Consider the following 42,831-nt stretch of genomic DNA (forward strand, 5'->3'; position numbering starts at 1 on the left):
TTTCTTGGCAAGCAGCAAAATCCATTTGCAGTAATGCCTTATTCCATCGTTAGCGTGGTGACGACATTGGCTGCATTCGTGATTTCTACACAGGCTTATTATTTGTTTTCTGGTCGCTTTCCTAATCATGGCATGCAGGAGACGATTCAATATGGCTGGAACTATCTGCCGACCTACCTTGGATACACAATGATGTATTTTGCGATCATCTGGGCTACTGCACAGCTCATCAGACGAGTGCGTATAGACCGTACTGTTCAGGCTTGAGCACTATAAAACGAAGAGGTCGTCAAACTTGTATGTTTGGCGGCCTTTTTTATTTCTGAGATGATAAAACACGCGTTTAGCGACAACGAGATTCAAGGGGTATATCGCGCGATTGCAGAGCGGCGCGACATGCGCCATTTTACGCCAGACCCAGTCGATCAGGCTATATTATCAAAACTGCTTTCAGCTGCGCATCAGGCGCCCAGTGTGGGGTTGATGCAGCCATGGCGATTCATCCGCATTACGCAATCTGACATACGCAAAGCTATTCACGATCTCGTTAACGAAGAGCGCTTGATGACGGCGAAAGCATTGGGTGAGCGTGAAGACGAATTCATGCGACTCAAGGTCGAAGGTATCATGCAGTGCGGCGAGTTGCTGGTGGCGACATTGTGTGACCAACGGGAACAATATATTTTTGGTCGGCGCACGATGCCGGAAATGGATCTGGCCTCAGTCTCATGTGCGATCCAGAACATATGGCTAGCGGCACGAGCGGAAGGACTAGGCATGGGGTGGGTCTCTTTATTTGACCCTGATCGCCTCAAAAAGCTTTTGTCTATCCCGCAAGACGCAAAACCCATTGCCATACTATGCTTGGGGCATGTGGAAAAATTCTATTCGCAACCGATGCTGATCGAGCAGGGTTGGGGGGAAGAAAAACCACTCTCTAGTATGATCATGGAGAACGCATGGCAAACCTCATGACCCATGGTCACAAAAGAATCATCTGCCTAACCACTGAAACCGTCGAGGTCATTTACCTGTTAGGCGAACAGGCAAGGATTGTGGGCATCTCCGGCTACACCACGCGCCCCGCCATTGCTAGGCGCGAGAAACCAAAAATCTCTGCGTTCACTAGCGCAAAGATAGATAAGATCATTGCGCTAGAACCCGACCTAATCTTGACATGCACTGATCTAAAGGCCGATATCGCGGCATCTCTCATTAAGGCAGGCATCGAGGTCCATGCGTTTAACCAGCGTTCGATCCAAGGTATCTTGCAAATGATCCTGACTGTAGGCTTGCTTGTAGATGCGCATGACAAAGCGTTAGCGCTGGTGCGTGATCTGGAAAATACGATTGCAAGTGTGCGCGAAACGGCAGAATATCTTACTCAAAAACCCAAAGTCTATTTTGAAGAATGGAATGACCCAATAATCAGCGGCATCGGCTGGGTTGCGGAATTGATTGAGATCGCTGGGGGGGAGGACTGTTTTGCCAACCTTTCTAGTCAGGCTGCGGCGGAGGGTCGCATCATCGCAGACCATCATCAGGTGGTAGAACGTGCGCCTGACATTATTATCGGCTCATGGTGTGGCAAGAAATTTCATGCGGAAGAAGTCATGAGCCGTCCAGGCTGGCATACTATCCCAGCAGTACAACAAGGTTTTGTACGGGAAATAAAATCGGCAGATATCCTGCAACCCGGGCCGTCTGTAATCACCGAGGGTCTCAAACAATTGCAAACGATCATCCAACAGTGGGGAGCGCGTCAATCATGCAGCAAACATTGGAGTTAAGTTTGATTCTTGGCGGTGCGCGTTCAGGTAAAAGCATTTACGCTGAAAAGCTGGCGAAAGATAGTGGGCTGCCTGTTACCTATATTGCGACGGCGCAAGTATATGACGATGAGTTCGGCAAACGCATTCAACACCACAAAATCAGCCGCCCCCCTGAATGGCGCACGGTTGAGGTACCGCATAAACTTGCCGATACACTGACGCAAGAGGCCAAGCCCGGCCATTGCCTGATCGTCGATTGTCTGACGCTTTGGCTAGCACAATGCATATGTCCTGACTGCGCGCCACCTGAAGGTGTATCTTGGCAAGATGAACGCGAAGCGCTCATCAAGCAACTGCCCAAGTTGGCAGGAAAAATCATTCTGGTAAGCAATGAAGTCGGCATGGGTATCGTACCTTTGGGCGAGATCAATCGCCAGTTTCAGGATGAACAAGGCCGATTGAATCAAACGGTTGCTGCATTAAGTGATGAGGTCGTGTTTGTTGCGGCAGGGCTGCCGCTTAAATTGAAATAGCAGGTAAATAAGGCTTTAGTTTTTCCCAATCCAAATGTTGTTCAACACAGTCGGCAAGTCTTTCCAAACCGGCCTCACGCAATTCCATATAGTCATATTGCGCGATCTCATCAAAGGCTGCCGTATATTGGTTCAGACCTCCCCAATCCAGCAGTGCTTTAGTGGCTTCGGCTTCATCGAACAATCCATGCAAGTAAGTGCCCGCTATCAGCCCATCGGCTGACAATGCACCTTCTGGCTGAGCATCAAGATAAATCAGCGGATTATCTAGTGCAGGCCCATGGCTGACGCCCATGTGAATCTCATACCCCGTGACTTTAGCAGCGTCAATGGTCAATCGGCCTTCAACTTGTGCGAGATATTTTTCTTCTTCAAGTGTGGTTTCCATATCCAGCCAGCCAAACCCTTGACTAGAACCAGCCTCGCCTTCGAATCCATGCGGGTCATGAATCATGTTGCCAAGCATCTGGAATCCTCCGCATATGCCAATGACCTTACCCCCGTAACGCAAATGTCGGGCGAGCTCACTTCGCCAGCCATGCGCTTCTAATACGGCGAGATCACCACGCACGTTCTTGCTGCCCGGCAGGATAATCAGGTCCGCGGGTGGCACAGGCTCCCCCATGCTGATAAATTGAAAATCGATATGTGGGTGTAATCGCAAGGGATCCATATCAGTATGATTACTGACATGCGGCAATATCGGTACGATGACGCGCAGAACCGCATCGGCTTTCTTATTCAAGTTGAATGGCACCGCATCTTCTGCTTCGATATGCAGATTATGTAGATAAGGCAATACAGCAATGACAGGTTTTCCCGTCTCTTTTTCGAGCCAATCCAAACCCGGTTGCAACAACGCCATATCACCGCGAAAACGGTTGATGACGAACCCGATAATCCGCTTGCGCTCAGATTCAGATAACAGCGCTAGCGTACCGACAATATGCGCAAATACGCCTCCGCGATCAATATCTGCAATGAGGATCACAGGGCAATCCGCCGATTCTGCAAATCCCATGTTGGCGATATCGTTATCCCGCAGATTAATCTCTGCCGGGCTGCCCGCCCCTTCAACGACAATACACTCATACTGCGCCTGCAAGCGCCGCCATGAATCCATCACTGCCTGCATCGCAATTGGTTTATAGGCATGATAGGCAGCGGCTTCAAGGTTTGTGACCACTTTGCCATGCACGATGACTTGGCAACCCGTATCAGAATTGGGTTTGAGTAACACAGGGTTCATGTCCGTATGTGGCGGGAGACCACTAGCCTGAGCTTGTACTGCCTGCGCTCGACCAATCTCGCCGCCATCGACCGTCACAGCCGAATTAAGCGCCATGTTCTGCGGCTTGAAAGGTACGACACGCACCCCCTTGCGATACAATACCCTACAAATGGCAGCCACCAGCGTGCTCTTGCCCGCATCGGAAGTCGTACCTTGAACCATGAGTGTTTTTGCAAATGCCATTTGATCATTATCCCATCACTTCTATAGCCTCTACAGCATTTATCGTCGTCGGCGCTTTAATACTGGATCGTATATTCGGCGAGCCAGTGCGCTGGCATCCGCTTGTGGGATTTGGGAGATTGGCAGCATCTCTGGAAAAACGACTTAACGGCACATCCAACCCGCTCATTACTGGGTCGCTCGAGTTAAACTCAGTAGGCTTGCGCGCATCAGGATTAGTGGCCTGGTTGATTTTATTGATTCCATTTGTCACTGTCGCCTACCTACTTAGTCATACCACTTATGGCCGGGTAGTTGACTGCCTGCTATTGTATCTGGCGATTGGCGCGAAGAGCCTCAACGAGCATGCGATGGCTATATACAAGGCCTTGAGCAAGCATGACCTTCCACAAGCACGGCATGCCTTAAGCATGATCGTCAGCCGCGACACTGATCATCTGGATGAATCAGAGATTGCGAAAGCAACCGTGGAATCTGTGCTGGAAAATGGCAACGACGCGATATTCGGTGCGATTTTCTGGTTTCTGCTATTGGGCGGGAGCGGAGCAGTACTGTTCCGGCTGGCAAACACATTAGATGCCATGTGGGGTTACCGCACGCAACGGTTCGTTTACTTCGGCTGGGCCGCTGCGAGAATCGATGATCTTCTCAATCTGATTCCGGCTAGGCTGACGGCGTTGAGTTATGCCTTAAGCGGCCAAACAAAAAATGCGCTGTTCTGCTGGAGAACGCAAGCGCCCACTTGGTACAGCCCTAATGCAGGGCCAGTGATGGCAGCGGGTGCTGGCGCATTGGGGATAATGCTTGGCTGCGCGGCACAATATCATGGAAATACTAAGCCAAGACCACAGCTTGGAATCGGCCCTACACCGCTACCCCACGACATCGCATTGGCATTAATGCTGATCAACCGCAGCCTAGGAATATGGTGCATCGCCATATTCATCTTAGCCATCACCCTCAGGATATATCAACATGCTTGAGCACGGCGGCGACCTGAATGTGGCAGTTGCTCAATATGGCATTCCGCTTGCAGATTGGCTGGACTTATCCACCGGCATCAACCCTGTGGGTTATCCGGTACCACCCATACCGGACGCTCTATGGCAGAGACTACCACTTGAAGTTGATGGGTTAATAGAAGCAGCAAGACAATATTACGGAACACCCGATGTACTGCCAACAGCAGGATCTCAGGCAGCTATCCAGATATTGCCTTCATTAATATCTGGCGCGAATGTTTTATTGCTAACGCCTATGTATGCCGAACATGCCTGCGCATGGCGGCGTCACGGGCACCATGTTTCTGAAATAACCCACTTGCCGAATGCCACTGATCTTGCTGAAGTAGATGTGATGGTGGTATGCAACCCCAACAACCCAACGGGCAGGATGATTCCAGACCAGACCTTGCTATCGTGGCATACCCAACTGGCAAAAAAGGGAGGATGGCTCATTGTGGATGAGGCTTTTATGGATGCCACGCCAGAAAACAGTCTTGCAAAGCATACACACCTGCCCGGGCTTATCCTTCTACGTTCACTAGGTAAGTTCTTCGGGCTTGCAGGTACCCGGGTCGGTTTTGTCCTCGCAGAGCAAACATTACTTAACACGCTTAAAGAACGATTAGGTCCTTGGCCAATTAGTGGCCCAGCCAGATATGTAGCGGTTAAAGCCCTAAAAGATGCGGCCTGGCAGGCATCCGCTCGCAAAGGCCTCATCGCGGACAGCTTACGCCTCCATGATCTTCTTGCTTCATATGGACTAGTTCCAGCGGGGAATACAGCATTATTCCAGTGGGTACCTTCTCCTCGCGCCCAAGAGATACATACCTTGTTTGCAAAAAATGGTGTCTGGCTCAGGTATTTTGCAACGCAATCGGCATTACGATTCGGGTTGCCATCAGCACAAGGCTGGGAGAAACTTGAGCGCGTATTGGCTGGTTTGACCCAGCCAAAAACATAACGCTCTAAAGATTCACAAACCCAACACGGGTGACTTTTTCATCGACGATAATCTGCGTCACGCTGCCGTAATTGATCTGCAAGCGGAATGCATTCATCAAGGGCAGGTTGAGTGCTTCAGCGACTAATGCCCGTATCACGCCAGCATGGGTAAACACTACGACAGGCGATGCATCTTGAATGTTAGCGCTCACTTCGTCCAGAAAGCTCTTGGCGCGAAGATGCAAGCTATGAAAAGACTCACCTTGTGGCGGTGTCTGCATCACATGCTCTTGCGCCCAAACATCGATCAAGCCTCTGGGAATATCATCCCACTTTTTTAGCTCCCAGTCTCCAAAATGCAGTTCCATCAATCTGGCATCTTGTCGGATGTCGCCCAGACTCCATCTATCTGCAATCGCATTGGCAAGTTTGAAGCACCGCGTTAATGGGCTACTGTAAAGCACAGGATTCACAAGATGGCGCAATTTTTCCGAGAGCACTTCAAACTCTTGGTGAAAAGTTTCGGTAACCCCTACATCACTTTGCCCATAACATATACCTGCTTCAACATCAGGTGTGGTATGTCTGACTAGATAGATATTCATGCCACCCCTTTCCATATAAGAAAACCCGCATAAAAGGCAATCTCAGTGAGTTGCTGCATCGCACCTAGACAATCGCCCGTGTATCCACCCAAGCGTTTTTTTAATTTAAAGCTAAACCAACACCAAACGCCGATCACAGCTAAAATACCTAAAAGCATAGGTTGCCACGGCAATAAGCTCATGGGTAACAAACCAAAAATGCCCGCCATGACCAATTCACTTCTACTTAGTTTTGTGGCCAACGGTTTAGCTTTACCGCTACTGCGTACATAGTCTTGCGTGTAAATCACTGCCACGGCGGCAAAACGGCTTACTGCATGTGCCGCGATCAAAACAAAAGGCAAGATCACGATTTGGATGTTGATCAGAAGCTCGAATTTGGCAAGTAAAGCCATTACCAACGCAATGGCGCCATAACTGCCGATGCGTGAATCCTGCATGATAGTGAGCACTTGCTCTTTATCCCATCCGCCGCCAAGGCCATCTGCCGCGTCTGCCAAGCCATCTTCATGGAATGCACCTGTGAGATAGATGCTAGCGATCATGCTAGTGATGACGGCAATATCGACAGGCAGGATTTTGGCCACGATCCAGTAGATTAGCGCTGCAATCAGCCCGATCAGGATGCCGATGAGCGGGAAATACCGCGCTGCATGATTCAACTCCGATTCATGAAAATCAGCGAGATAAGGCACCGGTAATCGGGTAAAGAAACCTATCGCGAGTATCAGTCGCCGCAATTCCTGCAAAAATAGAGAATGCATCGTCATCATGCCGTGCTGACATTGGCAGATTCAAACGATGCCATGTCATTCAGGAAATTCACCGCCGCCTGCACCAAGGGATAAACTAGCGCAGCCCCTGTACCCTCGCCCAAACGTAAACCTATATCCAATAAAGGTTGCGCGTTCAATCGCTCAAGTAAAAGGCGATGCCCAGACTCATTAGAGCAATGGGCAAAAACACAATAGTCTTGAATCTCAGGTTTCATACGGCTTGCCACCAACAAAGCAGCGGTCGCAATAAACCCATCAATCAACAGGATCGCTTTCTTTTCTGCGGCACCCAGCATGGCACCGACCATCATCGCTATCTCAAAACCACCGAATGTCGCTAATACAGAAAGAACATCCTGTTTGTCCAATGCATGGAACTCGATCGCCTTGATAATAATGTCAATTTTCTTTTGTAGCCCAGCATCATCCAGCCCCGTCCCTCTGCCCACGCATTCATTTGCAGGCAGATCACATAAAACTGCCATCAGCGCAGATGCTGCGGAAGTATTGCCTATACCCATCTCACCAAACCCGATGACATTCGTGCCAGCAGATATCTCGGTTTGTGCCAGCAACTTTCCTTTAGCAAGCGCTTGTTCACACTCGTCTTCGGTCATGGCTTTTGAGGTCAAAAAGTTATTGGTTCCCATACCGATTTTGGCATCAACCAGCCCGATATGCGCTGGGAACACATGATTCACGCCTGCATCGATAGTGCGCACATCCAGACCATTCATTTTGGCAAAGACATTAATGCCAGCACCACCAGCAAGAAAATTCAGCACCATCTGCTGAGTGACCGCTTGCGGATAGGGGCTAACACCCGATGCGACAACGCCATGATCACCAGCAAACACCATCATCACCGGCCGCGATAGCGCGGGTACCAATGTGTTCTGGATCAAGCCTATCTGTAAAGCCAACGCCTCCAATCGCCCAAGTGACCCCAGCGGTTTTGTCTTGTGATTGATCTTATCTAGCAAATCAGCAGCTAATGCCTGATCGGGCGTTTCTATGTGGAAATTCATCATTAAATAGCAGTTCTTAATAGGGTTTATAGATACTGATTCAAGCAATCACTTAGCCATTGATGATAGGCTATAGCGCGAATCACCGCATGCATCCACAGTAAAGTGATTTAAGCCATGACAATAATTCGGGAAGTTTGCTATAATAGCGCCCTTGCCTCGGTTTCCAAACCTTTGCATGTTGGCCGGGTAGCTCAGTCGGTAGAGCAGCGGATTGAAAATCCGCGTGTCGGCAGTTCGATTCTGCCCCCGGCCACCACCCCTTGGTTTTGATGTATTTTCGCCCAGAAACCATACCGCAGTTGCCTTTAAGTCCAGATTCATTCAAAGTAATATCTCTCACGTTAATTATTGATCAGGCGAATGTTTGATGACTGGTTATAAAGAAATAGACGCAAAAGAATTGTTTGACATGATGTCGAGCCAAAAACTGGTATTGATTGATGTCCGCAATGATGATGAAGTCGCGCGTGGCACCATTCCCGGTGCCTTGCATATCCCCCTTGCCATGATTCCCGTGAAATACGATTCGCTGAACGATCAGAAAGCATTGGTTTTTTATTGCCACAGCGGTATTCGCTCTGCACAAGCCTCTGCTTACCTAGCAAGTAAAGGCCGCAATAACATATTTAACTTGCAAGGCGGTGTACTTGCATGGGGACGAGCAGGTTATCCATTCGCGCCTAAAGACGCATAAGACATTCTTACATCAAGATATTCTAAAAGTAACGCAGGAAAACTCCATTGGATTTCGATAAAGAGCTAGACGCTCGTGGCTTGAATTGCCCTTTACCCATATTGCGCTGTAAAAAAGGACTGGCTGAGTTGACTGGCGGCCAAGTATTAAAGGTATTGGCAACAGACCCGGGCTCGGTTAAAGACTTTCAGGCATTCTGCAAGCAGACAGGCCATGAGATGTTGGCTATGGAAGAGAACACAGAAGCCCCCAAGAAAGAATTCATCTTTCATATCAAAAAGCGTACTACCTGACTTTTAAGTAAATAAGCCTGAGATTTAATCTCAGGCTTATTATTTTGCTGACCCAGAATCTGAAACCTATCAGCAAGCTATTTTAGTCTAGTCAATTGCGCCTGTAGCTTCTCAACACTTGCTGCAAAACCAGCTAAACGCTCTTTTTCCTGAGCAACTACAGCTGCTGGTGCGCGCTCAACAAAGCTGGCATTACCCAACTTGCTTTCGGCTTTTGTTATTTCACCTTGAATGCGTGCAATCTCTTTACTTAAGCGTTCTTTTTCCGCAGCAACATCAATTTCGATCTTAAGCATGAGCCTGAAATCACCTGCCAAAGCTACAGGTGCATCTGCCTCAGGCAGTTCGCTCACGATCTCGACATCTGCTAATTTAGCCAGCGCTTTAAGGTGAGGTGCGTAAGCTTTTAGTTTTTCAGCATCACCAGCTGCAATCAACGGCACGCGCAATGCAGGTGAGATATTCATCTCTCCACGCAAGCTACGGCAAGCATCTACCGCTTCTTTAAGCAAAGCGACCCATGCCTCGTCTGCCTCATCTATCTTCGATGACTGGCTCTTAGGATAGGCTTCCATCATGATCGTCGGGCCAATACGGCCTGAAAGCGGGCCAACAGTCTGCCAAATCTCTTCAGTGATAAATGGCATGATCGGATGGGCAAGACGCAATATCGTCTCAAGCACTCGCAACAAAGTACGGCGTGTTGCGCGCTGTTCGGCATCAGTACCGTTCTGGAGCTGAACCTTCGCTAACTCCAGATACCAGTCACAATACTCATCCCACACGAACTTATAGATACTTTGTGCCACATTATCGAAGCGATATTCGGCAAAACCCTTTTCGATATCTGCTTCAACACGCTGCAATATACTGACGATCCAACGGTCAGCCTGCGAGAAATGCAGATAACCTTCAGGTTGGGTCTTGCAGTCTTCAAGGCCGTTATCCTTGCCTTCGCAATTCATCAATACAAAGCGGGTCGCATTCCATAGCTTATTGCAAAAATTGCGATAGCCTTCACAACGTTGCAGATCAAACTTAATATCGCGACCGGGTGAGGCAAGTGATGCGAAAGTGAAACGCAAGGCATCGGTACCGAACGCCGGTATGCCTTCAGGGAATTCTTTACGCGTGCGCTTCTCTATCTGTTCTGCTTGTTTTGGATTCATCAAGCCAGTTGTACGCTTAGCGATCAATGCATCAAGATCGATACCGTCAATTAGATCTATAGGGTCAAGCACGTTGCCCTTGGACTTACTCATCTTCTGGCCTTCGGCATCGCGAATCAGGCCGTGCACATACACATCCTTAAACGGAATCTTGCCGGTGATGTGTTTGGTCATCATGACCATACGCGCCACCCAGAAAAAGATGATGTCGAAACCTGTGACTAGCACAGACGATGGCAGATATTGCTGTAACGCCTGATTAGCGGCATCTTTTTCTTCGTCGCCAGTCCAATCCAAGGTCGAGAACGGCCATAACGCTGAGGAGTACCATGTATCCAATACATCTTCATCACGCTTCAGATTACCGTGATACCCATCGTTGGCAGCAAGCTGGATAGCCTCTGATTCACTATGCGCAACATAGATCTGCCCACTATCGCCATACCAAGCGGGGATTTGATGCCCCCACCATAGCTGGCGAGAGATACACCAATCCTGAATATTATTCAGCCATTGGTTATAAGTGTTAACCCAGTTCTCAGGAACAAAGCGGACCTCACCACTTGCGACAACATCCAGCGCTTTTTGCGTGATGCTCTTGCCATCTGCGGCAGGTTTGCTCATGGCGACGAACCACTGGTCAGTTAGCATAGGTTCGATAACCACACCAGTGCGGTCACCGCGCGGTACTTTAAGTTTGTGTTTGTCTACCTTGACCAGATATCCCTGCGCATCCAGATCAGCAACGATCTGCTTACGTGCAGCAAAACGCTCTAGGCCTTGATATTGAGTAGGTGCGGCATCATTGATATGACCATCTAATGTCAAAATACCAATCATCGGCAATGAATGGCGCTGCCCTACTGCATAGTCATTAAAGTCATGCGCAGGCGTAACTTTCACCACGCCCGTACCGAACTCACGATCAACGTAATCATCAGCAATGATAGGGATCTCACGATCGCATAATGGCAATTTTACTGTTTTGCCAATCAGGTTCGCATAGCGTTCATCTTCAGGATGCACCATCACCGCCACGTCACCCAGCATGGTCTCAGGGCGTGTCGTCGCCACAGTCAGCTGTCCAGAACCATCAGCTAGTGGATAGCTGATATGCCAAAGATGGCCGTCTTCCTCCTCAGAAACCACTTCAAGGTCTGAAACAGCGGTATGCAGTTTAGGATCCCAGTTCACCAAACGCTTGCCGCGATAGATCAGGCCTTCGTTATATAGGCGAACGAATGTCTCGGTAACGGTTTTTGACAAACCTTCATCCATGGTGAAACGTTCACGTGACCAATCAGGTGATGTGCCAAGGCGGCGCATTTGGCGAGTAATCGTACCGCCAGAGTACTCTTTCCATTCCCAGACTTTTTCCAGAAACTTCTCACGCCCCAAATCATGGCGTGATACGCCTTGCGCATCCAATTGACGCTCTACGACAATCTGTGTGGCGATACCAGCGTGGTCTGTGCCCGGCTGCCATAAGGTGTTATCTCCGCGCATACGATGGTAGCGCGTCAAGGCATCCATAATGGTTTGGTTAAATCCGTGGCCCATGTGCAGGGTACCAGTGACATTTGGCGGTGGCAGCAGGATGCAGAAGTTATCTTGCTTAGCTGCATCAAGGCCTGCGGAATAGTAACCATGATTTTCCCAGAACTCGTACCAGCGGCTTTCGATTTCTTTGGGATCAAAGGATTTAGCGAGCGTATTTTCGCTTGTTTGTGCGTCTGTATTCATAGCGCGCAATTCTAACATAAGGCTAAGGACTAGCGATTGAGCCTATGCCAACTCATCTGAGTTTTGAGTTACAGATTTTATGCAATGACTCTCCCAGCAAAATATCAGAAACGCCATCTTAGTTTAATAATTAGTTCATATTCGCTCGCTACTATTTCGCGAGTCTTGGTTTTAGGTCTTGGGTTTAGATAGTGGAGAGTTATAAAAACCTGTCTCCAAGACATCTTAATCAAAAGCGTTTTAACTATTCATATTTATCATGGAGAAGATTTTGAAAAAATCCTTGGCAGTTCTCATCGGTTTACTTTTATCGACTGCAGTCGCTCAGGCGCAAGCAGCTATCATCATTTCTGAAGTTGCTCCATGGAGCAGCGGCAATTCTATCGTCGGTGCCGATTGGTTTGAGCTGACTAATACGGGCAATTCATCCCTCAGCATTTCTGGCTGGAAAGTAGATGATAGTTCCAACTCATTCTCTGCAGCCTTGGCGCTGAATGGCATCACCAACATCAACGCTGGTCAGTCAGTTATCTTTATTGAAGGCACTGCCGCCACTGCTACTACTTTTGTTACTACCTGGTTCGGATCTAACGTGCCAGCAGGTTTTGCCATTGGTTATTACAGCGGCTCTGGTATCGGTTTGAGCGCAAGCGGTGACGCACTGAACATCTATAACGCATCTGGTGTTCTACAAGCAAATGTTACCTTCGGTAATTCTGATTCAACCTCACCGTTCCAGACTTTTGACAATGCTGCCGGGTTAAACAATACGGCTGTTTCTCAGTTAAGTGTACTAGGTGTGAATGGCGCATTTAAAGCAGCAAATAGTGCGAGTGAAATTGGTTCACCTGGCTTGATCGCTGCTGTTCCTGAGCCAGAAAGCTATGCCATGCTCTTAGCAGGTATCGCATTGATTGGTGCTATCGGCCGCAAACGCCAATCTAAATTGAATCAAGGATAAGCTGTCATGAAATTCTCACATTTAATTATCGCCTTACTTACGATAAGCGCGGCACCTGCCTATGCTGCCAGCGCGCTCAATTTGGGCAGTTATTCAGTTACTGGCAGTTACGCACTAGATGCACTGAATGGTTCTAGTGGCGGAATATCAGGCCTTGAGGCATCTGCAGTCACTTACGCCCAAGATCGCGGTTCACTATTTTTTGTAGGGGATGAAGGTACTGGTGTCATCGAGATTTCATTGACCGGCCAGACATTAGGCTATATGAATTTCGACTGGTCTAACACTGGTAGCACCAAGCATGACACTGAAGGTTTAACCTATCTAGGCAATGGCGTTTTAGTTGTCGGTGAAGAGCGTTTATATGATGCCTATCGTTTTAACTACAGCGCTGGTGGCACTGCTAGTTTAGCGAATAGCACTGTCTCCATCAGCAATGCGAACGTTGGTAACAGTGGCATGGAAGGCATCAGTTACGACGCACGTAATGGTGGTAGCTTTGTCGCAGTCAAGCAAGAATCACCTGAAGATATTCTTGGCGGCACCTTAACCTTTGGCGCAAATGGCAGTGGCGTAGCCAATATGTCACAACTGTTTAACCCGGCAATGTTAGGTCTTGCTACATTGTCTGATGTACAAACCCTATCTTCAGTAAATTCACTTTATGGTACTTCTGGTGCCGATAATTTACTTTTGTTAAGCCTTGGTTCGAGAATGCTGGTAGAAGTTAGCCGCGATGGTCAGTTGATCAGCTCTTTTGATCTTTCAACCGTTGTACCGCATAACGGAATCGAAGGTGTTACTGTCGACGAGAACGGTACAATTTACCTAATTGCCGAGCAAGAGCAAGATGGTAGTGTTGCGCTTGAAGACGCGCGTTCTAGGCTCATCGTGTTGTCTTCATTGAATGTACCAGCCGTACCAGAAGCAGATAGTTACGCCATGCTGTTAGCAGGGTTGGGCTTAATCGGCTTTGTACTTCGCCGTCGCTCAGCAGCAAAATAACCGTACCGTAGTCAAAAGCCCTGACCATGCTTAACTGCATGCGTCAGGGCTTTTTTGTTTTAGTTATTCAGAATGCCTATCACTACCTAGTTGAATAGCTCCACCAGATGATGCCCCTGCCAAAACCACATCGTGGCAATCGTCGCCAAAAAGAAAATCGTCAAATGTGCCAGACCCCACCATACATAGGTATTACGTAATTTTTGCGGTGATAGATTAGATAGCAGGAAAGGCTGACCACTCTTCTTGGGTGCCCGCATCACATGCACGCCATCTGCAGCGCGAATCTCTCTATGCTGCTTCTCGATTTCGCGAATGGCAGCCCTGCGCGCTAGCTCCCATTCTTTAAGGTCGACTTCGCCATTACCATCCAAATCAAAACGTTGTAGCAACTCATTTGGATTTTTCTTCCATGCAGCCAGTAATGCGGTCACATCACCTTTCATATCCAAGTGAGTATTAGCGCCCCCTATCGTTGAGAACTCCCCAAGCGCATACACCGCGTGGCTACGCAACAGTTCTTCAACATACCTATAATTGCTTCTATGTGTCACTTTCTTTTCTGGTGATATCACTTCAGCATGATCGGGATCGATAAAACAACGGCCAGTCTTGTCAGTGATCTCAATCGTGCTATCACTTACGCCACTACCAATCCGCTGCCATTTATTGCCATTCTTTTCATAGGTGGTATAACGAAACCATACACATGGTGACATGCTATGCGGACTTAACAGCAGATTGCCATCTTCCATCGTGGCGCGACCATATAGCTCAACATACCCTTGCGCAGCCGAGGCTATACGCGATGTCGGCGTATCAGAGATAGCACGGCATCTTTTATAGTTAGAGGCCCATGCAAATAGGCTGATCAACCCGATCAACCCCAAACAAGTGGCCCAGACCGAACTATCATTGGAATGGGCGGCAATCGCCAACAATGCAAGATGACCAAAAGAAGTGATCGCATCGGCATAATGGCCGCGCAAAGACTGCAACATATCAGGCCTACTTAGCTATTAAACCGCTTACTGATATCGATATCCTTAAGCTCAGCACTCGCAAAACGCAGTAGTTCAAATGGCGGAAAATTGAATACCTTCGCCACCAGCAGATCGGGAAACTGCTCGATACGTACGTTGTTGATGTTCACACTCTCATTGTAGAACTCGCGGCGATCAGCAATGGCATTTTCCAACCCGCTGATGCGTGATTGCAGATGCAGGAAATTCTCATTAGCTTTTAACTCTGGGTATGCTTCTGCGACTGCAAAGAGATTACCTAAACCAGCACGCAACGAACCTTCAGCGGCACCCAGTGCACGTACATCATGCGATTGCTGCGCACTAGACACCTGTGAGCGTGCCAACATCACCTTTTCAAGCGTTTCTTGCTCATGCTTCATATATTGTTTACAGGTGTCGATAAGCTTAGGCAACTCATCATGGCGTTGCTTGAGTAGCACCTCGATATTCGACCACGCCTTGGATACGTTATTCTTAACACTCACCAAACTGTTGTATAGCATGATGATATATAGCGCCAAAACGACCAATACCACCAAAGTCACGATCCCCATATTTTCCCCCTTTAGTTAACGCTCATGAGTGTACTGCCTTGATGCCGCGAATACAATTAACAGAAAGCCAGCGGTAGCCCATAGTGACAAAAAATGCTTATTTTTCTGTTACGATGTGTTCTATAAATCAAGAAAAGGATGTCACGTGCACGCTGTCTGGAGTTGGGGAATTATCGGCCTGATTTTGTTAGCCCTTGAGATGGTCACCGGAACATTCTATGTTCTATGGTTTGCCATCTCGGCACTCATTATGGCGCTGCTGTTATGGATATTTCCCGATATATCCACCGCGCTACAGATATTCCTGTTTGCTGTGTTTGCACTGGCTTCACTCACTATCTGGAAGCTTACTCACAAAGAGACGACTGACTTACACATTGGTCAATCGAAAGGCGACGATATCGGGCGCATCGGTACCATTATCGAGGCAGTGAGTTTAAAGCAAAACGGACGCATCCAATTCGCGCAAGGTGTCATGGGTAGCCGTGAGTGGATAGCAGTCTCGAGTGAAGAAATCGAGATCGGCGCTGATGCCGTTATCGTCGGCATTGAAGGCAATAGCCTGAGAGTACAACGTAAGGTTTAATAAATCAGCTTTAACAAAAAGGAAATGCCATGCTTGAATTAATGATCGTCCTCCTCATCCCTGTGGTCGTAGCCGTATGGCTGGGCATCCGTATCGTGCCCCAAGGGGAGGAGTGGGTCGTTGAGCGGCTGGGAAAGTTCCACGCGGTGATCACCCCTGGTCTGAAGATTATCATCCCTGTAGTCGATAAAGTGAGCTATAAAGTCACCACCAAGGACATCATCTTGGAGATTCCCGAGCAGGAGGTCATCACCCGGGATAATGCGGTTATCTTAGCGAATGCTGTTGCTTTCATGAAAGTCACCAATATCGAGCGCGCGGTTTATGGCATTGATAATTTCAGCGAAGCCATGCGCAATATGGTGCAAACCAGCCTGCGCTCGATCATCGGCGGCATGGATCTGAACCATGCACTAACATCGCGTGACCGCATCAAGGCGGAGTTGAAGATCGCAGTGGCCGACGAAGCCGCAGACTGGGGCCTAACTGTGAAGTCAGTCGAGATTCAGGATATCAAGCCCTCAGCCAATATGCAGCACGCAATGGAACAGCAGGCATCAGCAGAGCGCGAGCGCGTGGCCGTTGTAACACGCGCTGAAGGCGATAAGCAATCGCTGATCCTAAATGCAGAAGCACGGCTGGAAGGCGCCCGTAAAGATGCCGAAGCACAAGAGGTCGCAGCTAGAGCTTCTGCTGAGTCTATCCGTTTGATTGCTGAGGCAGTAAAAGAAAACAATAGCTCTGCGACATTCTTACTGGGGGATCGTTACATCCAAGCGCTACAGAAAATGTCAGCCTCCGACAATGCCAAGATTATCATGATGCCGGGCGATGTGGTGAGCGCAGTTAAAGCGTTGGTAGGTAGCGGAAAATAATTTTAGCGATTGCAAACCTTACAGGCTGGATCTTTATTCAGCCTGATAGAGCGCCATTCCATCGATAAAACATCAAGCAACAATAATCGGCCTTGTAAACTTTTACCGATATTGACTATCAACTTCATTGCCTCTGCTGCCTGCGTTGTACCGATCATGCCCACTAGCGGCGAAAATACACCGTTATCAGCGCACCGCAACTCCTGATCAGACCCTGAATCAGGAAACAAGCAGTGATAACACGGGCTATCATCATGACGCATATCAAATACCGTCACCTGCCCTTCAAAACCAATAGCAGCACCTGAAACCAGCGGTTTGCGCAATGTCACACAGATGCGGTTAAGCGCATAGCGTGTGGCAAAATTATCGCTGCAATCGATCACCACATCTGCTGATTCAACAAGTTTGGTTAATGACGCTTCGGTGGATTTCTCTTGTACCGTATTCACAACAACTTCTGGATTAATCGCTTGAATGGTCTGCTGTGCAGAAACTGCCTTATTAAGACCAACAGACTTTGTACTATGCACAATCTGTCGCTGCAGGTTCGTGAGATCAACATCATCAAAGTCACAGATCGTGAGCCTACCGACACCGCCTGCGGCGAGATACAACGCAACCGGAGAGCCTAATCCACCAGCACCCACAACCAATGCATGGCTTTGCACTAAGAGGTCTTGCCCTTCATAACCCAATTGAGGCAGCAGAATATGGCGGCTGTAGCGGAGAAGCTGGTTGTCGTTCATTTAATGCAATTGCCCTGCCTGAATCATGGCGTTATAAAGAATGTAAGGCGATATCCAGACAACGATATGGTCAAACTCCCCATTGGGGTCATTGGCACGAATATCGTGACTCACAAATACCCTATCTCCATCGAGATTGGCAGCCTCATCCAGTCCACCACTGCCCAAGTTTGCTGTGGCTCCAGTCGAATAAATGACAGCCACAGCATTATTAATAAGATAGTTATTCTCAGGGGTTGTTGCAGAACATGTGGTGGAGCTAATCCCCGTAGCGCTCAGGCAAACTCTGAGATCAGGGGTCAAACTTGCGATACCTACCGTATTCATGTCCCCTGCTGTCGTAAAATCTGCAGTAGCCGCGCCACCTTGACTGCTTGGCGTGACCGTATAGCCAATACGATTGTTCCAGCCATCAATCGCAAACCCGTTACTATCGGTGGGCTGAATGCCCAATGTGGCCGCAGGCAGAAAACCATTAAATACCTCGCAGGTCACCCCATCGGCCAGACGTGCTTCAATACCACTACTCCCCGCAGTTGCGGGACAGGGCAAACGCCCTTGTGACTGGGCAAAACCCATCAATGCCTTTTTGGCCAGATCTAATTGAGTCTCGGTCTGGCGCTGAAATCCGATTTCACGCTGGGCTTGTATCGGTAGCAATAATGTAGATAACACCAAGCCGAGAATCACCAGCACCACGGCCATCTCGACCAAGGTAAACCCACGATTACGGGAAAAATCAGCTCTCATGGAGCCACCACAAAAACTCTATCATTATAATTAAGGGTTTTCTGCTTGCTACGGGCTTCGTAAACATTATTCAAATCAGTGTTCTCGACTGTGTCCAGATAATCCTTCAGATCGCATGATGGCCTCACTTGTGCCGCATTCTTTGCCGTAGCAAAAGATACTTCTGTAATTGCCGGACCTGTTGTCACGACAAGCGCACTAATACCTGTTCTAGCCTGTGCACCAGCACCCGATGTCAATGTGTGTGAACCATCTCGTGCCATCGTCGTGTAGTGGATAAAATCTTGCCAGCGATTAGTGGTGAACCAGCTAGGCAAAGACAGAACTTCAGCACAACCATCGAACGCAATTCCGCCAGAGGCCAAACAGGATACAGTGCTTACTCCGCATGCATCCGCTACGCTTAGACTACAACTGCCGTTAGCTGCCGTAAACTTACCTCCAATAAACTTGACACTTCCCGCACCTGTCGAAGAGCATGTACCCCAACCATCACATGTAAATGTTTGCGCACCCGAGCAGCTCCCTTTACCAGTACATGAGCAGGTAGTACTAGTAAAAGTACAAGCTTCACTATGAGATGAGAAGCTGCCAGAGGCAATAGTATAATCTACCGTTGCAACATCTACCGGCAATCCACCTGCCGTATTACCCGTCACACATACATACTTTTCTCCACTACCGGCACCGCCTGTCACTGCCGCATAAGGGAAGTGGCCATGAGAAACGAAATAGTTATTTAGTGTTACTTTGGCTTCATTTACCGCACGTACCTCCAATACAGCTATCAGTTCATCTATCGTGATATACACCAACCTATCATTAAGTACCTCATCCTTTTGTCCACCTATAACAAAGCTTTTACCTGATACTTTTTCTTCGTCACTGTACTCATAGTTCTTAACAAGTATCCCATTGACTATTGTGCTCTCAAGAAAAGCACTGGCAGGGGGCGTAACGCTAGAACGATCTTGACCAGATAATGGCCTCCCGGGAGCCATGAGTACTACAGCTACCCTATTTGATAGTAGATTACCGTTAATGTCATATACCTTCATCCAAGGATATGCACTGGTGGCTGTATTGCCAGCATAAGGACTCGGCAGTAAAAGATTCACGTTTTGCATACCGGGGTTAATGATAGGATCTCTGCCCGGACTCTGGTATTCATGCACCAGATTACGCGATACGGCATACCATAAACGATTTCCATCGGCATCTTGTAAATCAAGTCCCATACTGGTCTGAGGGGAAATACAAGGATTTGTTTGTCCGCGTTGAGGAAACTGCCCAATCAAATAGCTATAAGAAAATGGATTGGCAGCAGCAGGGCAATCACTTTTACCGTCATAATTTGGATTGGTTGATTCAAGACGATCTGGGTAAAGCATCATCCCGGGAACATTGGGGTGACTCACCGCCCACCCAATTAATACTTCTTTAGCTTCTGCGAGCACTTGATAGGTTTTTTCTTCATGCGATGCCTGCATAGAATCTGCATCAAAACTTTTCATGACGTAAGCCATTGTGGCCAAAGTAATGATAAACATCATGAGAATCAGGGCAGCACCTTGTTGCCTATTATTTGGAACAGACATATCAACGCGCTGATCGGGCAACCATCGCCTCATCAGCTTATCTCAATTCATTTCCCGGCTGAGCGGGTTGCTGCCCGTCATTACCGATGGAACCTGTTTCGCTCACTGGTTTGGCATGGGTGGCAACCTCGCTCACAGTACCCGTATCAGGCGTATAAACCTGCCCGGCTTTCAGATTCAGGTTTTTGCCATTGCCGGGTACGACGATCTGTACTTGGTTACCATCAGCTCCCACCTTGCCAACCTGTACATTACTATTGGCTGAGTTTTCACGCATGGGCTGATTATTGATCCATACGGTGCCTTTTTTTCCATCATTACGCTTTACATAACCCTGCACGGAAATGTTAGTAGGAGGAGTGGGCAAATCTGTTTCATCAGGGTTGGCAGTCTCGGTTTCCTTGAATACATTCACCTTGCTGGTTTGGCGCAAGTAATCAAGATTCGATCTTTCAGCGGGCGTAGTGAACAATCGGCCAAAACTCTCGGCAGCCATGGCTGTATTAGCCAGCGCGAACCCAAATGTAACAACTACCAGCCAATACCTCATCATGGCTTAGACTCCTGCGGCTCATGCATGGTGAGCCAATCCAGTTCGCATTTCGCCTGCATATTGGGACTAAATGTATTGGGTATACTTTGCACAAGCCTTGTGAGCTCACAATCCCGCAAAATAAAAGGGGTGGTCTCTTCGGCATCCAGTGCATTGATTAAAGTGAGCAGATCACCTTCATGTAGCATCGATAACTCAAGTTTCATCAATGAATGCTTGGGTTTGAATGTGCCAGCATTCAGCGGAAAAGTCGGCTTGTAATCCTCTTGTGAAGCAATGCTGTAATTGATTTTAAAAAACTTGTTTTTCTGATGGATGGTGCGCAGGCTATCGACCCATTCAATACGCCGTTCTTCACCAATAAACCCGTCATTGACTAAAGCTTGATATAGCGGCAGGTATTTAACAATCGTCTCTTTTTCATGGCCCGAGGTCCGGTACTTTTGCTGCGCTTGGGCAAGCTGGTTTTTTTGCGCACCAAGACCTGACTTCACTACATTCTTATGATTTTCGGCAACACTAACAAAAACTGTGATGAATATCAGCGCCAAGGCAAATATGATGAGCGGGACGCGTAGTTTTAACCATTCTTGCCGAGTTAACTTCATGCGGCAGGCACCTCTTGTTTGAGGATGATCTTTAACTTGAATAGGGCCGCAGATTGCAAGCTGGTTTTTTCATCATTGGTGCTACCTTGCAAATTGGTATAGGAGCTCACATTCACTGGTGCCTGCAATATCTCGACTTTTACCACGGCGGGATTGGCCTTCAGCTGTTCAGCCAATTTATTCACGGAATTAAGCGCAGCACGGTAATCCCCTGTGAAATTCCTCAGTTCTCCATTGATAAACCCCGTTTCATACATAATGGTAGGGTCGGGAATAAAATTGGACGTCGTCACAGCCGCCACTTCGCTCGTCACCTGATTGGTGACACTTGCATCGTTATCTTTAATATTGGTATCGTTCGTTTGCAACCAGCGCAAACGGTTGATCTGAATTTCCGGCAAGCCGCTCATAGCACTGCTGACAATCGCCATCATACGGTTGGGCGTTTTAATATAGGGCTTGATTGACTGATGAGCCTCGACCACAAGTTCAAGATCGGCACTGGGAATCGGCGTCGACGGAAAATCTTTTGCCACCTCGTTATAGCGTTGTTCTTGTATGCGGGTATCTGCTGCTGCCTGCTGTGTCTCAGCAACAAAATCAGAGGCCTGTTTCAGGTACATGCCACAAAATAATAGGCCGCCTAAGCACACCATCGCAGTGGCGACATTGATGGATTGCCTGACAACATTGACCTGATGCTGCTTGATAAAATTCGATGGGGCGAGGTTATCCGGCACATGCCCGATAGCAAGCAAATGCATGTGCAAAAGCTCAGGATTATTCTTGAGCAGATTCGCCTCGAATTTTACACTTCTTGCCAACTCCGCCAGATCAAGGCGCTCGCATTCGATACCTTGTTCCTGCTCGATATTACGGCAGATGACCTTACTACCCTCAGTATCAAGGCTAGGCAGCACCATATTCAGCGCGGTATCTCGGGCGACAAATTTTTGGCTGATCAAGTAAAGGCGGGTCTTCTCTGTTTCAACCAGATAGAAATAACCAAGCCTGCTCTCAGCATCTGCATTGATTGGCGCTAAACGACTGATCCGCAGATGACCATGATGTAGATAGGTTTGGCGCAAACCTGAATTGAGGCGCTCACTTAGAATGATATGAGGCTGCGTAAGACGCATACGCTTGACGATGGCCTGACTCAGCATCGACAGCATATAAACACCTGCCAATGGTGCCTGCTGGGCTTCGATGATGTCGATCCAGCATACAATAAAATCCGCTTTGCTTAAGGCAAAGAAAAGGAAACGATCATCTTTGCGCTTTGTTTTTTCACGATTAATAAAGTGTGCTGCACGGAACACCAGATTACGATAAAGCTGCCCAAGCTTGCGGTCTACTAGCTCGCGTCTTGCGCCACCAAACGTATGCGGAAGACTCTCAAGGCGGTAATCCTCTTCAACAGAATCAACCAGAAGATGAATCTTGGTATTCGGGTATTGCTGCAAGAAACTGCCAAAATCCTGCTTACCTTGTTCAGTGTGCTCAAACACCTGAAAAGATTGCAGTTTGCGTAGCGTCCAAACACCAGCAGTAAGTTGGTTGCCCGAAACGCAAAGAATGATCTTGGTAAAAAGCGCCATGTGTTTAATGCACCTTAACCATGGCACTAATAAATAAAATATGCTTAAACATATTGCTTACATACCTCATTAAAGTTTGAGCTTGCTGAATGAATCGTAAACAGGGCCCAGCACTGAGAACATAATGAACGCCAAAATCGCACCCAATATAACCGTCAGCGCAGGCTCAAGCATTTTCAACATACTCTCTATGGATTCACTGACATCCCTATCGTAAAAATAGGCGATCTTGAGCAGGGATTTATCAAGCGCGCCTGTGTTTTCGCCAACCTTGATCATACGCACCACCAGTGGTGGGAATAAGCCCGCATTGTGAAAACTCTCACTCATGCTATCACCCGCATTAATCTGCTGGTGCACACGATTCAGCGCATCAGCCACCACACGATTGGATACGATATCCTCACAGGTCTTGATAGCATCTAGGATAGGAATACCCGTTTGATACATCAAAGCAAAATATCGGGCAAAACGCGCTAGGATGATCTTTTGCAAGATGTCGCCCGTCACCGGTAAGTGTAGTTTGATATAGTCGAATCGGTATCGTGCCTCAGGCACTTTAGAGATCACGATTTTTAATCCCGCAATAAACAAAACCGGTAGTGAAAGAATCAACCACCAATAATCCACAAAAGCATTTGAGATAAATATCAATATCTTGGTTTGTATCGGCAGCTCTTGCCCCATATTACGCAAGAATGACACCATCTGTGGCACAAGGTAGATCATCAGAAAAGTGATCGCGCCCAGTACCACAAACAACACAAAAGCCGGATATGCGACTAATCGTTTAGTTTGTGAGATGAGCTCATATTGCCATTTAAGGGTCGTGGCAAGATTCTCAAAAACTTCGGGCAGATTACCGGTTTGCTCACCTGCTTTTACCAAGCTAACGAATACGTTATTAAAGACCCGCGGATGATTCGCCAATGCGGCAGAAAACTGTGTACCGCCTTCGACATCATCAATCACGGCCGCTAATATCTTCTGAAAATGCGGATTAGGGTTGCTATCACGCAAATCGCCCAAGCCTTCCAGCAAAGGCACGCCTGCGCTTGTCAGTTGCTCCAATTGAAAGCAGAACATCACAAGATCTTGCAGGTTGACTTTCTTCGCACTGAATACGGTGGCACTTTTTGTCACCGCACGAAAAGTAATCAGGCTGAGGCCAATACGCTCGAGCCTTAACTCAAGATCAACCTCATTCATCGCATCGACCTGCCCATGTGCAGGGCGTCCAATCTGATCAACGGCTTTGTAGTTGTAGGTCGGCACGGAAGATTAACTGATCCGGTTAGTCAGATCGATTACACGCATCACTTCGGCTAGGCTGGTATAGCCTTCAAGAATCCGCCGAGCGCCATCATCTGCCAAGGTAATAAAACCTTTACTGTGGGCAAGTGCGCGCATCTCATCCAGAGGTGATCGACGCGCTATCAAGGCATCCATATCGCTATCGATACGTAATAATTCGATGATCGCCATACGACCGCGATATCCGCTATAGGTGCAGCGTTTGCAACCTACATTACGATAGATCGTCACATCTTCACGCGGTTTGACGCACAGTAGCTTTCGCTCTTCATCATCTGGCGTATGCGGCTGCTTACAGTGCGGGCACAGTACACGCACCAAACGCTGTGCGACTACGCCGATGATGTTACCTGCCATGATATCCGGCGAGATGCCAATATCAAGCAAGCGTGGAAATGTACCTAAAGCCGAATTGGTATGCAGCGTGCTGAATACTTGGTGACCTGTCATCGCGGCACGAAATGCCATCGTAGCAGTATCAGAGTCACGGATTTCACCGACCAGAATAATGTCAGGATCTTGCCGCATGATGGAACGAATACCGTTGGCAAAATCCAGTTTATTGACTTCGGCCACCGAGGTCTGGCGCATCATGGTCACCGGATATTCCACCGGGTCTTCCAGTGTCATGATATTCACCGCTTCGGTATTCTTGAATGACAATAACGAATATAACGTGGTGGTCTTACCGCTACCGGTTGGGCCTGTCACGACCACGATACCTTCAGGACGCGTCATCATCAATTTCAGCTCATCCAGCGTATCGTTTCGCATGCCCATGCGCTCAAGCGGGATGATCGATTTTTCACGATCCAGCACACGCAATACGATATTCTCGCCATGAATAGTCGGGTGACTTGCCACCCGAAAATCGATTGGGCGACCGCACAAACTGATTTGCAAACGCCCATCCTGCGGCGCGCGCGTTTCCGCAATATCCATACCGCTAATGACCTTAAGACGAACAACAATAGCAGGCCAGAATGTCTTATGTAAGCTGCGAATCTGCTGTAATACGCCATCGATACGATATCGAATACGCAAGAATGCATATTCCGGTTCAAAGTGAATATCGGATGCATTGCGTTTTACCGCATCCATCAATAACGCACCCACCAGCCGGACAACCGGTTGGGTATATTCATTATCATCACCCTGCAAGCTCTGATAATCGATCTCGCCAGTTTCAATCTCACGCAAAATGCCGTCGACAGAAAGCTCGTAGCCGTAGAATTGATCTATATATTCTTCAAGCTGCGCTTCTGCGGCAAGCAAAGGCTTAACCTGTATTTGGCCACCGACCATCGCACGTAACTGATCTAGTGCTACTACGTTGAACATATCCGCCATCGCTACGACTAATGATTTAGTCAGTTCTTCATAGGCGATTGGCAACAGATGAAAACGGCGGGCAAAATCTTCCGGCACCAGCTTCAAAGCATCGGCATCGGCGATCACGGTGGTGAGATCAATACTTTCCTGACCGATAGTGTGAGCGACAAGATCGCGCACCATGGCCTCCGTCACAAAACCTAGACGTACTAGCTGACGGCCCAATGGTATATTATTCTGATCCTGCTCCATCAACGCGATGCGCAGTTGATCCTGGCTGACCAGCCCCTGCTGTACCATTAGCTCGCCTAAGCGCAGCTTGCGCCGTTGCTCAGACATGATTTCAGCCATTAATACCCATCCGGTTCATTTAAAAATGCCTTTTGTTCTTAGTATGTTTGCAGTTGCAGGATTCTTGACTCTAGTTGAGCGCGATCAAGATTTCCACCAGTCTGAGGTAAAAGCTCCAAAGCACGCTTGTAATATTGCAACGCCAATGCAGGTTTGCCAAGCTGATCCAAACTAACGGCCAAGTTAAATGCATACTCAGCATTCGATGAATCAAGATGATGCGCTTCAAAATATGATTGCTGCGCCGCAGCCCATTTACCTTGCTCGGCATACAAACTGCCAAGCGCTGCATGCAGATATGCTGTTTGAGGCTGTTGCGTTAGTAAACTCTTGATTCGCGATTCGCTTGCGACCGGGTCAGTTTGGCTAACGAGAGAAAGTATCGCTGTTTGGGCAATCGCATTTCTTGGTTCGATCTCCAGCACTTTGCCATACCAGCCTTTGGCATCGTCATTGCGTCCCTGATGTGTGGCAATCGCGGCCATGCCGAGTAACGCATCAACATTCCGTATATCGGACTGCAAAACTTGGCGATAGTTACGTTGTGCAGTCACATCATCACCCGCCATCAAAGACTGATAAGCAGATAACAAGACCGGATTCACTGTCGTTACAGCATTATTACGTGTGATCTGCACAGCCGTATCTTTAGAAAATTCGACTGGTTCACCAAACACACGTGGCGCAGGTTTTGCAACCATCGATTGAGATTGTAAGTTAGTGTTAGCTTTCAAGCGCTCTTCTGAATATGCCGCATCTTGATCAGGATTGATTGTATTCTTGGCAGCCGTATCACTCTCTTTTATGACACTTGGCTCGATCACGCCCGAAGCAGTTTCTTCAATAGACACCGGTTTTTCTATCGGCACTACTGGCGCTTTTGCAACCACCAGATCTGGCTGCGTCAATGATCCAATATACGTATAAAGCGCTATACCAACCAATATTAATAGCGCCACACTGACACCTACAATAATCAGGAAATTTCTTGAAGTCGTGTTTGATTTGTTTTTAGCTGCGAACATGGTGGCTGCAGCACGTTGCGTATCATGCACTTGCTCAGCCGCAGCAGCTCTAGCCACATTTTCTTCGAGCGAGAACGTTTCATTATTGCTGGATGTATCTGTAATTGGCTCGAGCGAGAACTCATTCACTGATGTAGCCTTCACATCAGTATTTTTCCCTTGCTCCGCTTTCTCAAGCGCCTTAATTAGCAGACTCATAAGTTCGCTTAATACCCGTTACCATTCAGCTTTTTCTCTAATTGCTGTTCTGGCAGGTATTGTTTAAACCTATTTAATTCATCACTTTCTAAACTTGCACTCTTAATAACAGTCGGCCTTAGAAAAATAACGAGCTCTGTTTTTCTACTTGTATCATTCCGGCCTGTAAACAACCGTCCGATTCCAGGGATATTCGACAATCCAGGTACCTTGTCAGTATTTCGTTGAATCTGATCCTGCATGAGCCCGCCCAAAACAGCCGTATTACCACTATTAATTTGTAACATCGACTCCATTTCCCGTACCTGAATCTCGGGAATACCTTGATTATTAACAGCGACAATTTGTGGATTGGGATCAGGCACATAACGAATTAGGCTTGAGATAGTAGGTCGAACATTGATATTAACCTCACCATTTTCATTGATTTGTGGGGTTACACTCATCACGACACCAACAGGCACCGTATTGGCAGTAGTCGTCACCGACTGCAAATTCCCACCTAATGCTGTTCCCTGAGAAATTTGCGATTGCACAGTGAAATACACTAAATTATCAACTACTTTTAATATCGCCGTTTGATTGTTCAATACCATTAATTTAGGGCTAGACAGCACTTTAGTATCACCGAACTGCTTCAGCAAACTAATAGAGGCACTAAAAGTTGCGGCAGCATTTACATAACCGGCAATAAGCCCAGCCGTTGCGTCTGTGTTACTTGGGGAAGATGTGACGAGAGGCGTAAAACTTTGATCTAACGTAATACCCCCCTGACCCGCCTTATTCAATCGACTCCAGTCGATACCCGCCTGATAACCATCGCTGAGACGCACTTCTACAATCGTAGCTTCAATCAGCACTTGCCGCCTAGCGCTAGACATGACTTTATCGAGAAACTCCTGCACTTTTTCTTGTTGCTTGGAAGTTCCGCGCACGCTAATAATGCCGGCCTCCTGATTTGCGATCACTGTGGCTGCAAACAGTGTTTTGTATTCTGTTCGCGCCTCGTCTCGCTCCTGCGAAGACGGTGGTTTAACAGATACGGAGATATTGGTAGCCGGTGTAGACGTACCATCTGAGTTATCAGCCGATTGCACTGTAGAAGATATCTCTGACTGCGCCGTAGCACCTCCTCGAGAGATAATGACTTCTTTATCCGTCTCGGCAAGAATATCTTTAACATTCTGGATCAATGTAGCCCAGAAATGATTTTGTGAAATGCTGGCGACTTGCGTTTTCGAACTATTGCCCGAGCTGGCACTTCCAGAGGACGAGGCAGAACCTGAACTTCCCGATGTGCCAGTACCAGTGGATGCGCTTCTACCCGTGCTAGATATCTCTGCCGCAACACCAATAAAGCCACTAGTATCACGTGACATGTTCACATAATCTACTTTGTAAGTCCTTAACACAGGCAGGTCTGGAGAAATATACAACACATTATTTTCGATTTTATAGCTCAGGCTAACCTGTCTGGCCAATCGTTCAAGAATCGCGGGCAAGGTTTGATCAACGGCATTCAGCGTGACTTTGCCTTGTATTGAAGGATGAATATCGACGTTAAGTTTACTTTCGCGGGCCAAGGCAAAAAGTATCTCTTTTACCGGCACCTCATTCACCACAACGCTGTACGTCTGCTCCTTGGTTCTGGCTTGAGGGGGTGGAACATAGGCAGTACTTTTGATTGGCTTTGGGATATCGGCAGGTAATGGCGTAATTTGGGATGTGCTTGCACCATTAATATGCCCAGAGGAGGGCACAACTTTAGATTGATGCGCGCAACTTGCCAAGCCAAGCGCCAGCATAGGCATCACCAGAATGACTGATAGGTTTTTCATAAACAAGCGCAACCATCCCCCCATATATAACAATCGTGCAGCGCTATCTTGTACGCTACTTTTGATTGCAATATTAACTCATTGAAATTGTTTTTGTTTCTTTTAATATACCGCCAATTGTTCTTAATTGTGGGCGGTTATTCTTTAATTCTTTTGGTAGTTTCTGCATGGCCTGCAAAGCCTCATCGCGGCTAGTATAACTGCCATATAGCACTGTCACCAACGGGCGGTTACCAGCTTTAGTACGAAATACATAGATATTATCGAGCTCAAGCTGTGTTGCAAGAGAGGCAAGATGCTCTTTTAATTGCTCATCCGCCGAACCACTCATTAGCTGAATCGTAACTGTTGTTTCCGGTGCCTGTTTAAGCCAGTTTTGCGTAACATTTAAGCGATTCTCGAGAATATCATCCACTGCTGATGTCGTTGCCATCTCAGGTTGCACGGGATCAACAAGCTTGGTTTCTGGCTCTGCTTTTACAGACGCTGACACAGGCTCCTGTAATGGCGACGGTCTTGACCAATAATGAGCAAAAAAGCCAATCAGTAATCCAACCACAAGGATGAGCGCAGCGATCAGATATAGGTTCTGCTTCGCCTGACGCTTATGTTGCTCTGCACCAAATTCACTATCGCCAATGGCAGCACGCACATGTTTTGGCGTCACTTGATAAACATTATCTGCAAATGCAGCCAGCAATGATTTATCCGCCAATATATTCACGCGACGCACAAGACCTTGGGCGGACTTTGAAATCTTGGCGATGGCAGATTTAGAGAACAGGTTCGGCCCAAAATAACCCGCTGAACGTAAACGAAAGATCAAATACTCACCAATCGCTTTTTCATCCAAAGGGCCCAGATGAAAACTATGCGTGATACGTTCACGCAACTGGCGAATCTCATTGAGGTTCAGATTAACATCCAGCTCCGGCTGGCCAAACAGTACGATTTGCAACAGCTTATCGTGCTTGGTCTCAAGGTTGGAAAGCAGGCGAATCTCTTCCAGCGTCGCCAAAGGCATGCCTTGCGCCTCTTCAACAAAAATGACGACTTGCTTACCTTCGGCATGGCGATCCACAAGATATTTCTGCAATACATGCATCACCTGAAGGCGATCAGCACTTTTAGGAAGCTTTAGTTGCAGCTCGAAAGCAATCGCATACAATACGTCTTCTGGCGCAACACTCGGGTTAGCCAGATACACCGTTTCAACTTTTGCAGGCAATATGGTCTGCAACATGCGGCATAGCATTGTCTTACCACTACCGACTTCACCAACTACCTTGATGATACCTTCGCCAGAATTAATGGCGTAAACCAGCGCATCCAGCACGGCGCCGCGGTTACCCCCAGAAAAGAAAAACTCCGTATTCGGAGTAATCTTATAAGGGGGTTCTTTCAGGCCAAAGTGGGCGTAATACATTTATTCCTTATATTCTTCCTGAATCTGGATTCGGCTATATAAAGTGGTTCGGTTGATACCCAACAGCTTTGCTGCCTGACTCAAGTTACCATGCGTAACCTTCAGCGCAGCATTCACATACGCCTTTTCCCACGCCTTCAGTACTTGATCGAGATTGATATTAGCTTCACTCTGCAAATGACGATGTGCATGTGCAGCCAGTGAATTGTCATCTGAAAGCGTAACTTCAGATGGCTCTATCAGCTGCATCAAGTCAAGCTCTGCCGCCAATTGCACATCATTAATCGACTGGCCCGCATACTTCGCACTTAAGCGAATGATGATATTACGCAGTTCACGAACATTACCGGGGAAGTGATAGCCCAGCCAGCGCTGCCTAGCTTTTTGGTCAAGCTCAAAAGGTTTTTGCCCGGTCTCACGCGCATAGAAATTATTGAAGTAATTCAATAACAGATAACGATCTTCCTCAAGCGTACGTAAAGGCGGTACTTTGATCGTAAAAACACTCAATCGATGATAAAGATCAACACGGAACCTACCTGCGCGCACTTCTTCACGCAGATCACGATTTGTCGCGGCAACAATCCGCGCCTTGCTTTTACGAGTCTGCGTCTCACCAATACGCTGATACTCACCATTCTCTAACACGCGCAGTAGTTTTGCCTGTAACTCAAGTGGTAACTCACCGATCTCATCAAGAAATAAAGTGCCCTCACCAGCGTCCTCAAAATAACCCGTATGAGAGTTAGCAGCGCCAGTAAAAGCACCTTTACCATGCCCGAATAAAATAGACTCAGCCAACATAGGCGAGATCGCTGCACAATTGACTGAAAGATAGGGTTGTTTAGAACGCTGACTTAAACGATGTAAAGAGTTTGCTACTAACTCTTTACCACTACCAGATTCGCCTTCGATCAACACAGGGAATGGCGCATTCGCAAACTGTGTAATCTGGGTTTTAAGCGTTTGCATCGGCAAACTCTCGCCGAGCATGCCATAACTTTCCTGCTCGGTTTTAACTTCCTCAAGCTCTGCATCTTGCAATTTAAGCGCATTGTGCAAAATGCCTTGCAGTTTTTCTACGTCACAAGGCTTGGCAACAAAATCCACTGCGCCCAATGCCAATGCATGCTTAACATTGACCTCTTCGTTCTGGCCAGAGAGTACCAATATCTTCATCGTAGGTGAATGTGCGAGCAACTCACCAATCACCTTAAAACCTTCATCAGGTTTATGAGGCACGGGTGGCAACCCTAAATCCACCAAAGCAAGTGAAGGCGGTTTATCCAACTGACGCAATACACTCTTCGCCTGCGCACGTGACTCAGCCACATACACATCAAAAGATTTGCTCAACACAAAGTGCAGCGTCTCAGTGATTAAAGGATCATCATCGATGATGATTAAAACTGGAAGTTGTGCCGCCATCAGTAAGGCCTCAGGTTGCGGGAATATAAAGATTGAGTGGGTACGAAATACATTGCACTACTATAACGACAATAGCGCCGACTATCAATTACGCAAACTGGATGTAATGCCTTAAGCGCCCTGAAACTAAATGAGTTAGTAAGCTTTTTTGAGTTTGATAGTGAAGTGCAGAGAAGATGGGGTGACTGATGGGGCTCGAACCCACGACAACTGGAATCACAATCCAGGGCTCTACCAACTGAGCTACAGCCACCATTGAACTCATAATGCAAGACCAGAAACTGGCCTGCCCGACAGGAATCGAACCTGTAACCCCCAGCTTAGAAGGCTGGTGCTCTATCCGGTTGAGCTACGGGCAGATTGTCGGGCAATCTTGGGACATTACGAGAAACTGGTCGGGGTGGAGAGATTCGAACTCCCGACATCCTGCTCCCAAAGCAGGCGCGCTACCAGGCTACGCTACACCCCGAGGGCGAGAAATATAGCGCAAAGCTGGCTTCTGGTCAAATTGAATCTGCTAAAATAGCATTTTTTTACTTCAAGTCTTGTTATGTCTGCACAGATTATCAACGGTAAAGCGATTGCTGAGAGCACTTTAAATGACGTTCAAACGCGCGTAAATGCACGCATAGCGTCCGGAAAACGCGCGCCAGCACTAGCCGTTGTCTTATTGGGTGCCGATCCTGCATCTGCTATTTACGTACGCAACAAACGATTGGCCTGCGAAAAAGTCGGCATCAAGTCTATTGCTTATGAATTACCGGCATCAACTTCTGAAGTGGAGTTACTCGAGCTTATAGAAAAGTTGAATACAGATGATGAGATTGATGGCATCCTCGTACAATCTCCTCTCCCCCTGCAAATCGATGAAAAACATATTCTTGAGCAGATTAGCGTAGCTAAGGATGTAGATGGCTTCCACCCTTACAATATAGGCCGATTGGCTGTCAGGCAGCCAACACTGCGTTCCTGTACACCTTTTGGGGTGATCAAGATGTTACAGACGACGGGCATCGAGTTATTAGGCTTGGATGCCGTGGTGATTGGTGTTTCCAATCACGTCGGGCGCCCGATGGCCCTAGAGCTGTTGCTGGCCGGTTGCACTGTTACTTGTTGCCATCGACACACTAAAGATTTACAAGGCAATGTAGAGCGCGCGGATATCGTTGTTGTGGCCGCGGGTAAAGCAGGCCTAGTTAAAGGTGAATGGATCAAGCAAGGCGCTATCGTGATTGATATCGGTATCAATCGTTTAGCTGATGGCACCCTATGTGGTGATGTGGATTTTGCTACTGCTAAAGAGCGGGCTGGCTGGATTACACCTGTCCCTGGCGGGGTTGGCCCGATGACAGTTGCTACATTGATGGAAAACACATTATTGGCGCAAGAACTACGCGAGTGATCATGCGCTTAAGCGAGTAAACAGCTTTCAGTGAATGATAAAAAAGTTTAATTTTTCGCCTTTTGCATCAGTCACATAATCAGTGTACACTTTGTCCGCTTAATTTTTTATGCTCATCGCAATTTAAAGGCTCACATGGCTGAAGTAATCTCAAGACAGTTCGTTCCTTACCAACCTAAAGCAGGTGAGGAATATATGAATGACAAACAGCTCGATCATTTCCGTAAAATCCTCAACGATTGGAAATCAGAGCTGAGTCACGATATTGATCGCACCGTGCACACCATGCAGGATGAGGTCACGATGTTTGCTGACCCGAATGACCGTGCCAGCCAGGAATCTGACATGGCGCTGGAACTGCGCAACCGTGATCGCGAACGTAAGTTGATCAAGAAGATCGACGAGACATTGATTAAGATCAACGAACATGAATATGGCTTTTGCAATGGTTGTGGCGTAGAAATCGGCCTCAAGCGTCTTGAAGCACGCCCAACAGCAACGCTTTGTATCGATTGCAAGACGCTAGACGAGATTCGCGAGCGTCAAGTCGCTAAATAAAGTTTCACATATATATTAATGCCACATTCGCTTGTGAAATCAATAAACAAAAAGGCCGGAATCTCTTCCGGCCTTTTTGTTTATAACATACTCGCTTTAATTATGATGCTTCAGCTTCTGTTTTCACTTCTTCTACAGGAGGATCAATCAAGGCTTTCATGCTTAGACGCACACGGCCTTTTTCGTCAGCTTCCAGAACCTTGACCTTAACAACTTGGCCTTCTTTCAGGAAATCACCAACAGCATTTACGCGCTGATGGGCGATCTGGGAAATATGTAGCAAACCATCTTTACCTGGTAGCAAAGAAACAATCGCGCCAAAATCTAATAGCTTGATCACGGTACCTTCGTAGGTCTGACCAATCTCAACTTCTGCGGTGATGGCTTCGATACGACGCTTGGCTTCTTCACCAGCTTCCGCACTTGTACAACCGATTTTCACAGTACCGTCTTCTTCGATATCGATGGTAGTGCCAGTCTCTTCAGTCAAGGCACGAATCACAGCGCCACCTTTACCGATGACATCACGGATTTTCTCTGGGTTGATCTTCACAGTGATAATACGTGGGGCAAATTCGGAAAGCTCATGGCGAGTCTCACCCATCGCAGATTTCATGATGCCAAGGATATGCAAACGGCCTTCTTTCGCTTGTGAAAGTGCAACTTGCATAATCTCAGCAGTAATCCCTGTGATTTTGATGTCCATTTGCAAGGCAGTGATGCCGGCTTCAGTACCCGCTACCTTAAAGTCCATATCGCCAAGGTGATCTTCATCGCCCAAGATGTCGGTCAATACAGCAACACGGTTGCCTTCTTTAATCAGGCCCATTGCGATACCCGCAACGTGTGACTTAACAGGCACGCCTGCATCCATCAATGCCAAACAGCCACCACAAACAGATGCCATTGAGCTAGAACCATTAGATTCAGTGATCTCAGATACGACACGGATGGTGTAGCCAAACTCTTCTTGGCTTGGCAATACTGCCAAAAGTGCACGTTTAGCCAAACGACCATGGCCGATTTCGCGGCGCTTAGGTGTACCCACACGACCAGTTTCACCAGTCGCGTATGGAGGCATGTTGTAATGCAACATGAAACGGTCAGTGTATTCACCTTGCAATGCATCGATGGTCTGTTCATCACGGCCAGTACCCAATGTCGCAACAACCAACGCCTGCGTCTCACCACGCGTAAATAACGCTGAGCCATGGGTACGTGGCAGTACGCCAGTACGCACGGTAATAGGACGCACTGTGCGCGTGTCACGGCCATCGATACGTGGCTCACCATTTAAAATCTGGCTACGGACTACTTTAGCTTCCAGATTAAAGAATGCTGATTTGATTTCATTTGCTTCTGAAGTTGATGTCTCTTCAGTAATTAGCTCTGCCAGTACACGATTTTTGATCTCATCCAGTTTGGATGAACGCGCACCCTTAGACTTGATTTGATATGCCGCGTTGATATCAGCGCCTGCAACCGCAGCCACTTTTTCAACCAATGCAGTATTTTCTACTGGTGGCGCCCAATCCCAAGCTTCTTTAGCAACCTCTGCTGCGATTTCGTTGATGACGTTGATGACGGCTTGCATTTGTTGATGGCCATAGACCACAGCACCCAACATAATGTCTTCTGGCAACTCTTTCGCTTCTGACTCAACCATCAGCACAGCACTGTCTGTTGCGGCAACAACCAAGTCCAGCTCAGTATCTTTCAACTGCGTTGCTGTTGGGTTTAATACGTATTCACTGTTGATATAACCAACACGCGCAGCACCGATAGGGCCATAGAATGGAATGCCAGAGATTGCCAAAGCAGCTGATGCGCCGATGATCGCAGGAATATCAGAATCGATCTCGCTATCAGATGACATCACTGTAGCAACGATCTGCACTTCGTTATAGAAAGCCTCAGGGAAAAGCGGACGTAATGGGCGGTCGATCAAACGTGATGTCAGTGTTTCTTTTTCTGACGGGCGACCTTCACGCTTGAAGAAACCACCAGGAATCTTACCAGCAGCGTAAGTACGCTCTTGGTAATCTACTGTTAGTGGGAAAAAGTCCTGGCCCGGCTTTACATCTGTCTTACCAACCACTGTTACCAATACCGCTGTGTCGCCATAACTTACCAGTACCGCACCATCAGCTTGACGGGCGATCTCGCCTGTCTCAATGGTCAACTCATGTTGACCATATGTAATCGTTTTTTTAATCGCTGTCACGACTCATGTCCTTTTAAAAGCAAAATAAGCCGATAAGCACCGCGTCTCCGCTTTGCTTTCGGCTTATTTCATCAATTCACAAAAAATATGTTACTTACAATTGCAAGTAGCAAAGACTACTTACGCAGACCTAGGCGCTCAATCAATGAACGATAGCGGTCAGCGTTTTTACGCTTGAGGTAATCAAGCAATTTACGACGTTGGCTAACCATTGCCAGCAGGCCACGACGTGAATGGTTATCTTTAGCATTAATCTTGAAATGCTCAGTTAATGTGCTGATACGGCTGCTCAAAAGTGCCACTTGCACTTCTGGGGAACCAGTATCGTTTTGTGCTTGTTGATACTCACCAACAATTTTGGCTTTTTCAGCAGTCGAAATTGACATCTTCTTCTCCTAATCTTGAACCGCGCATTCTAACCCTAAAAGGTATGATTTAACAAGCGATTCAGTAATTTAATATGGACTACCCACTATTTTTGTACAACTAACCTTCTTGGTGCGATCTTTCCATCAGGTGATTGCTCACCCACCCCAAGAAACAATCCATTCGCATCATAAATCCTGAATTGCCCTTGTAGATTGATACCTGACTTCCAAACCTCTTGCCCACGCATCAAATAAAAAGCACTATCGGCATCCAAATGTACTTCTGGCAGATTAATAATGGCCGCATCTGCTGATAACAACTGCGCATCACGATCTTCTATCGAAAGCGACTCCAATTGCTCAGTTGTGACGGCATCCTCCAACTTGAAATGCGCTGTGCTCAGGCGCCGCAAACCTTTGAGGTGTGCGCCACAACCCAATGACTGACCGATATCTTCAGCAAGCGTTCGGATATAAGTACCTTTGCTACAGGAAACGGTAATTTCCAGCTCAGTACATTCAAATCTATTGAGCTGGATATCGTAAATAGTGATATCCCGTGCAGCACGCTCGATATCTACGCCATCTCTTGCGTATTCGTATAGTTTTTTGCCTTGATGTTTTAGTGCTGAATACATCGGTGGCACTTGGCTGATAGGACCAGTAAATTGCTTTAACACTTTAATTACTTGTACTTCAGTCACATTGACTGGAGCAGTCGCCAAAACCTCGCCTTCAGCATCTGCGGTCGTGGTAGTAGTGCCTAGACTAATTAATGCCCGATAACTTTTATCTGAATCAAGCAGAAAGTGTGAGAATTTAGTAGCTTCACCCAGACAAATCGGCAACAAGCCGGTTGCGAGCGGATCCAGACTACCTGTATGGCCCGCTTTTGCTGCTTGATATAGCCATTTGATCTTTTGTAATGCTTGATTGCTGGAGATGCCAAGCGGCTTATCCAACAGGAATATACCGCTGATCTCGCGTTTGACTCTCTTGAATTGCGCCATCGGGAATGACAGTAGCTCTTAGATTAAAGATAAATGGTTATTTATCTTTAGATGCTGCGTCGCTAGCTAATACATCATCGATGAGACGAGATATCTTCATGCCGTTATCGATCGATGCATCATAGACAAAATGCAACTGTGGCACCGTACGCAGTAACAATCGCTTCGATAACTGCGTGCGCAAGAAGCCTGCGCTTTTCTCTAGGCCTTGCTGCTGCTCAGGTGTGTTAGCCTTCGCGCTGTAATATATCTTTGCATGGGCAAGATCACCAGTCACTTCAACTTCGGTAACTGTGACCATGCCAACGCGCGGATCTTTCACTTCGAACTGCAATAAATCGGCCAGTTCGCGCTGCATCTGCTCTGCGACACGGTCACTGCGTGAGAACTCTTTTGCCATAAACTTAAAGTGTTCTCGCGACTTCTACGATTTCATACGCTTCAAGAATATCGCCAACTTCGATCTCGTTAAAGTTCTTCAACGATAGACCACACTCAAAGTTAGATTTCACTTCTTTTACATCGTCCTTGAAGCGTTTGAGTGAATCTAGGTCGCCTGTATGGATCACGACATTGTCACGCAATAGACGGATCTTAGAATTACGTCGGATGACACCATCCTGCACGTAACAACCAGCCACTGCACCCACCTTGGAGATACGATAGACTTCACGAATCTCGACAGTACCAATCGCTGTTTCTTTTTGCTCTGGTGACAGCATGCCACCAAGCGCCGCTTTAACTTCATCGACAGCTTCATAGATGATGTTGTAGTAACGGACATCAGCACCCGTACTATCGATCAACTTACGGGCACCTGCATCTGCACGTACGTTAAAGCCGATCAATACTGCCTTGGATGCAGCCGCTAAGTTCACATCAGACTCACTGATTGCACCAACACCGGTATGGATGATATTCACTTTGACTTCATCAGTAGAAAGCTTTTGTAATGAAGTTGCCAATGCCTCGTACGAACCTTGCACGTCTGACTTGATGATCATCGGCAATATCTTCACTTCGCCTTCGCCCATTTGGTCAAACATGTTTTCCAATTTAGCTGCTTGCTGCTTAGCAAGTTTCACATCACGGAACTTGCCTTGACGGAATAAGGCGATCTCACGGGCTTTACGTTCATCATTCAACACAATGACTTCTTCACCTGCAGTTGGTACATCTGACAAGCCAAGAATCTCGACCGGAATAGATGGGCCAGCTTCTTTAACATCATTGCCAGCTTCATCCAACATCGCGCGTACGCGACCAAATGCGCTACCAGCCAATATCATGTCGCCGCGCTTTAGCGTGCCAGACTGGACAAGTATCGTTGATACAGGTCCACGGCCTTTATCGAGACGACCTTCAATCACCAGACCTTTGGCTGGCGTATTCTTTGACGCCTGCAGCTCAAGCACTTCAGCTTGTAGCAAGACTGCTTCCAATAGATTATCAATACCTTGACCAGTTTTAGCAGACACTTCCACAAACATGGCTTCGCCACCGTACTCTTCTGGAATCACTTCCTGCGCAACCAACTCTTGCTTCACGCGTTCAGAGCTCGCACCAGGCTTATCGATCTTATTAATCGCCACAACCAGAGGTACGTTACCAGCTCGTGCATGGTGGATCGCCTCTATCGTTTGCGGCATCACGCCATCATCGGCAGCGACAACCAGAATCACCACGTCAGTCGCCTTGGCACCACGGGCACGCATTGCAGTAAACGCTTCATGGCCTGGGGTATCGAGAAATGTGACCATACCGCGCGGTGTTTCAACGTGGTAAGCACCAATATGCTGCGTAATACCGCCAGCTTCGCCAGAGGCGACACGGCTACGGCGAATGTAATCCAGCAATGATGTCTTACCATGATCGACGTGACCCATTACCGTGACCACTGGTGGACGCGTTTCCATGATAGCTTCGTCATGCTCGGTATCATCAAGGAATGTTTCCGGATCGTTAGCAGCGGCAGCTTTCGCAACGTGCCCCATCTCTTCAACGATGATACTGGCAGTCTCCTGATCCAGCACTTGGTTAATTGTCACCATCATGCCCATGCCCATCAAAGTCTTAATGACTTCGCTAGCCTTAACTGCCATCTTGTGTGCAAGATCAGCAACAGTAATGGTTTCCGGGATCACCACTTCATGCACGATAGGCTCAGTTGGCGCGCTGAAAGCGTGCTGCTGATCGTCACTACCATCTTTATGTGATTTGGATTTAGTCTTATGTGAGCGCCAACCTTGTGCTCCGCCAACATCCCCGCGTGTTTTGATGCCACGCTTCTTGTTCTCGGCATCTGCCCATTGCTTATTATTCTTGTTGCCTTTTTTGGCGGCTTTATCTTCTGTCTTAGCGCCTTCTTTAGCCGCTGGCTTATGCAAAGTGCCTTCTGAAAGATTAGCCGCTGGCGCAGCTGCAGCTGCCGCTTTCTTGGCTTCTTCTTCCTGACGTTTTTGTACGAGAATCTGCTTCTTACGGAGCTCATCTTCTTGAATCGCTCTTAATGCTGCATGACGCCTAGCTTCATCTTCACGTTTTGCCACTTGGTCTGCTGTCAGATGCGTCTTCTTGGCAGTTAAGGTCTCAGCTACTGGCGCCTCTACAACCTCAGGCGCTGCTTCAATCTCAAGCACTGGCTCTTCTGCCACTTGCTCTTCAACGATAGTTTCTTCTATAACTACTTGCTCTTGTATCTCAACAATCGGCTCTTCGATATGTTCAACTACAGGCTCATTGATCGCCTCAACAACAGGTGTTTCTTCAATATCATCTGATGGATCACGACGTACCAATACACGCTTCTTACGCACCTCAACTTGAATCGTGCGGGATTTACCCGTGCTGTCTGGTTTCTTAATCTCAGTAACTTGTTTACGTGTCAGCGTGATCTTATTTTTTGGCGCCTGTGCGCCATGCTCTTTACGCAAGTATTCAAGCAATAATGTCTTATCCTGCTCAGTCAAGCTATCAACCGATGCAGATTTGTTCACGCCGGCACCTTTTAACTGCTCAAGCAGAAGCTCGGCCGGAAGGCCTAATTCACTGGCAAATTGTGCTACGCTTGTTTGTCCCATCTGTTACTCCAGTCTCATCTTTTTTGGCGACTGCTAGTCGCATGACTTTTCAGTCTTACTACATTTGTACATCTACTATTTCAGCAGAGAATCTGCCGGTGTTGCCTATTCACTTACTGATGCAAACTAATCGCCTTATGCAAACCAAGGCGCGCGCGCTGTCATAATCAACTGCTTCGCACGTTCAGCATCCATCTTGGTGATTTCAACCAGATCATCTACTGCCAAATCAGCCAAGTCATCCATGGTTGATACACCATTTGCAGCTAGCAGATGCGCCGTTGCATCATCCATACCATCCATGGTGAGCAAATCTTCAGCAGCTTCTTCAACTTTTTCTTCTTTAGCGATGGCTTCGGTTAGCAAAGCAGCACGTGCTCGCTTACGCAGTTCATTGATCGTGTCTTCGTCGAAGGCATCGATCTCGCTCATTTCAGACATTGGAACATAGGCGATCTCTTCTAATGTGCTAAAACCTTCTTGCACAAGAATATCAGCCACTTCTTCATCCACATCCAACTTCGCCATGAATAATGAACGTGTATTGGTGTATTCCTCTTCGCTCTTCTTGGCAGCTTCAGCCTCTGTGAGAATGTTTAAAGTCCAGCCAGTCAGTTCTGAAGCCAAACGCACATTCTGACCATTACGGCCAATCGCTTGCGCCAGTTGCTCTTCATCCACGACCACATCCATACTGTGCGCATCCTCATCCACCACGATGCTTGATACCTCAGCTGGCGCCATGGCGTTGATAACAAACTGCGCTGGTTCCATAGACCACAACACTATATCCACACGCTCGCCAGCCAGTTCACCGGTCACAGCTTGTACACGTGATCCGCGCATACCTACACAAGTACCAACTGGATCAAGGCGCTGATCGTTAGATTTCACAGCAATTTTTGAACGTAGGCCAGGATCACGAGCCGCGGCTCTAATCTCAAGCAAACCTTCTTCTATCTCAGGCACTTCCAACTCAAAAAGCTTAGATAAGAATTCAGGTGCAATACGAGAAAGAATGAGTTGCGGACCACGGGCACCACGCTCCACTCTTGAAAGATAAGCACGTACACGATCACCCACACGCAGATTCTCCTTAGCAATCATCTGATCACGCGGCAATAACGATTCGATACGGCCAACCTCAATGATCGCATTGCCTTTTTCCATACGCTTAATCACACCTGTCACTAGATGTTCTTTGCGTGCCAAGAAATCGTCAAGAATCTGCTCACGCTCAGCTTCACGTACTTTTTGTAAAATCACTTGCTTGGCAGCTTGCGCACCAATACGACCGAACTCCACCGACTCAAGCGGATCTTCGATATAGTCGCCTTCTACTAAACCCTTAGCACGTTCGTCGTCAGGTGAAATCTGAGCTGCTGGATTTTCAATGGCTTCATCAGCAAGCACTTGCCAACGCCTAAAGGACTCATAGGATCCATTATCACGATTGATAGAAACACGCACATCGGCATCTTCACTAAAGCGCTTTTTAGTGGCTGATGCCAGTGCAAGCTCTAATGCTGTAAAAATAACCTCTTTACCCACGTTTTTTTCATGGGCCAATGCATCGACCAACAATAATATTTCGCGACTCATTTTAATCTCCGTCTAATAATCTTGAGCTTAAGAATTGGTAATTACAAATCAGGATGCAAACGTGCTTTATCAATGTTGGTCAGTGCCACCTTATGTACAACACCATCACACTCGATCAACAGTTCGCCCTGCTCCAACCCACGCAAAATGCCTAAAAAATTCTTTCTATTCTCTACCAGCACACGTAATTTCACTTGCGCCTTTTCCCCTACAAATCTTAAAAAATCCGACTCTTTTTTTAAGACACGGTCTATTCCTGGTGAGGACACTTCCAAACGGTCATAATCGATATCATGTTCTACCGCCAACAAATTACTTAATTGGTTACTTACAAGAACACAATCATCAATATTCACGCCATCCGGCTTATCTATAAACAAACGCAACAGCTTGCCACGATTAGACATCTCAAGGTCAACCAGCTCATATCCAAGCTGAGCAACCGAACGTTCTAACAAAGTGTATAAATCCTGCATGCGTCTGCCTCAATACAAAAATACAAATAAAAAATGGGCTTAACGCCCATCAATATTCATTTCAATCCCGTCATTATATCAACCAATGACACGAATTGGTATGCCATACGGCAACACCAACAAAAAAGCCCACAAAGAGTGGGCTTTAGTGCGGACTTTTATAAAAAGCCCTTAATAAGAGCCTGGCGGTGACCTACTTTCGCATGCGAAGAGCATACTATCATTGGCGCAGAATCGTTTCACGGCCCTGTTCGAGATGGGAAGGGGTGGGTCCAATTCGCTATGGCCGCCAGACATA

Annotated in this window: 40 protein-coding genes, 4 tRNA genes and 1 rRNA gene (1 of these 45 running past the window's edge); 15 read left to right on the forward strand and 30 right to left on the reverse strand. The window is 47.4% G+C overall.

From position 1 onward, the window contains the following. The 4 genes in view from A7981_RS10300 to cobU are tightly spaced (at most 60 nt apart) and all read left to right on the forward strand, a layout consistent with a single transcriptional unit that may run on beyond the window. Window positions 1-267, forward strand: the 3' portion of a protein-coding gene (locus A7981_RS10300) for a hypothetical protein (RefSeq protein ID WP_254258551.1). 240 nt of this gene lie to the left of the window's left edge; 267 of the gene's 507 nt are visible here — the last part of the coding sequence; its start codon lies off the left edge, out of view; the stop codon is at window positions 265-267. 60 nt (window positions 268-327) lie between these two features. Further along, window positions 328-975 (forward strand): 5,6-dimethylbenzimidazole synthase, encoded by a 648-nt coding sequence (bluB, locus tag A7981_RS10305; protein ID WP_067267740.1) that lies wholly within the window; start codon window positions 328-330, stop codon window positions 973-975. Next, window positions 960-1,790 carry an ABC transporter substrate-binding protein gene (locus A7981_RS10310; RefSeq protein ID WP_254258552.1) on the forward strand — a complete coding sequence of 277 codons (831 nt, stop codon included), beginning with the start codon at window positions 960-962 and terminating at the stop codon, window positions 1,788-1,790. The genes bluB and A7981_RS10310 overlap by 16 nt, the downstream gene beginning before the upstream one ends. Next, the gene (gene cobU / locus A7981_RS10315; protein WP_088178069.1) at window positions 1,781-2,305 is read left to right on the forward strand and encodes a bifunctional adenosylcobinamide kinase/adenosylcobinamide-phosphate guanylyltransferase; all 525 of its coding nucleotides are present in this window, start codon (window positions 1,781-1,783) and stop codon (window positions 2,303-2,305) included. Before A7981_RS10310 ends, cobU begins: the two co-directional genes overlap by 10 nt. On the opposite strand, the gene A7981_RS10320 is transcribed toward cobU, so the two are convergent. Next, window positions 2,292-3,779, reverse strand: coding sequence for a cobyric acid synthase (locus A7981_RS10320; protein WP_254258553.1), 1,488 nt, complete (start codon window positions 3,777-3,779; stop codon window positions 2,292-2,294). The two genes, cobU and A7981_RS10320, sit on opposite strands and share 14 nt — an antisense overlap. Here A7981_RS10320 and cbiB point away from each other — a divergent pair. Together cbiB and cobD are read left to right on the forward strand one after the other, a co-directional pair. Further along, the gene (cbiB, locus tag A7981_RS10325; protein ID WP_174545164.1) at window positions 3,773-4,762 is read left to right on the forward strand and encodes an adenosylcobinamide-phosphate synthase CbiB; all 990 of its coding nucleotides are present in this window, start codon (window positions 3,773-3,775) and stop codon (window positions 4,760-4,762) included. The genes A7981_RS10320 and cbiB overlap by 7 nt on opposite strands. After that, window positions 4,755-5,744: a threonine-phosphate decarboxylase CobD gene (gene cobD / locus A7981_RS10330; RefSeq protein ID WP_067267746.1), complete on the forward strand. Its 990-nt coding sequence runs from the start codon at window positions 4,755-4,757 to the stop codon at window positions 5,742-5,744. Before cbiB ends, cobD begins: the two co-directional genes overlap by 8 nt. A gap of 4 nt (window positions 5,745-5,748) precedes the next feature. Here the strand turns inward: cobD and cobC are convergent, their stop codons facing one another. From cobC to cobT, 3 genes are read right to left on the reverse strand one after another with little or no spacing between them, the layout of a single operon-like run. Then, complete coding sequence (gene cobC / locus A7981_RS10335; RefSeq protein ID WP_067267749.1) at window positions 5,749-6,330, reverse strand: alpha-ribazole phosphatase; 582 nt, start codon at window positions 6,328-6,330, stop codon at window positions 5,749-5,751. Beyond that, window positions 6,327-7,103 (reverse strand): adenosylcobinamide-GDP ribazoletransferase, encoded by a 777-nt coding sequence (locus A7981_RS10340; RefSeq protein WP_254258554.1) that lies wholly within the window; start codon window positions 7,101-7,103, stop codon window positions 6,327-6,329. Before A7981_RS10340 ends, cobC begins: the two co-directional genes overlap by 4 nt. Next, window positions 7,100-8,137, reverse strand: coding sequence for a nicotinate-nucleotide--dimethylbenzimidazole phosphoribosyltransferase (gene cobT, locus A7981_RS10345; RefSeq protein WP_067267751.1), 1,038 nt, complete (start codon window positions 8,135-8,137; stop codon window positions 7,100-7,102). The genes A7981_RS10340 and cobT overlap by 4 nt, the downstream gene beginning before the upstream one ends. 180 nt (window positions 8,138-8,317) lie before the next feature. On the opposite strand from cobT, the gene A7981_RS10350 reads away from it, so the two are divergent. From A7981_RS10350 to A7981_RS10360, 3 genes are all read left to right on the forward strand, one after another. Further along, window positions 8,318-8,393: transfer RNA gene (locus A7981_RS10350), tRNA-Phe, on the forward strand. A gap of 111 nt (window positions 8,394-8,504) precedes the next feature. After that, the gene (locus tag A7981_RS10355; protein ID WP_067267754.1) at window positions 8,505-8,831 is read left to right on the forward strand and encodes a rhodanese-like domain-containing protein; all 327 of its coding nucleotides are present in this window, start codon (window positions 8,505-8,507) and stop codon (window positions 8,829-8,831) included. A 47-nt stretch (window positions 8,832-8,878) separates the two neighbouring features. Next, entirely contained in the window at window positions 8,879-9,124 is a 246-nt protein-coding gene (locus tag A7981_RS10360; RefSeq protein WP_067267756.1) for a sulfurtransferase TusA family protein, read from the forward strand. Window positions 9,125-9,201: 77 nt separating this feature from the next. Here the strand turns inward: A7981_RS10360 and A7981_RS10365 are convergent, their stop codons facing one another. Next, entirely contained in the window at window positions 9,202-12,036 is a 2,835-nt protein-coding gene (locus A7981_RS10365) for a valine--tRNA ligase (RefSeq protein ID WP_067267926.1), read from the reverse strand. A gap of 271 nt (window positions 12,037-12,307) precedes the next feature. Between A7981_RS10365 and A7981_RS10370 the strand changes: the two genes are divergently transcribed. Beyond that, window positions 12,308-12,997 (forward strand): lamin tail domain-containing protein, encoded by a 690-nt coding sequence (locus tag A7981_RS10370; RefSeq protein ID WP_067267928.1) that lies wholly within the window; start codon window positions 12,308-12,310, stop codon window positions 12,995-12,997. A gap of 6 nt (window positions 12,998-13,003) precedes the next feature. Then, complete coding sequence (locus A7981_RS10375) at window positions 13,004-14,002, forward strand: SdiA-regulated domain-containing protein (protein WP_067267758.1); 999 nt, start codon at window positions 13,004-13,006, stop codon at window positions 14,000-14,002. A gap of 86 nt (window positions 14,003-14,088) precedes the next feature. Here the strand turns inward: A7981_RS10375 and A7981_RS10380 are convergent, their stop codons facing one another. Further along, complete coding sequence (locus tag A7981_RS10380) at window positions 14,089-15,003, reverse strand: hypothetical protein (RefSeq protein WP_067267761.1); 915 nt, start codon at window positions 15,001-15,003, stop codon at window positions 14,089-14,091. Window positions 15,004-15,014: 11 nt separating this feature from the next. Further along, the gene (locus A7981_RS10385) at window positions 15,015-15,581 is read right to left on the reverse strand and encodes a LemA family protein (protein WP_067267763.1); all 567 of its coding nucleotides are present in this window, start codon (window positions 15,579-15,581) and stop codon (window positions 15,015-15,017) included. A gap of 145 nt (window positions 15,582-15,726) precedes the next feature. Between A7981_RS10385 and A7981_RS10390 the strand changes: the two genes are divergently transcribed. Both A7981_RS10390 and A7981_RS10395 read left to right on the forward strand, forming a co-directional pair. Next, window positions 15,727-16,167 carry an NfeD family protein gene (locus tag A7981_RS10390; protein WP_067267766.1) on the forward strand — a complete coding sequence of 147 codons (441 nt, stop codon included), beginning with the start codon at window positions 15,727-15,729 and terminating at the stop codon, window positions 16,165-16,167. A gap of 29 nt (window positions 16,168-16,196) precedes the next feature. Next, complete coding sequence (locus A7981_RS10395) at window positions 16,197-17,042, forward strand: SPFH domain-containing protein (RefSeq protein ID WP_067267768.1); 846 nt, start codon at window positions 16,197-16,199, stop codon at window positions 17,040-17,042. A 2-nt stretch (window positions 17,043-17,044) separates the two neighbouring features. Here the strand turns inward: A7981_RS10395 and A7981_RS10400 are convergent, their stop codons facing one another. The 15 genes from A7981_RS10400 to A7981_RS10470 all read right to left on the reverse strand — a co-directional run bounded on the left by A7981_RS10400 (window position 17,045) and on the right by A7981_RS10470 (window position 32,282). Further along, the gene (locus A7981_RS10400) at window positions 17,045-17,791 is read right to left on the reverse strand and encodes a molybdopterin-synthase adenylyltransferase MoeB (protein WP_067267770.1); all 747 of its coding nucleotides are present in this window, start codon (window positions 17,789-17,791) and stop codon (window positions 17,045-17,047) included. Next, entirely contained in the window at window positions 17,792-18,541 is a 750-nt protein-coding gene (locus A7981_RS10405) for a prepilin-type N-terminal cleavage/methylation domain-containing protein (RefSeq protein ID WP_067267772.1), read from the reverse strand. Beyond that, window positions 18,538-20,139, reverse strand: coding sequence for a hypothetical protein (locus A7981_RS10410; protein ID WP_067267774.1), 1,602 nt, complete (start codon window positions 20,137-20,139; stop codon window positions 18,538-18,540). Before A7981_RS10410 ends, A7981_RS10405 begins: the two co-directional genes overlap by 4 nt. Before the next feature lie 37 nt (window positions 20,140-20,176). After that, a complete protein-coding gene (locus tag A7981_RS10415) occupies window positions 20,177-20,692 on the reverse strand; it encodes a hypothetical protein (RefSeq protein WP_082889295.1) in 516 nt (171 codons plus the stop codon). Beyond that, entirely contained in the window at window positions 20,689-21,300 is a 612-nt protein-coding gene (locus A7981_RS10420; protein WP_067267776.1) for a hypothetical protein, read from the reverse strand. The genes A7981_RS10415 and A7981_RS10420 overlap by 4 nt, the downstream gene beginning before the upstream one ends. Further along, window positions 21,297-22,901, reverse strand: coding sequence for a hypothetical protein (locus A7981_RS10425; protein ID WP_067267778.1), 1,605 nt, complete (start codon window positions 22,899-22,901; stop codon window positions 21,297-21,299). Before A7981_RS10425 ends, A7981_RS10420 begins: the two co-directional genes overlap by 4 nt. 69 nt (window positions 22,902-22,970) lie before the next feature. After that, entirely contained in the window at window positions 22,971-24,176 is a 1,206-nt protein-coding gene (locus A7981_RS10430) for a type II secretion system F family protein (RefSeq protein WP_067267780.1), read from the reverse strand. Between the two features lie 6 nt (window positions 24,177-24,182). After that, window positions 24,183-25,886 carry a GspE/PulE family protein gene (locus tag A7981_RS10435; protein ID WP_067267933.1) on the reverse strand — a complete coding sequence of 568 codons (1,704 nt, stop codon included), beginning with the start codon at window positions 25,884-25,886 and terminating at the stop codon, window positions 24,183-24,185. A gap of 50 nt (window positions 25,887-25,936) precedes the next feature. Then, window positions 25,937-27,121: a tetratricopeptide repeat protein gene (locus tag A7981_RS10440; RefSeq protein WP_067267784.1), complete on the reverse strand. Its 1,185-nt coding sequence runs from the start codon at window positions 27,119-27,121 to the stop codon at window positions 25,937-25,939. A gap of 8 nt (window positions 27,122-27,129) precedes the next feature. Further along, window positions 27,130-28,959 carry a pilus (MSHA type) biogenesis protein MshL gene (gene mshL / locus A7981_RS10445; RefSeq protein ID WP_067267936.1) on the reverse strand — a complete coding sequence of 610 codons (1,830 nt, stop codon included), beginning with the start codon at window positions 28,957-28,959 and terminating at the stop codon, window positions 27,130-27,132. A 73-nt stretch (window positions 28,960-29,032) separates the two neighbouring features. Continuing rightward, the gene (locus tag A7981_RS10450; RefSeq protein ID WP_067267786.1) at window positions 29,033-30,385 is read right to left on the reverse strand and encodes an AAA family ATPase; all 1,353 of its coding nucleotides are present in this window, start codon (window positions 30,383-30,385) and stop codon (window positions 29,033-29,035) included. After that, window positions 30,386-31,813: a sigma-54 dependent transcriptional regulator gene (locus A7981_RS10455; RefSeq protein ID WP_067267788.1), complete on the reverse strand. Its 1,428-nt coding sequence runs from the start codon at window positions 31,811-31,813 to the stop codon at window positions 30,386-30,388. 177 nt (window positions 31,814-31,990) lie between these two features. Continuing rightward, window positions 31,991-32,066: transfer RNA gene (locus tag A7981_RS10460), tRNA-His, on the reverse strand. A 29-nt stretch (window positions 32,067-32,095) separates the two neighbouring features. Then, window positions 32,096-32,172: transfer RNA gene (locus tag A7981_RS10465), tRNA-Arg, on the reverse strand. 33 nt (window positions 32,173-32,205) lie between these two features. Beyond that, a tRNA-Pro gene (locus A7981_RS10470) sits at window positions 32,206-32,282 on the reverse strand. Between the two features lie 81 nt (window positions 32,283-32,363). Here A7981_RS10470 and folD point away from each other — a divergent pair. After that, the gene (folD, locus tag A7981_RS10475) at window positions 32,364-33,215 is read left to right on the forward strand and encodes a bifunctional methylenetetrahydrofolate dehydrogenase/methenyltetrahydrofolate cyclohydrolase FolD (protein WP_067267791.1); all 852 of its coding nucleotides are present in this window, start codon (window positions 32,364-32,366) and stop codon (window positions 33,213-33,215) included. A gap of 135 nt (window positions 33,216-33,350) precedes the next feature. After that, window positions 33,351-33,773, forward strand: a complete 423-nt coding sequence (dksA, locus tag A7981_RS10480) for an RNA polymerase-binding protein DksA (RefSeq protein ID WP_067267793.1) — start codon at window positions 33,351-33,353, stop codon at window positions 33,771-33,773. A gap of 100 nt (window positions 33,774-33,873) precedes the next feature. Here dksA and pnp read toward each other — a convergent pair whose 3' ends face one another. The 8 genes from pnp to rrf all read right to left on the reverse strand — a co-directional run bounded on the left by pnp (window position 33,874) and on the right by rrf (window position 42,827). Next, entirely contained in the window at window positions 33,874-35,997 is a 2,124-nt protein-coding gene (gene pnp / locus A7981_RS10485; protein ID WP_067267795.1) for a polyribonucleotide nucleotidyltransferase, read from the reverse strand. A gap of 116 nt (window positions 35,998-36,113) precedes the next feature. Next, on the reverse strand, window positions 36,114-36,383 hold the full coding sequence (gene rpsO / locus A7981_RS10490) for a 30S ribosomal protein S15 (protein WP_067267798.1): 270 nt from the start codon (window positions 36,381-36,383) through the stop codon (window positions 36,114-36,116). A gap of 86 nt (window positions 36,384-36,469) precedes the next feature. Beyond that, window positions 36,470-37,375, reverse strand: coding sequence for a tRNA pseudouridine(55) synthase TruB (truB, locus tag A7981_RS10495; RefSeq protein ID WP_067267800.1), 906 nt, complete (start codon window positions 37,373-37,375; stop codon window positions 36,470-36,472). 37 nt (window positions 37,376-37,412) lie between these two features. Further along, window positions 37,413-37,775: a 30S ribosome-binding factor RbfA gene (gene rbfA, locus A7981_RS10500; protein WP_067267803.1), complete on the reverse strand. Its 363-nt coding sequence runs from the start codon at window positions 37,773-37,775 to the stop codon at window positions 37,413-37,415. 4 nt (window positions 37,776-37,779) lie between these two features. Beyond that, the gene (gene infB / locus A7981_RS10505) at window positions 37,780-40,455 is read right to left on the reverse strand and encodes a translation initiation factor IF-2 (protein WP_067267805.1); all 2,676 of its coding nucleotides are present in this window, start codon (window positions 40,453-40,455) and stop codon (window positions 37,780-37,782) included. Between the two features lie 135 nt (window positions 40,456-40,590). Continuing rightward, window positions 40,591-42,057 carry a transcription termination factor NusA gene (gene nusA / locus A7981_RS10510; protein ID WP_067267808.1) on the reverse strand — a complete coding sequence of 489 codons (1,467 nt, stop codon included), beginning with the start codon at window positions 42,055-42,057 and terminating at the stop codon, window positions 40,591-40,593. A gap of 41 nt (window positions 42,058-42,098) precedes the next feature. Then, window positions 42,099-42,533 (reverse strand): ribosome maturation factor RimP, encoded by a 435-nt coding sequence (gene rimP, locus A7981_RS10515; RefSeq protein WP_067267811.1) that lies wholly within the window; start codon window positions 42,531-42,533, stop codon window positions 42,099-42,101. A 180-nt stretch (window positions 42,534-42,713) separates the two neighbouring features. Further along, a 5S ribosomal RNA gene (rrf, locus tag A7981_RS10520) occupies window positions 42,714-42,827 on the reverse strand. Window positions 42,828-42,831: the final 4 nt, after the last annotated feature.

Source organism: Methylovorus sp. MM2 (assembly GCF_001648895.1).
Classification (GTDB): domain Bacteria; phylum Pseudomonadota; class Gammaproteobacteria; order Burkholderiales; family Methylophilaceae; genus MM1.

Coding starts and splice junctions, on each gene's coding strand:
- bluB (WP_067267740.1), top strand. CDS start 328: ATGATAAAACACGCGTTTAGCGACAACGAGATTCAAGGGGTATATCGC.
- A7981_RS10310 (WP_254258552.1), top strand. CDS start 960: ATGGCAAACCTCATGACCCATGGTCACAAAAGAATCATCTGCCTAACC.
- cbiB (WP_174545164.1), top strand. CDS start 3,773: ATGCCATTTGATCATTATCCCATCACTTCTATAGCCTCTACAGCATTT.
- A7981_RS10320 (WP_254258553.1), bottom strand. CDS start 3,779: ATGGCATTTGCAAAAACACTCATGGTTCAAGGTACGACTTCCGATGCG.
- cobD (WP_067267746.1), top strand. CDS start 4,755: ATGCTTGAGCACGGCGGCGACCTGAATGTGGCAGTTGCTCAATATGGC.
- cobC (WP_067267749.1), bottom strand. CDS start 6,330: ATGAATATCTATCTAGTCAGACATACCACACCTGATGTTGAAGCAGGT.
- A7981_RS10340 (WP_254258554.1), bottom strand. CDS start 7,103: ATGATGACGATGCATTCTCTATTTTTGCAGGAATTGCGGCGACTGATA.
- cobT (WP_067267751.1), bottom strand. CDS start 8,137: ATGATGAATTTCCACATAGAAACGCCCGATCAGGCATTAGCTGCTGAT.
- A7981_RS10355 (WP_067267754.1), top strand. CDS start 8,505: ATGACTGGTTATAAAGAAATAGACGCAAAAGAATTGTTTGACATGATG.
- A7981_RS10365 (WP_067267926.1), bottom strand. CDS start 12,036: ATGAATACAGACGCACAAACAAGCGAAAATACGCTCGCTAAATCCTTT.
- A7981_RS10375 (WP_067267758.1), top strand. CDS start 13,004: ATGAAATTCTCACATTTAATTATCGCCTTACTTACGATAAGCGCGGCA.
- A7981_RS10380 (WP_067267761.1), bottom strand. CDS start 15,003: ATGTTGCAGTCTTTGCGCGGCCATTATGCCGATGCGATCACTTCTTTT.
- A7981_RS10385 (WP_067267763.1), bottom strand. CDS start 15,581: ATGGGGATCGTGACTTTGGTGGTATTGGTCGTTTTGGCGCTATATATC.
- A7981_RS10395 (WP_067267768.1), top strand. CDS start 16,197: ATGCTTGAATTAATGATCGTCCTCCTCATCCCTGTGGTCGTAGCCGTA.
- A7981_RS10400 (WP_067267770.1), bottom strand. CDS start 17,791: ATGAACGACAACCAGCTTCTCCGCTACAGCCGCCATATTCTGCTGCCT.
- A7981_RS10405 (WP_067267772.1), bottom strand. CDS start 18,541: ATGAGAGCTGATTTTTCCCGTAATCGTGGGTTTACCTTGGTCGAGATG.
- A7981_RS10410 (WP_067267774.1), bottom strand. CDS start 20,139: ATGTCTGTTCCAAATAATAGGCAACAAGGTGCTGCCCTGATTCTCATG.
- A7981_RS10415 (WP_082889295.1), bottom strand. CDS start 20,692: ATGATGAGGTATTGGCTGGTAGTTGTTACATTTGGGTTCGCGCTGGCT.
- A7981_RS10420 (WP_067267776.1), bottom strand. CDS start 21,300: ATGAAGTTAACTCGGCAAGAATGGTTAAAACTACGCGTCCCGCTCATC.
- A7981_RS10425 (WP_067267778.1), bottom strand. CDS start 22,901: ATGGCGCTTTTTACCAAGATCATTCTTTGCGTTTCGGGCAACCAACTT.
- A7981_RS10435 (WP_067267933.1), bottom strand. CDS start 25,886: ATGTCTGAGCAACGGCGCAAGCTGCGCTTAGGCGAGCTAATGGTACAG.
- A7981_RS10440 (WP_067267784.1), bottom strand. CDS start 27,121: ATGAGTCTGCTAATTAAGGCGCTTGAGAAAGCGGAGCAAGGGAAAAAT.
- mshL (WP_067267936.1), bottom strand. CDS start 28,959: ATGAAAAACCTATCAGTCATTCTGGTGATGCCTATGCTGGCGCTTGGC.
- A7981_RS10450 (WP_067267786.1), bottom strand. CDS start 30,385: ATGTATTACGCCCACTTTGGCCTGAAAGAACCCCCTTATAAGATTACT.
- A7981_RS10455 (WP_067267788.1), bottom strand. CDS start 31,813: ATGGCGGCACAACTTCCAGTTTTAATCATCATCGATGATGATCCTTTA.
- folD (WP_067267791.1), top strand. CDS start 32,364: ATGTCTGCACAGATTATCAACGGTAAAGCGATTGCTGAGAGCACTTTA.
- dksA (WP_067267793.1), top strand. CDS start 33,351: ATGGCTGAAGTAATCTCAAGACAGTTCGTTCCTTACCAACCTAAAGCA.
- rpsO (WP_067267798.1), bottom strand. CDS start 36,383: ATGTCAATTTCGACTGCTGAAAAAGCCAAAATTGTTGGTGAGTATCAA.
- truB (WP_067267800.1), bottom strand. CDS start 37,375: ATGGCGCAATTCAAGAGAGTCAAACGCGAGATCAGCGGTATATTCCTG.
- rbfA (WP_067267803.1), bottom strand. CDS start 37,775: ATGGCAAAAGAGTTCTCACGCAGTGACCGTGTCGCAGAGCAGATGCAG.
- infB (WP_067267805.1), bottom strand. CDS start 40,455: ATGGGACAAACAAGCGTAGCACAATTTGCCAGTGAATTAGGCCTTCCG.
- nusA (WP_067267808.1), bottom strand. CDS start 42,057: ATGAGTCGCGAAATATTATTGTTGGTCGATGCATTGGCCCATGAAAAA.
- rimP (WP_067267811.1), bottom strand. CDS start 42,533: ATGCAGGATTTATACACTTTGTTAGAACGTTCGGTTGCTCAGCTTGGA.